Origin of the sequence: Streptomyces viridiviolaceus (genome assembly GCF_014650995.1) — a bacterium.
GTDB classification, from domain to species: Bacteria; Actinomycetota; Actinomycetes; order Streptomycetales; family Streptomycetaceae; genus Streptomyces; species Streptomyces viridiviolaceus.
The window spans coordinates 1-50,601 of record NZ_BMWA01000042.1 but is presented as its reverse complement, the minus strand read 5'-3'; the positions used below and the strand labels follow the sequence as shown (position 1 = coordinate 50,601).

Annotated in this window: 49 protein-coding genes and 2 pseudogenes; 28 read left to right on the top strand and 23 right to left on the bottom strand. The window is 72.6% G+C overall.

The window, feature by feature from the left end:
* Nucleotides 1–156, top strand: a pseudogene (locus IE260_RS38130) (shikimate kinase); the annotation flags it as partial.
* Between the two features lie 189 nt (nucleotides 157–345).
* Nucleotides 346–915 (top strand): dihydrofolate reductase family protein, encoded by a 570-nt coding sequence (locus IE260_RS38120; protein ID WP_189880471.1) that lies wholly within the window; start codon nucleotides 346–348, stop codon nucleotides 913–915.
* Between the two features lie 153 nt (nucleotides 916–1,068).
* On the opposite strand, the gene IE260_RS38115 is transcribed toward IE260_RS38120, so the two are convergent.
* Genes IE260_RS38115 through IE260_RS38100 form a run of 4 tightly spaced genes read right to left on the bottom strand, consistent with a single transcriptional unit; the run spans nucleotide 1,069 to nucleotide 4,894 of the window.
* Entirely contained in the window at nucleotides 1,069–1,533 is a 465-nt protein-coding gene (locus IE260_RS38115; RefSeq protein ID WP_189880470.1) for a MaoC family dehydratase, read from the bottom strand.
* Between the two features lie 11 nt (nucleotides 1,534–1,544).
* A complete protein-coding gene (locus tag IE260_RS38110; protein WP_189880469.1) occupies nucleotides 1,545–3,029 on the bottom strand; it encodes an acyl-CoA synthetase in 1,485 nt (494 codons plus the stop codon).
* 52 nt (nucleotides 3,030–3,081) lie between these two features.
* Complete coding sequence (locus IE260_RS38105) at nucleotides 3,082–3,954, bottom strand: amidohydrolase family protein (RefSeq protein ID WP_189880474.1); 873 nt, start codon at nucleotides 3,952–3,954, stop codon at nucleotides 3,082–3,084.
* Nucleotides 3,955–3,979: 25 nt separating this feature from the next.
* Nucleotides 3,980–4,894 (bottom strand): SDR family NAD(P)-dependent oxidoreductase, encoded by a 915-nt coding sequence (locus IE260_RS38100; RefSeq protein WP_189880468.1) that lies wholly within the window; start codon nucleotides 4,892–4,894, stop codon nucleotides 3,980–3,982.
* Nucleotides 4,895–5,040: 146 nt separating this feature from the next.
* On the opposite strand from IE260_RS38100, the gene IE260_RS38095 reads away from it, so the two are divergent.
* Nucleotides 5,041–5,496 carry a MarR family winged helix-turn-helix transcriptional regulator gene (locus tag IE260_RS38095; RefSeq protein ID WP_229881725.1) on the top strand — a complete coding sequence of 152 codons (456 nt, stop codon included), beginning with the start codon at nucleotides 5,041–5,043 and terminating at the stop codon, nucleotides 5,494–5,496.
* 414 nt (nucleotides 5,497–5,910) lie between these two features.
* Nucleotides 5,911–7,467: an oxidoreductase gene (locus IE260_RS38090; RefSeq protein WP_189880466.1), complete on the top strand. Its 1,557-nt coding sequence runs from the start codon at nucleotides 5,911–5,913 to the stop codon at nucleotides 7,465–7,467.
* Between the two features lie 79 nt (nucleotides 7,468–7,546).
* Here IE260_RS38090 and IE260_RS38085 read toward each other — a convergent pair.
* Nucleotides 7,547–7,885, bottom strand: a pseudogene (locus tag IE260_RS38085) (cytochrome P450); the annotation flags it as partial.
* Nucleotides 7,886–8,132: 247 nt separating this feature from the next.
* Here IE260_RS38085 and IE260_RS38080 point away from each other — a divergent pair.
* On the top strand, nucleotides 8,133–9,476 hold the full coding sequence (locus IE260_RS38080; protein ID WP_189880465.1) for a diacylglycerol/lipid kinase family protein: 1,344 nt from the start codon (nucleotides 8,133–8,135) through the stop codon (nucleotides 9,474–9,476).
* Between the two features lie 84 nt (nucleotides 9,477–9,560).
* On the opposite strand, the gene IE260_RS38075 is transcribed toward IE260_RS38080, so the two are convergent.
* Nucleotides 9,561–10,445: a LysR substrate-binding domain-containing protein gene (locus tag IE260_RS38075; RefSeq protein WP_189880464.1), complete on the bottom strand. Its 885-nt coding sequence runs from the start codon at nucleotides 10,443–10,445 to the stop codon at nucleotides 9,561–9,563.
* An 83-nt stretch (nucleotides 10,446–10,528) separates the two neighbouring features.
* Between IE260_RS38075 and IE260_RS38070 the strand changes: the two genes are divergently transcribed.
* From IE260_RS38070 to IE260_RS38050, 5 genes are all read left to right on the top strand, one after another.
* Nucleotides 10,529–11,734: a thiolase family protein gene (locus IE260_RS38070; protein WP_189880463.1), complete on the top strand. Its 1,206-nt coding sequence runs from the start codon at nucleotides 10,529–10,531 to the stop codon at nucleotides 11,732–11,734.
* On the top strand, nucleotides 11,731–12,399 hold the full coding sequence (locus IE260_RS38065; protein ID WP_189880462.1) for a 3-oxoacid CoA-transferase subunit A: 669 nt from the start codon (nucleotides 11,731–11,733) through the stop codon (nucleotides 12,397–12,399). Before IE260_RS38070 ends, IE260_RS38065 begins: the two co-directional genes overlap by 4 nt.
* A complete protein-coding gene (locus IE260_RS38060; RefSeq protein ID WP_189880461.1) occupies nucleotides 12,396–13,070 on the top strand; it encodes a 3-oxoacid CoA-transferase subunit B in 675 nt (224 codons plus the stop codon). Before IE260_RS38065 ends, IE260_RS38060 begins: the two co-directional genes overlap by 4 nt.
* A gap of 211 nt (nucleotides 13,071–13,281) precedes the next feature.
* The gene (locus tag IE260_RS38055; protein WP_189880460.1) at nucleotides 13,282–13,638 is read left to right on the top strand and encodes a hypothetical protein; all 357 of its coding nucleotides are present in this window, start codon (nucleotides 13,282–13,284) and stop codon (nucleotides 13,636–13,638) included.
* A 63-nt stretch (nucleotides 13,639–13,701) separates the two neighbouring features.
* Entirely contained in the window at nucleotides 13,702–14,499 is a 798-nt protein-coding gene (locus IE260_RS38050) for a hypothetical protein (protein ID WP_189880459.1), read from the top strand.
* A gap of 47 nt (nucleotides 14,500–14,546) precedes the next feature.
* Here the strand turns inward: IE260_RS38050 and IE260_RS38045 are convergent, their stop codons facing one another.
* Nucleotides 14,547–15,563, bottom strand: coding sequence for a metallophosphoesterase family protein (locus IE260_RS38045; protein WP_229881724.1), 1,017 nt, complete (start codon nucleotides 15,561–15,563; stop codon nucleotides 14,547–14,549).
* A 163-nt stretch (nucleotides 15,564–15,726) separates the two neighbouring features.
* Nucleotides 15,727–16,365: a DNA alkylation repair protein gene (locus tag IE260_RS38040; protein WP_229881727.1), complete on the bottom strand. Its 639-nt coding sequence runs from the start codon at nucleotides 16,363–16,365 to the stop codon at nucleotides 15,727–15,729.
* A 244-nt stretch (nucleotides 16,366–16,609) separates the two neighbouring features.
* Here IE260_RS38040 and IE260_RS38035 point away from each other — a divergent pair, with 244 nt between their 5' ends.
* The 3 genes from IE260_RS38035 (at nucleotide 16,610) to IE260_RS38025 (ending at nucleotide 19,235) form a co-directional block, all read left to right on the top strand.
* Nucleotides 16,610–17,089 (top strand): cation:proton antiporter regulatory subunit, encoded by a 480-nt coding sequence (locus IE260_RS38035; protein ID WP_189880456.1) that lies wholly within the window; start codon nucleotides 16,610–16,612, stop codon nucleotides 17,087–17,089.
* 3 nt (nucleotides 17,090–17,092) lie between these two features.
* Nucleotides 17,093–18,235, top strand: a complete 1,143-nt coding sequence (locus IE260_RS38030) for a cation:proton antiporter (protein ID WP_189880455.1) — start codon at nucleotides 17,093–17,095, stop codon at nucleotides 18,233–18,235.
* Between the two features lie 118 nt (nucleotides 18,236–18,353).
* Nucleotides 18,354–19,235 (top strand): universal stress protein, encoded by an 882-nt coding sequence (locus IE260_RS38025; protein ID WP_189880454.1) that lies wholly within the window; start codon nucleotides 18,354–18,356, stop codon nucleotides 19,233–19,235.
* A 30-nt stretch (nucleotides 19,236–19,265) separates the two neighbouring features.
* Here the strand turns inward: IE260_RS38025 and IE260_RS38020 are convergent, their stop codons facing one another.
* The 8 genes from IE260_RS38020 to IE260_RS37985 form a co-directional block, all read right to left on the bottom strand.
* On the bottom strand, nucleotides 19,266–19,874 hold the full coding sequence (locus IE260_RS38020; protein ID WP_189880453.1) for a 3-oxoacid CoA-transferase subunit B: 609 nt from the start codon (nucleotides 19,872–19,874) through the stop codon (nucleotides 19,266–19,268).
* Complete coding sequence (locus IE260_RS38015) at nucleotides 19,871–20,623, bottom strand: SDR family NAD(P)-dependent oxidoreductase (RefSeq protein WP_189880452.1); 753 nt, start codon at nucleotides 20,621–20,623, stop codon at nucleotides 19,871–19,873. Before IE260_RS38015 ends, IE260_RS38020 begins: the two co-directional genes overlap by 4 nt.
* Nucleotides 20,620–21,591, bottom strand: a complete 972-nt coding sequence (locus IE260_RS38010) for a fumarylacetoacetate hydrolase family protein (protein WP_189880451.1) — start codon at nucleotides 21,589–21,591, stop codon at nucleotides 20,620–20,622. Before IE260_RS38010 ends, IE260_RS38015 begins: the two co-directional genes overlap by 4 nt.
* 91 nt (nucleotides 21,592–21,682) lie before the next feature.
* Entirely contained in the window at nucleotides 21,683–22,621 is a 939-nt protein-coding gene (locus tag IE260_RS38005; RefSeq protein WP_189880450.1) for a VOC family protein, read from the bottom strand.
* Nucleotides 22,622–22,632: 11 nt separating this feature from the next.
* A complete protein-coding gene (locus tag IE260_RS38000) occupies nucleotides 22,633–23,664 on the bottom strand; it encodes an amidohydrolase family protein (RefSeq protein WP_189880449.1) in 1,032 nt (343 codons plus the stop codon).
* Entirely contained in the window at nucleotides 23,661–24,791 is a 1,131-nt protein-coding gene (locus IE260_RS37995) for an FAD-dependent oxidoreductase (RefSeq protein ID WP_189880448.1), read from the bottom strand. The genes IE260_RS38000 and IE260_RS37995 overlap by 4 nt, the downstream gene beginning before the upstream one ends.
* Before the next feature lie 25 nt (nucleotides 24,792–24,816).
* Entirely contained in the window at nucleotides 24,817–25,782 is a 966-nt protein-coding gene (locus IE260_RS37990; protein WP_189880447.1) for a cyclase family protein, read from the bottom strand.
* Nucleotides 25,779–26,777, bottom strand: a complete 999-nt coding sequence (locus IE260_RS37985) for a fumarylacetoacetate hydrolase family protein (protein WP_189880446.1) — start codon at nucleotides 26,775–26,777, stop codon at nucleotides 25,779–25,781. Before IE260_RS37985 ends, IE260_RS37990 begins: the two co-directional genes overlap by 4 nt.
* 127 nt (nucleotides 26,778–26,904) lie before the next feature.
* Here IE260_RS37985 and IE260_RS37980 point away from each other — a divergent pair, with 127 nt between their 5' ends.
* Nucleotides 26,905–27,846, top strand: coding sequence for a LysR family transcriptional regulator (locus IE260_RS37980; RefSeq protein ID WP_189880445.1), 942 nt, complete (start codon nucleotides 26,905–26,907; stop codon nucleotides 27,844–27,846).
* A gap of 184 nt (nucleotides 27,847–28,030) precedes the next feature.
* Here the strand turns inward: IE260_RS37980 and IE260_RS37975 are convergent, their stop codons facing one another.
* The 4 genes from IE260_RS37975 to IE260_RS37960 form a co-directional block, all read right to left on the bottom strand.
* Nucleotides 28,031–30,088: a SpoIIE family protein phosphatase gene (locus IE260_RS37975; protein WP_189880444.1), complete on the bottom strand. Its 2,058-nt coding sequence runs from the start codon at nucleotides 30,086–30,088 to the stop codon at nucleotides 28,031–28,033.
* A gap of 525 nt (nucleotides 30,089–30,613) precedes the next feature.
* Nucleotides 30,614–31,264, bottom strand: coding sequence for a hypothetical protein (locus IE260_RS37970; protein WP_189880443.1), 651 nt, complete (start codon nucleotides 31,262–31,264; stop codon nucleotides 30,614–30,616).
* Nucleotides 31,265–31,278: 14 nt separating this feature from the next.
* Nucleotides 31,279–31,983: a YqjF family protein gene (locus tag IE260_RS37965; protein ID WP_229881722.1), complete on the bottom strand. Its 705-nt coding sequence runs from the start codon at nucleotides 31,981–31,983 to the stop codon at nucleotides 31,279–31,281.
* A gap of 111 nt (nucleotides 31,984–32,094) precedes the next feature.
* Nucleotides 32,095–32,958 carry a UbiA family prenyltransferase gene (locus tag IE260_RS37960; protein WP_189880441.1) on the bottom strand — a complete coding sequence of 288 codons (864 nt, stop codon included), beginning with the start codon at nucleotides 32,956–32,958 and terminating at the stop codon, nucleotides 32,095–32,097.
* A gap of 37 nt (nucleotides 32,959–32,995) precedes the next feature.
* Here IE260_RS37960 and IE260_RS37955 point away from each other — a divergent pair, with 37 nt between their 5' ends.
* Genes IE260_RS37955 through IE260_RS37945 form a run of 3 tightly spaced genes read left to right on the top strand, consistent with a single transcriptional unit; the run spans nucleotide 32,996 to nucleotide 35,708 of the window.
* Entirely contained in the window at nucleotides 32,996–34,150 is a 1,155-nt protein-coding gene (locus tag IE260_RS37955) for a type III polyketide synthase (RefSeq protein ID WP_373303462.1), read from the top strand.
* 14 nt (nucleotides 34,151–34,164) lie between these two features.
* Complete coding sequence (locus IE260_RS37950; protein WP_189880440.1) at nucleotides 34,165–34,680, top strand: isoprenylcysteine carboxyl methyltransferase family protein; 516 nt, start codon at nucleotides 34,165–34,167, stop codon at nucleotides 34,678–34,680.
* On the top strand, nucleotides 34,677–35,708 hold the full coding sequence (locus IE260_RS37945; protein ID WP_189880439.1) for an NAD(P)/FAD-dependent oxidoreductase: 1,032 nt from the start codon (nucleotides 34,677–34,679) through the stop codon (nucleotides 35,706–35,708). The genes IE260_RS37950 and IE260_RS37945 overlap by 4 nt, the downstream gene beginning before the upstream one ends.
* Here IE260_RS37945 and IE260_RS37940 read toward each other — a convergent pair.
* Nucleotides 35,680–36,579 carry an NAD(P)-dependent oxidoreductase gene (locus tag IE260_RS37940; protein WP_189880438.1) on the bottom strand — a complete coding sequence of 300 codons (900 nt, stop codon included), beginning with the start codon at nucleotides 36,577–36,579 and terminating at the stop codon, nucleotides 35,680–35,682. The genes IE260_RS37945 and IE260_RS37940 overlap by 29 nt on opposite strands.
* Nucleotides 36,580–36,724: 145 nt before the next feature.
* Here IE260_RS37940 and IE260_RS37935 point away from each other — a divergent pair, with 145 nt between their 5' ends.
* On the top strand, nucleotides 36,725–37,321 hold the full coding sequence (locus IE260_RS37935) for a TetR/AcrR family transcriptional regulator (protein WP_189880437.1): 597 nt from the start codon (nucleotides 36,725–36,727) through the stop codon (nucleotides 37,319–37,321).
* Between the two features lie 9 nt (nucleotides 37,322–37,330).
* Here the strand turns inward: IE260_RS37935 and IE260_RS37930 are convergent, their stop codons facing one another.
* Together IE260_RS37930 and IE260_RS37925 are read right to left on the bottom strand one after the other, a co-directional pair.
* Nucleotides 37,331–38,515, bottom strand: coding sequence for a pyridoxal phosphate-dependent aminotransferase (locus tag IE260_RS37930; protein WP_189880436.1), 1,185 nt, complete (start codon nucleotides 38,513–38,515; stop codon nucleotides 37,331–37,333).
* Nucleotides 38,516–39,136: 621 nt separating this feature from the next.
* Nucleotides 39,137–39,910, bottom strand: a complete 774-nt coding sequence (locus tag IE260_RS37925) for an IclR family transcriptional regulator (protein WP_229881720.1) — start codon at nucleotides 39,908–39,910, stop codon at nucleotides 39,137–39,139.
* Between the two features lie 471 nt (nucleotides 39,911–40,381).
* Between IE260_RS37925 and IE260_RS37920 the strand changes: the two genes are divergently transcribed.
* The 10 genes from IE260_RS37920 (at nucleotide 40,382) to IE260_RS37875 (ending at nucleotide 50,317) form a co-directional block, all read left to right on the top strand.
* Nucleotides 40,382–41,419 carry an ABC transporter substrate-binding protein gene (locus tag IE260_RS37920; RefSeq protein WP_189880434.1) on the top strand — a complete coding sequence of 346 codons (1,038 nt, stop codon included), beginning with the start codon at nucleotides 40,382–40,384 and terminating at the stop codon, nucleotides 41,417–41,419.
* 7 nt (nucleotides 41,420–41,426) lie between these two features.
* Nucleotides 41,427–42,428 carry an NrtA/SsuA/CpmA family ABC transporter substrate-binding protein gene (locus IE260_RS37915; RefSeq protein WP_189880433.1) on the top strand — a complete coding sequence of 334 codons (1,002 nt, stop codon included), beginning with the start codon at nucleotides 41,427–41,429 and terminating at the stop codon, nucleotides 42,426–42,428.
* Nucleotides 42,425–43,279, top strand: coding sequence for an ABC transporter permease (locus IE260_RS37910; RefSeq protein ID WP_189880432.1), 855 nt, complete (start codon nucleotides 42,425–42,427; stop codon nucleotides 43,277–43,279). Before IE260_RS37915 ends, IE260_RS37910 begins: the two co-directional genes overlap by 4 nt.
* Nucleotides 43,276–44,001, top strand: a complete 726-nt coding sequence (locus IE260_RS37905; protein ID WP_189880431.1) for an ABC transporter ATP-binding protein — start codon at nucleotides 43,276–43,278, stop codon at nucleotides 43,999–44,001. Before IE260_RS37910 ends, IE260_RS37905 begins: the two co-directional genes overlap by 4 nt.
* Nucleotides 43,998–44,861 carry an ABC transporter substrate-binding protein gene (locus tag IE260_RS37900; RefSeq protein WP_189880430.1) on the top strand — a complete coding sequence of 288 codons (864 nt, stop codon included), beginning with the start codon at nucleotides 43,998–44,000 and terminating at the stop codon, nucleotides 44,859–44,861. The genes IE260_RS37905 and IE260_RS37900 overlap by 4 nt, the downstream gene beginning before the upstream one ends.
* A gap of 10 nt (nucleotides 44,862–44,871) precedes the next feature.
* Complete coding sequence (locus tag IE260_RS37895) at nucleotides 44,872–45,945, top strand: LLM class flavin-dependent oxidoreductase (protein ID WP_189880429.1); 1,074 nt, start codon at nucleotides 44,872–44,874, stop codon at nucleotides 45,943–45,945.
* Nucleotides 45,946–46,114: 169 nt separating this feature from the next.
* Nucleotides 46,115–47,191: an MDR family NADP-dependent oxidoreductase gene (locus IE260_RS37890; protein ID WP_189880428.1), complete on the top strand. Its 1,077-nt coding sequence runs from the start codon at nucleotides 46,115–46,117 to the stop codon at nucleotides 47,189–47,191.
* Between the two features lie 35 nt (nucleotides 47,192–47,226).
* A complete protein-coding gene (locus IE260_RS37885; protein ID WP_189880427.1) occupies nucleotides 47,227–47,658 on the top strand; it encodes a MerR family transcriptional regulator in 432 nt (143 codons plus the stop codon).
* A 272-nt stretch (nucleotides 47,659–47,930) separates the two neighbouring features.
* Nucleotides 47,931–48,854, top strand: coding sequence for an LLM class F420-dependent oxidoreductase (locus tag IE260_RS37880; protein ID WP_189880426.1), 924 nt, complete (start codon nucleotides 47,931–47,933; stop codon nucleotides 48,852–48,854).
* 239 nt (nucleotides 48,855–49,093) lie between these two features.
* Nucleotides 49,094–50,317: a CaiB/BaiF CoA transferase family protein gene (locus tag IE260_RS37875; protein ID WP_189880472.1), complete on the top strand. Its 1,224-nt coding sequence runs from the start codon at nucleotides 49,094–49,096 to the stop codon at nucleotides 50,315–50,317.
* Nucleotides 50,318–50,601: the final 284 nt, after the last annotated feature.

Below are 50,601 nucleotides of genomic sequence, written 5' to 3'. Positions count from 1 at the left end.
GAGCTGATGGAGGCCCGCCGTCATCTGTACGAGGAGGTGGCCACCGTCGTCGTCGCCACCGACGCGCGCACCCCCGAAGAGGTCACCCGAGCCGTGCTGGAGTCGACCGGGGGTGGTGGCGGGGCGGGTACGACGCGCCGGGGCACACGGGCGTGACAGCACTGGTCCGGCAACGGCTTGCGGCCCGGACCGCGAAGCGCCGCTCACGCTGCGGCGACAGCGGCTCAGGACGATCCCACAGCCCGTCCGGAACGCTCCGCGGCGGCATCGGATCTCACGCGTTGCGACGAGTCCCCCGGCGTCCGGCGGTCCTACAGTCGACCCCGTCACCGAGGAGGACTCCTGATGCGCAGAGTGACCTATTCGATGAACGTCTCACTGGACGGCTACATCGCCGGGCCGGACGGCCGCTTCGACTGGACGGCGCCCGACGAGGAGGTCTTTCGCTCCTGGATCGACGAGATCCGAGAGGTCGGCGTCCACCTGTTGGGGCGACGGCTGTACGAGACGATGCTGTACTGGGAGACCGCCGACCAGGATCCGTCGCTCGACGACTCGATGCTCGAGTGGGCCGCGCTCTGGAAGCCGCTCCCCAAGGTGGTGTTCTCCACCACGCTGTCGGCGGTGCGGGGTAACGCCCGCCTGGCGTCCGGCGGCCTGGCGGAGGAGATCGAGCGGTTGCGAGCCGAGCCGGGGGAGGGCGACATCGCGATCGGCGGCGCGACTCTCGCCGCCGAGGCGGCCGCGTCGGATCTCATCGACGAGTACCGGGCCAGGATCCACCCGGTGCTGGTGGGCGGTGGCATTCCGTTCTTTCCCCGGCACGAGCGCCGGGTGGATCTCGAACTCGTCGAGACCCGCACCTTCAGCTCCCCGGTCGTCCACCTCCGCTACCGCGTGGTGCGCGGTGCGTGATGTCGCCCGGTCCACGGTTGACTGAAAAGAGATCGCGCGGCAGTCCCGGAGACGTGGCGGGGGGCGTTGCGGCGCTGCGGCAGCGCCCCCGTACTCCGTCGGACGGGCCGGGGGCGCTGGGCGCGGTGAACGGCGTGTGCCGGCCTTGCGGGGTCAGGCGTAGTGGCGGTAGATGGCCTGGGCGACGCAGGCCGGCTTGTCGGCGCCCTCGATCTCCACGGTGAAGGCGATGCGCATCTCGACCCCGTTGCCGCGGACGTCCTCGACGGAGTCGACCGTGCCGTGCAGCCGGATCTTGGCGCCGACGCGCACGGGGTGCGGGAAGCGGACCTTGTCCAGGCCGTAGTTGATGCTCATCGAGGTGCCCTCGATGGCCAGGAGCTGGTTGAAGAGGGGGATGATCAGGGAGACGGTGAGGTAGCCGTGGGCGATGGTGCCGCCGAAGGGGCCGGTGGCGGCGCGCTCGGGGTCGGTGTGGATCCACTGGTGGTCGCCGGTGGCGTCGGCGAAGGTGTCCACCCGCTCCTGGGTGATCTCCTGCCAGTCGGTGCGGCCGAGGTCGGCGCCGGCGAGGGCCTTGATCTCGTCGAGTCCGGTGGCGGTGCGCAGGGCGGTCATGGCGGTGCCTTTCAGGAGGTGGTGCCGTAGGTCCGGCGTATGTGGGGCTTGAGCAGCTTTCCCGCGCCGCTGCGGGGCAGGGCGTCGGTGAAGACGAGTGACTTGGGGATCTTGTAGCGGGCCAGGCGGCCGTCGAGGAAGACGAGGATGTCCTCGGCGGTCGCCTCCGCGCCGGGGGCGAGGACGACGACGGCGCGGGGCACCTCCCCCCACTTCTCGTCCGGGATGCCGATCACGGCGCAGTCGTCGACGGCAGGATGCTCGTGGAGGGCCTTCTCGACCTCGGCCGGATAGATGTTCTCCCCACCCGAGATGATCATGTCTTTGGCGCGGTCGACGATGGTGACGTATCCGTCCTCGTCCGCGGCGGCGATGTCCCCGGTGCGGAACCAGCCGTCCTGGAGGGCCGTGGCGGTCTCCTCGGGCAGGTTCCAGTAGCCCCGCATGACGTTGGGGCCCTCCACGAGCAGTTCGCCGCGTGCGGCGTCGTCGCCGGCCGGGTCGACGATGCGGATGTCGGTGAAGAAGTGCGGCAGTCCCGCGCTGCCCGGTTTGCCGAGGGCGTGGTCGGCGTCGAGCAGGCAGACACCGGGGGACGCCTCGGTCATGCCGTAGCCCTGGAGGAAGCCGATCCCGCGTTCCTGGTAGGTGCGGATCAGCGCCTCGGGGACGGGGGCGCCTCCGCACAGCAGCATGCGCACCGATGACAGGTCGGCGTCGGCGAATCCGGCTGCCGCGGCCACCTGCTGGAACATGGCCGGCACGCCGAACATCACCGTGACGCGGAGTCGTTCGATCAGGTCGAGGGTGCGGGTGGGGGAGAAGGAGTCCTCCAGGACGAGGGTGCCGCCCTTGAGGACGGTGGGCAGGCACGTCATGTTCAGGGCGGCCGTGTGGAACAGCGGCGCGGACAGCAGGGTGACGTCCCCGGCGGAGAACTCCCCGTCGACCAGGGTGTTGACGCTGTTCCAGATCAGGTTGCCGTGGGTGAGGACGGCGCCCTTGGCGCGGCCGGTCGTGCCCGAGGTGTACATGATGATCGCGATGTCGGCATGGGTGACGGGCACGTCGAGGGGCGTCGCCGGCAGAGCGGCGAGCCGCTCGTCCAGGGCGGCTCCGGCCGCGACCCGGCGCGGGACGTCGCAGGAGCCGGCGAACGCCTCGAACGCCGCCGTGTGCACCAGGACACTCGCGCCGGAGTCCGCGAGACAGTGCCGCAGTTCGGGCTCGGCGAGGCGGGTGTTCAGCGGTACGAAGACGGCCCCGAGATGACCGGCGGCGAACAGGGTCTCCAGGAAGGAGGGGTGGTTGGGGCCGAGGTAGGCGACACGGTCGCCGGGACGCACGCCGAGCCCGCGCAGGTGGTGTGCCAGGCGGGTGGTGCGGTCGTGCAGTTGGCCGTAGGTGAGCTGGACGTGCCCGTACACGACGGCGGGTCGGTCCGGTGTCCTGCGGGCGCGTCGCGCGGTCCAGGACCCGATGCCGTGGTTGCGCATACGAATGCCCTGCCTTTCGGGTTCGGAAGGGGCCGGTACGGGGAAGGGCGCGTCAGCTCTTGTCCAGGCCGAGCAGCCGCAGTGCGTTGTCCTTGAGGATGCGGGGTCTGACCTCGGGCTTGATGTCGAGCTCGCCGAAGTCGGCCAGCCACCGGTCGGGGGTGATGACCGGGTAGTCGGAGCCGAAGAGCACCTTGTCCCTCAGCAGCGTGTTGGCGTAGCGGACGAGCTGCGGCGGGAAGTACTTCGGTGACCAGCCGGACAGGTCGATGTACACGTTCGGCTTGTGGGTGGCCACCGCCAGGGCCTCGTCCTGCCACGGGAAGGAGGGGTGGGCGAGGATGATCGGCAGGTGGGGGAAGTCGACGGCGACGTCGTCGATCAGCATCGGGTTCGAGTACTTCAGACGGATGCCGCCCCCGCCGGGGACACCGGCGCCGATGCCGGTCTGCCCGGTGTGGAACAGGGCCGGAACCCCCAGTTCCTGGATGGCCTCGTACAGCGGGTAGGCCATGCGGTCGTCGGGCGAGAAGCCCTGCAGGCTCGGGTGGAACTTGAAGCCCCGTACGCCGTACTCCTCGACCAGCCGCCGCACCTGGCGCACGGCCGCCCGCCCCCGCCAGGGGTCGAGGGAGGCGAACGGGACGAGGACGTCGGCGTGGGCCGCGCAGTCCTCGGCGACCTCCTCGTTGGGGATGGGCGGGTGGCCGAGCGCGTGCTCGGCGTCGACGGTGAAGACGACGGCCGCCATGTTCCGCTGCCGGTAGTACTCGGCCGTCTCCTCGATCGTGGGCTGACGGTGACCGTGCGCGGCGAAGTACTTCTCCGAGGCGGCCATCAGCTCCGGGCTGAGCGAGGGATGGCCGGCGCGGGAGACCTCGGCGTGCGTGTGCACGTCGATCGCGGTGAGCCGGCCCGTGTCCATGAGGGCGTTCGTGCGGGCGCTCATGTCACTTGTCCGTCGGCGGCTTGGGGGCGGGGATGCCGTACGTCTCGGGGTCGGACCCGACGCCGCCGGCCCAGGCTTCGGCGATCGCGTCGGCGCTCCAGCCGCCGTCGCGGAACGCGGTCGCCTTCTCCTTGGGGTGGGACCACAGGGCCAGGCGGTCACCGCCGAGGCCGATGGCCTGTCCGGTGACGCCGGCCGAGGCGTCGGAGGCGAGGAAGACGATCAGGCCGGTGACGTCCTCGACGGTGCCCAGCCCCTCGTCCTTGCGCATCCACTCCGGCAGGGGAGCGCCGGTGCGCTCGGACTCCTCGATGGCGGGCGCGAAGGCCGGGATGGTCTTGGTCATCTCGGTGGCGGCCACCGGGACCACGGCGTTCACCGTGATGCCGGCCCGAGCCAGCTCCATCGCCCAGGTGCGGGCCATGGCGGCGATGCCGGCCTTGGCCGCCGCGTAGTTGGTCTGCCCGAAGTTGCCGCGCTGCCCGGCCGGTGAACCGATCAGGACGATCCGGCCGCCCTCGCCCTGCTCGCGCATGCGGACCGCGGCGGCCCGGGCGCAGGTGAAGGTGCCGCGCAGATGGACGCGGACGACGTCGTCGAAGTCGTCGTCCGTCATCTTCCACAGCACCTTGTCGCGCAGGATGCCGGCGTTGGTCACCAGGACGTCGAGCCGGCCGAAGTGCTCCACCGCCGCGGAGACCAGCGCCTCGGCAGCCTCGGTGGTACCGACTGCGGCTGTCACCCCGAACGCCTTGCCGCCCGCCGCTTCCACGTTCCTGACCGCGGCCTCGACAGCCCGCTCGTCCACGTCGTTGACCACGACCGACGCCCCGGCCGCACCGAGCGCGCGGGCGTAGGCGAGACCGAGCCCCCGGCCACTGCCCGTGACCACGGCCACCTTCCCCGAAAGGTCCATGGGAACCACCTCTCATTGACAGGATTCCTGGCTATGAGGGCTCAGTCTCGTGATCGGCAGGAAACCTGTCAATGGGGTACGGTGGACTTTCTCACCGGGCCACCGGGATGGTGCGCCCATCGGCACAGCCACAGGGGAGGGGCGCCGTGACCGACGCCGTTGCACAGCCGGCCGACCAGCAGGCTCGGACAGCTCCTTCACTGCTCTACCTGGTCAAGCGCACCGAGCAGGTGGTACGGGCGCGACTTGAGCAGGTGCTCAAGCCGGCGGGCGTGACCGCCCTGCAGTACACCGCGCTGACCGTGCTGGAACGGCACGACGGCCTCACCGCCGCCCAGCTCGCCCGGGACTCCTTCGTCGCCGCCCAGTCCATGGCCGACATGGTGCGCACCCTCGAAGCCCGGGGCCATGTCGACCGGCGCCCCAACCCCGCGAACCGGCGCGAGCTGCTGATCGGGCTGACCGAGTCCGGGCGCCGGCTTCTGGCCGAGTACGAGCAGCCGGTACGGGAGCTGGAGCAGCGCATGACCGACGGGCTCGGCGCCGACCGGACCGCCGAGCTGCGCGCGGCGCTGGACCACACCTGGCGCCGGCTGTTGTGATGCGGCGCCGCTGAGGAGTACGGGCCGGCCCGTGAGGAGGCGGGCGATACGGCAGCGGTGGCCACCGCCTGGGCGCCGTGGGCGACGCCCGGCGAGCCGGGCATCCGGAAGACAGGGGCGACGACGCACACCGCGGCGACGGTGTCGTCGCCCTCGCGGACCGGGGCGCCGGCCGAGCCGAGCACGAGGTGGCCCGGATCATCCCCGACCCGGCCGTCGAGGCCGGCGCCGCCGGTCTCGCTTCGGCGAGGGCAGACGCCTCTTGTACCGAGCCTGCACCCGCCGGTGCTGCGGGCTGAACGACTGAACGGACGTGTCAGCGGCGGCAGGGCCCGACTCAACCGGGCCCTGCCGGTCCCTGGCAGGCATCGGCGCGCGTGGGGCAGGGCGAGGGCAGATCACTAGTCTGCACGGGTGCTCTCATACGACGAGTTGACTTCACCGGAGCGTGCGCTGTGGGACGCGTTCCCGGAGGGACGCCGCGTGGACCTGCGCACGGGTGTGCCCGAGGACGACCGTGTCGCCGGAGGTGGGCAGTGGGGCCCCGGACGGACGGTTCGGGCCGTCGTGATCGCTGCGCTCCTCCTGGGCGCGAACGCCGCGCAGCCGGGCGCCGTCGCGTGCCTGAGGCTCGCCGGGGCGCGGATATCGGGACGCCTGAACCTGGCCGGCGCGCAGATCGCTCACGACCTACGGCTCGAGGACTGCTGGTTCGAGGAGGGCGTGGACCTCTCCGGAGCGTCGGCCCAGTCGATCGCCATCACGGGCAGCCGAGCGCCGGGCGTGGAAGCCGGAATGACCCGTGTCGAGGGACGACTCGACCTGCGCCGCTCTCGCCTGGAGAGCGGCGCTGTCTCGCCCCTCCACCGCAGGGTCACCGCCTTGTCGCTCATCAACGCCCGGGTGAGCGGCGCGGTGAACCTCAACGGCGCCGAAGTCACCGCACCCGGGGAATGGGCGGTGTCCGCCGGCGGACTGGTCGCGGAGGGCGGCGTCTACTGCCAGGACGGTTTCGTCGCGCGCGGCGAAGTCCGTCTCATGGGAGCACAGCTGCCGGGCGGACTGCACATGCGGGGCGCACTACTGGAACACCCCGGCCGGCGCGGGGTGGTGCTCGCCCTGGACAACGCCGTGGCCTCGACGCTCGACTTCTCCGACGGGTTCACGGCGAACGGGACCGTACGGCTGCGGGGAGCCCGGATCTCGGACGACCTGACCTTCGAAGGAGCCGTCCTGAACGGGCCGCGCGACGGCCACGGCCCGTCACTGGTCGCCGTGCTGATGCAGGCCGTCGACTTCGACTTCACCCTCGCCCGGACCCCGTCCGGCACCGTGGACCTGCGGGGCGCGCAGGTGTCCCACCTCCACGACAGCGACCGCAGCTGGCCGGACGTGGTGGAGCTGGACGGCTTCGTCTACGGCTCCGTCAAGGTGGACGAGGCGGGCGAGCGGCGGGAGGCGGTGGGGCGGCGCGACTCCGTGGCCCATCGGGTGGCGTGGATACGACGCAGCCCGGGCTACAGCCCCCAGCCCTACGAGCAGTTGGCGAGCTGGTACCGGAAGGCCGGCCACGACGACGACGCCCGCCGGGTGCTCCTGGCCAAACAGCGCCACCGGCGTCGCACCCTTCACCGGGCCGCGCGTGTGTGGGGTCACCTCCTCGATGCGACTGTCGGCTACGGCTACCGCCCCTGGCTGGCCGGCGTCTGGCTCCTCGCGCTGACCTTGCTGGGCACGCTGTCCTTCGGCACGCACTCCCCCCATCCGGTCAAACAAGGCGAAGGCGCCCCGTTTCAGCCGGTCGTCTACACGCTCGACCTCTTGATCCCCATCGGCGGTCTGGGGCAGCGCACGGCCTGGTACTGGTCCAGCGACGGCCTCCAGTGGCTGGCCTACCTGCTGATCGCCTTCGGCTGGGTGCTGACCACCGCCCTCATCGCCGGGGTCACCCGCACCCTGCAGAAGAACTAGCGACGCGGCCACGGCCGGCCGGCACCGCGTCCGGGCGGCGCCGGGACCGCCGCGCTCGCGCCGTACCGGCGGTACCGCCTCAGGCGAGCGTCACCTCCACCGGCAGCTTCTTGATGCCGTTGACGAAGTTGGAGCGCACACGCGGGACGTCCCCGGCGAGCTTGATGTCCGCCAGGCGCGGGATCAGTTCCTCGAACATGATGCGGATCTCGGTGCGAGCCAGCAGGTTGCCCAGGCACAGGTGGGGGCTGCCCTTGCCGAAGGTGATGTGGTCGTTGTTCTGCCGGGTGACGTCGAAGTCGTACGGGTTGCCGAAGACCTCCTCGTCGCGGTTGCCGGAGGCGAACCACATGACGACCTTGTCGCCCTCCTTGATCCGCTTGCCGCCGAGTTCGAGGTCCCGGGTGACGGTCCCGCGCTCGCGCAGGGGGTTCCGCGTACGCGTCGTGGTGTGGGCCGTGCCGGTCCTGTCGGCACGGAGATCGGTCCAGAGGATGTGGAACGGATACCGGTCCGAACGCGCCATTGCTCCCACGCGTGGCCGAGCAGGGGGTGGACTGCAGGCTCGCGCACACGGAGCGGCCGGGGTGCTCTCCGGTCCGGGAGGGTGCAGTCTGGGGTGGCGGGCCAGGCTGAGAGGTGGAACACGTCATGAGAGGACGCGGGTGACGGGCTCCGCCGGGGGTGCGGCCGCGCGGCTGTTGGCGCGTCTGGCCGTGCTCGCGGCGATCGGTTGCGTGGTCGTGCTGGCGCTCACGGTGGGGGAGGGAGGGCTGGCGGTCATCGCGGCCGGGCTGCTCGGGCTGGTCGCCTGCGCGGCGGGCATCTGGTGGTTCTTGGCACACCGGGGCCTGGTGCGCCTGATCGGGGCCTGTGTCGCCGTGGCCGCGCCCGTCGCGGTCCTGGTGCTCTACGCCTTCGACGGTCTGTGGCTGACGGCGCTGGTGCTGATCCTGTGCTGGGGGGCCGCGCTGGCCTGCGCCCGGGCGGCGTTGCGCAAGGCACGCCCCGAGCGGTCGAGGCGAGCGGTGGCCGCGTCCCGTCCGCGGCGGCCGTTCCTCATCATGAATCCGAAGTCCGGGGGCGGGAAGGTCGGCCGCTTCGGGCTGGTCGACCGGGCGGAGGCGCTGGGCGCCCGGGTGCTCCTGCTCGACCCCTCGGCCCCGGCGGACGTGGCGGCACTGGCCCGCGAGGCGGTGGCCGAAGGCGCGGACCTGCTGGGCGTCGCCGGGGGCGACGGCACCCAGGCCCTGGTCGCGGCGGTCGCCGCCGAACACGATCTGCCGTTCCTCGTGATCTCGGCCGGCACCCGCAACCACTTCGCGATGGACCTCGGTCTCGACCGGTCCGACCCGGCACGGTGCCTCGACGCGCTGACCGACGGCGAGGAACTCCGGATCGACCTCGGCGACGTCGCCGGCCGGGCCTTCGTCAACACCGTGTCCTTCGGCGTGTACGCCGACGTCGTGCAACGCCCCGAGTACCGCGACGACAAGGCGGGTACGGCCCTGGCCCTCATGCCGGACCTGCTGGCCGGTGAAGGGGGGCGACGGCTCGACGCGTCGATCGACGGCACCGCCCTCTCGTCCCAGCAGGCCCTGCTGGTCAGCAACAACGCGTACGTGTCTCCCGATGAACTCGGCGGGGGCGGTCGCCGGGCCAGACTCGACGACGGCGAGCTGGGTGTACTGGCGATCCGGGTGGAGAGCGCGGCGGAGGCCGCACAACTGGCCGTACGGGGCTCGCAGTCCGCCGCGCTGACGGTCATGACGGCGCAACGGGTCGAGGTGACCTCCGATGCCGACGAGATCCCCGTCGCGGTGGACGGCGAGGCGCTGCGGATGGCCACACCAGTGGTGTGCACCGTAAGGCCGGGCGTGTTGCGGGTCCAGGTGCCGCGTGACCGCCCGGGTGTCCCGGTACCCGCGCCGTCCGTGGACTGGCGACGACTCGTCGACCTCGCGTTGGGCCGCACAGGGCGCACCTCGGAACGTCAGGCCCGAGCCTGACCGGTACGCCGAGGCAGCGGGCGTGACGCTGCTCGCTCGCGGCGATCGCGTCGCCTCCGGGGCGCCGACGCCACAGCCCCACCGTCAAGCCTGTGCAGACTCCTCGATGGCCGTGGCCACCTGCTGCACAGCAGGCGAGGTGCGGTGGTCCCTGCGGCCCAGGAAGAGGTCGATGGTCTCCGTTTCGGCGAGCGGCACGTAGGTGACGCCGTCGAGCCGCAGGCTCTGCACCGACTCCGGCACGAGTGCCACGCCGTGTCCGGCGGCGACGAGGACGACGAGGGTGGCGGTCTCGCCGACCTCGACCAGGGACGAGGGCTGGAAGCCGGCCCGGCGGCAGGCGGACAGGACGCGGCCGTACATGGCGGACCGCGACTGTGCGGGATGGATGACGAAGGGCTCGCCCGCCAACTGGGCCAGCGAGATCCGCCGGCAGGCGGCCAGCGGATGATGGGTCGGGAGCACGGCTACCAGGGACTCGGTGCGCAGCGGCGTGATGCTCACCCCCTCGGTGGCGGCGCCGGAACGGAGGACCGCCAGGTCGTACGTGCCGTCGAGCAGGCCGTCGACGAGCTGCGGAGTGAGCAGCTCGCCCCGCAGGTCCATGGTGATGTGGGGCAGCCGGGCCCGGACGGTACGGGCGACGCGCGGCAGGACCTCGTAGGTGGCGGTGCCGATGAAACCCACGGAGACGCGGCCCGCGCGGCCGGTGGCGAGTTCCGTCATGTGGACGCGTGCGCGTTCGGCCTCGGCGAGCAGCGTGCGGGCGTAGCCGGTGAGATGCCGTCCCGCCTCGGTGAGTTCGACGTGCCGGGTGGACCGGTGGAACAGGGGGGTGCCCAGCTCGCGTTCCAGCTGCTTGATCTGCTGCGACAAGGCGGGCTGGGCGACGTGCAGGCGGGCGGCCGCGCGCCCGAAGTGGCACTCTTCCGCGAGCGTGAGGAAGTAGCGGATCTGGCGGAGCTCCATGGGGCAATCTTATAAAGCTCCCTTATCAATGGAGAAGAACTGAGTCTTGGACACGATGAAGCTCCCGCCCCTACCGTGAAGTCGTGACCGACAGTTACGTGTATGCAGCAGCAAGAACCCCCTTCGGACGGTTCTCCGGTGCCCTCGCCGGTGTACGGCCGGACGACCTCGCGGCGCTCGCCATGCGCGGCGTCCTGGCCAAGGTGCCGGCGTTCGATCCGGGCGAGATCGGCGATGTCGTCTGGGGGAACGTCAACGGCGCCGGCGAGGACAACCGCAATGTGGGCCGGATGGCCGTCCTCCTGGCCGGACTGCCCACCTCGGTTCCCGCCACGACCGTGAACCGGCTGTGCGGGTCCTCCCTGGACGCGGCGATCATCGCCTCGCGAGCCATCGAGACCGGCGACGCGGACATCGTGATGACCGGCGGTGTGGAGTCGATGAGCCGGGCTCCGTGGGTGCTGCCCAAGCCCGATCGCGCCTACCCCGCCGGGAACGTGACGGCCGTCTCCACCACTTTGGGGTGGCGGCTCGTCAACGAACGGATGCCCAAGGAATGGACGGTCTCCCTGGGCGAGGCCAACGAGCAGCTCGCCGAACGGTTCCCCATCCCGCGGCAGCGACAGGACGAGTTCGCCGTCCGCTCCCACGCCCTCGCCGACGCGGCGTGGGACGCCGGCTTCTACGACGACCTGGTGGTGCCGGTGGCGGTGGACGGCAAGGGGGGCACGCTGGCTCGGGACGAGGGCATCAGGCCCGGATCCACGATCGACAAGCTCGCCGCGCTCAAGCCGGCGTTCCGCCCCGACGGCGTGATCACGGCGGGTAATGCCTCGCCGCTGAGCGACGGCGCCTCGGCCGTGCTCCTGGGCTCGCAGGCCGCCGCGGCACGCATCGGCACCGATCCGCTGGCCCGCATCGCCGGGCGTGGCGTGTTCGCGCTGGACCCGCAGATGTTCGGCTTCGCGCCGGTGGAGGCGGTGAACCGGGCCCTGAGGAGCGCGGGCATCACCTGGTCCGATGTCTCCGCGGTCGAACTCAACGAGGCGTACGCCGTGCAGGCGCTGGCCTGTGTGGACGCCTGGAAGATCGACCCGGACACGGTCAACACCAAGGGCGGGGCCATCGCGCTGGGCCACCCGCTGGGCGCCTCCGGCGGCAGGCTTCTGGGCACCCTGGCCCACCGGCTGAAGGAGTCCGGCGACCGGTGGGGCGTCGCCGCGATGTGCATCGGCGTCGGCCAGGCCCTCGCCGTGGTGCTGGAGAACGTCACGGGGGCGCACCGATGACCGCGCGGCTGTGCGCCCACGCCGACGAGGCGGTCGCCGGGATCCAGGACGGCTCCACAGTCCTCGTCGGGGGCTTCGGGATGGCCGGCATGCCGGTCGATCTGATCGACGCGCTCATCCGCCAGGGCGCCAAGGACCTGACCGTCGTGTCCAACAACGCCGGCAACGGCGACACCGGTCTCGCGGCGCTCCTGGCGAAGGGGCGGGTCCGCAAGGTCGTCTGTTCCTTCCCCCGGCAGGCCGACTCCTACGTCTTCGACGAGCTGTACCGGGCCGGCAGGGTCGAGCTGGAAGTCGTACCGCAGGGCAACCTCGCCGAGCGGATCAGGGCGGCCGGGGCCGGCATCGGAGCCTTCTTCTGCCCCACCGGAGCCGGCACCCTGCTGGCCGAGGGCAAGGAGACCCGCGTCATCGACGGCCGCGTCCACGTGCTGGAGTACCCGATCAAGGGCGATGTCGCGCTGATCGGCGCCCACCGGGCCGACCGCATGGGCAACCTCGTCTACCGCAAGACCGCCCGCAACTTCGGACCGGTCATGGCCACCGCCGCGACCACCGTGATCGCACAGGTCCGCGAAGTCGTCGACACCGGCACGCTCGACCCGGAGACCGTGGTGACGCCGAGCATCTATGTCGACCGCGTGGTGCAGGAGGCAAGCGCATGAACCCCGACCGACCCCGCGCGCACGACGAGCGCCGGCCACTGAGCAAGCACGACGTCGCCGCTGTCTTGGCCCGGGACATCCCCCACGGCGCCTTCGTCAACCTCGGCATCGGCCGGCCGACACTCGTCGCCGACCACCTGCCGGCCGACTCCGGCGTGGTGCTGCACACCGAGAACGGCATGCTCAACATGGGCCCCGCCGCCCACGGCGACGCGATCGACCCGGATCTCACGAACGCCGGCAAGGTCCCGGTGACCGAGCTGCCAGGGGCGGCGTACTTCCACCACGCCGACTCCTTCGCCATGATGCGCGGCGGTCACCTGGACATCTGCGTCCTGGGCGCCTTCCAGGTCTCCGCAGCGGGTGACCTCGCCAACTGGCACACCGGCGCACCGGACGCCATCCCCGCCGTCGGCGGAGCCATGGACCTGGCGATCGGGGCCAAGAAGGTCTTCGTCACGATGACGCTGTTCACCAGGACCGGCGCTCCCAAGCTGGTTCCCCGCTGCACCTACCCCCTGACCGGGCTGGGCTGCGTCGACCGCGTCTACACCGACCTCGCCGTTTTCGACATCACCCCGCAGGGCGTCATGGTCCGGGAGACCTTCGGCACCACCGTCGACGAACTCGCGGGCCGCCTGGACCTTCCGCTGCTGCCCGCCCGGGACTGACCTCACGCAGTGAGCGAGGCGGCAACGGACCGGTGGTCCGGGCCGGTCGGCGCGACCGGGCCGGCGGGGTGTGTGTCCGGGGAGCGAGACGCCGACCGGACACCGTTCGACACCACTTGACGGTCCGGAAGGCGCCCGGTCCCTCTCTGAGTACCACATCGCACCCCCTGTAGGGTCTTCCGCGGGCACAACGATCACGCATGGGGGAGCGATGGACACGTCGGCCGCGCGGGTGCATGAGCAGATCCGGGTCCGGCTGGCAGCGGCCGTGGGTGCCGATGCCGCCGACCTGGGGCGCATCGCCGAGGAGGCTGCCCTCCGGTTGCACCGGAGCGGCCAGGAACCCGACTTCGAGGTCAGTTCCGCAAACTTCGCGACCGATCCGTTCTTCGTCTGCGCCGACCGCTACTGGCGGCAGCGATTCGCCGACAGTCCGTCCTCGGACACCGCCCTGGCCTGCGCACGCTGGATCGCCGCGCACACCGCCGCCGGGTGCCGCTCCGCCGTGCGGGAACAGTGGGCCCTGGGCAACGGCTTCATCAACCGGTCCCACCTGGAGACCCGCTAGCAGCTCGACGAGGCGGCCAGAGGGATCGCCGGAGTCCCCGGGGCCGCGGATCTGGCCCTGACCATGCTGCTCTACCACGCGGGAAAGCTGCGCGCCAACTTCGCCTTCGACGACCTGAACGCGGTCCTCACCACCTCCGCCCTCGCCGCGGCAGCCGGCCCCCACCGCGACGAGCCCGTGGTCCTCGCACTGCGCTCGTTCGCGGCGTTCGGCAGCCGCGTCCTGACCGCGGAACACGCACGCGAACTCCTCGACCGGGCATGGACGGCCCCGCACCGCTCGCGGCATGTGGTGGACGTGTGCCTGAACGGGCTGGCGTTCTCCGTGCCCTTCGACGGCCAGGGCGACCTCCTGCGCCGGCTCGCGCAGGAGGCCGTGGACAGCCACCCCGACGACCACATGTTCCGCTTCCGCCTCGCGACCGCCCACCACCTGTGCGCCGACCACGACGAGGCCCTCGCTCACGTCGATGCCGCTCTGGCCATGCTCGCCCGCCAGGGGACCTTCAGCCGCGAACTGCTCCTGGAGCAGTACCTCGTCAAGCGCGACGCCATCCAGGAGGCCCGGCTGCGGGCGGCGCGCGAGGCGGAGCACGAGGCCCGCTGGCGGCGCCAGGACGCCGCCAACGCCGACCTGGAGCAGGCCATGCACCGCTCCTCCGTACGGGCGGTCGAACTCGTCGCCGTGTTCACCTCGGCGATCGCCTTCGCGGTGGGCTCACTCCAGATCACCCTCAGCGGCACCCTGAAGCTGCGCGAGCGGCTGTGGCTGCTCACGGCCCTGGGCGCAGGGCTGGCCGTCTTCGCCCTGCTCATCATCGGTGGCACCTGGCTGATCACCCGCAGGCGCTCCCGCCGCTGACCGTCCACGTCCCGCGGCCGCACACGTCCGGCGCGGTACCGCCGCGGTCACATGCGGGTCGCCAGCGGCACGGTCACCTGTTTCAGCCACTCTCCCTTCGCGAAGTCCCGCGCCTTCACGACCACTCGGTCCCGGAACACCTCCACCTGGAGTCCCTGGTTGAACGTGCCGGGAACGGTGACCTCGCCGCCGCTGCCGTCGTCGCGGAAACCGGTCTGCACCGCGCCCGTGTTGAACACGGGGAAGCCGTCGAGGTTGGCGGTGCCGGGGACGACCCGGCGTACGAACCAGTCGGACAGGGCGAGATCCCAGTGTGTGTGGCCGCAGAAGAGGAACACGTCGCGGTGGCGGCCGAGGATGCCCAGGAGACGGTCCGCCTGGAGGTAGTCGCGGGAGTAGAGCGTGTTGTGGCTGCCGGAGACCGTGTCGGGCAGCGGGTGGTGGGTGATCACCATGACCGGCTTGCGCCGGAGCGCCCAGTACGCCAGGCGGTCCTCCAGCCAGGCGAACTGCGCATCGCTCAGCCACACCTCGTCCCACAGCTTCGGGTCGTGGTAGTGCATGTACTTCTCGGTGCCGATGCTCAGGACCGGGATGCCACCGAAGGAGTGCTCGGCCTGGACCGTGTTCCGGCCGGCGAACCTGTAGAAGCTCCGGAACAGGGAGTCCTCGGTCGTGCCGTTCGGCCAGGTCTCCTGGGCGAGTGTCGACGGATCGGCGTACTTCGGCACGTAGAACTCGTGGTTGCCGATCGCCCAGGCCACCGTCCCGGGGTGGGTGTGCCTGGCGAACTCCGCGGTCACCGCCGCGTACTCGAAGTCGTAGCCGCGCGGGGTGATGTCACCGGCGACCGCGATGCCCGAGCTGCCCGGGTTGACGGACTTCATGTCCTCCAGCGCGACTCCGAGGTCCCGGAGGTCGCCCTGGATGTCGCTGATGACGTTGAAGGTGGTGACCGGCTTGCCCCGGCGGCCGGAGCCGACCGCGTGCGCGGGCAGCGGGGTCAGGCCACACAGCCCCACGGCACCGGCTCCGGCGGTGGTCAGGACAGATCTGCGATCCACGGGCGTTCCTTCCTGCGGTGCTCCGGAGGTCGGCCTCCGACTCCGGACCATCGCATGCTTGGACTAGACCCGTTATGTATATGAGATCAATGACGACCGGAGGGAGGTGGCGATCCGACCGGCGGATGAACGCATTCCCACGGGCGCCTTCCCACGGGCCGGTTCACCGGGCACGGCGCACCATCTCGGTGATCCAGGTGGGAGCGAACGGAGACGTGCAGCCCGGGGAGGTCGGGTAGTCCTTGAGCACCTCCAGGCGCTCACCGATGCCGATCGCACGGCTGCGGTGCTCGGCGTGCTCGATCCCGATCTGAGCCAGGCAGTGGTTCATCGCCCACTGCAGGCGGTCCGGGGCGTCCTTCATCTCCGCTTCGATGACGTCGAGCAGTCCCGCGAGGTCGAGGCCCTCGGGCTTCTTCGCCACGCGTTCGGTGGTCAGCGCCCAGCCGGCACTGGCGACCACGGGATCCGGATCGGCGGACCAGGCCACGCGCAGCTCCTCGGAGTGCGGGTTCTTCTTCACCACGTAGTTCACGAGCCAGTCGTGCACCTTGGGTGTGCGCGCCTCGCGCACCATGACGTCCAGCTCGTCACGCTCGAACGCCTTCGGGCGGCACACCAGGACGGCCAGCAGTCTCGCCGCGGTGTCGCCCGTCTCCCAGAGCCGGCAGGCGAGTTCGTGCTGGGTCTTCAGCCGCTTGGCGAGAGCGCGCAGCTTGCTGAGGTTCACACCGTGATCGTCACCGTGCTTCTCGTTCACCTTCCGGGCCTTCGGATCCTCGAGCCCGGCCAGCTCGGCCATCACCTCGGCGACCCTCGTCCCGGTGGGCGTCGTCTCGGCCACCTCGGCCTCCTGTCCGTCACGTGCGAGCGCTTCAGCCTACGACGGACGCGGTGCACCGCGGTGCCCCCGCAGCCTCGTGCGGGCCGGGAGACGCCCGACGGCTGCGCCTGGCGAGGCGACCTCCGAGCCGCGGCGGTGACACGCCTGGCCGCGGAGTCCCCGCGTTCCCCGCCGGACCGCGGACTCCGGTGATGATGAGCGCATGGACGTCACCGAGGTACTCCTGCCAGGGGTGGGGCTCCGGTACGAGTTCACCAACCACGAGGGCGACGTGGTCGGCATCGTCGCGGAGCGCACCGGCGTTTTCGACCTGGTCGTCTACGACAGCGGCGACCCGGACACGAGCCGGCCCGTCGTGCGTCTCAACAGCGAGGAGGCCGACGCGGTGGCCGAGATCCTGGGCGCTCCGCGGATCGCCGAACGCTTCGCGGACCTCACCAAGGAGGTGCCCGGGCTGCTGTCGGGGCAGGTCGAGGTCCGCTCCGCCAGCCCCTACGCCGGTCAGCCGCTGGGCAGCACCAGAGCCCGGTCCCGCACGGGCGCCTCCATCGTGGCGATCGTCCGGGGCGATGGCGTGATCGCGTCGCCGAAGCCGGAAGAGGTGCTCCGGGCCGGTGATGTGCTGGTCGTGATCGGAACCCGTGAGGGGATCGCCGGCGTGGACCGGATCATCCAGGGCTGAGGGGTGCGCGATCCCATCACCCTGCTGCTGGAGCTCGGGCTCATCCTCACCGCGCTCAGCGTGCTCGGCGCCGCGGCACGGCGCCTGACGCTCTCGCCGGTCCCGCTCTACCTGCTCGCCGGACTGGCCCTCGGCGAGGGAGGAATCGCCCCGGTGCCGGCCGCCGGTGCGTTCGTCGAGACCGGCGCGGCCATCGGCGTGGTCCTGCTTCTGCTCACGCTCGGCCTGCAGTTCTCCCTGGCCGAGTTCACCGGCAGCCTGCGCCGGCACCTGCCCTCCTCCGTCGTCGACCTGGTTCTCAACGCCGTGCCGGGCGCCGTCGGCGGATGGCTTCTCGGCCTGGACGCCATCGGCATCCTGGCCCTCGCGGGCGCCACCTATGTCTCCTCGTCGGGAATGGTCGCCCGGCTCCTCGCCGACCTGCGGCGGCTGGGCAACCGGGAGACGCCCGCCATCCTCTCCGTCCTGGTGATGGAGGACATCGCCATGGCCGCCTACCTCCCCCTGCTGGCGGTCCTGGCCGCCGGCGGTCCCTGGTGGCAGGCCGCCCTCGGTGTCCTGGTTGCGGTCGGCACGGTGCTGGCGGCCTTCGTCGCCTCCTACCGGTGGGGGCACCACCTCGGCCGGCTGCTGTCGCACCCCGACGACGAACAACTCATGCTCAGGGTGCTCGGCCTGACCCTGAGCGTCGCGGCGCTCGCCGAGCTGGTCCACGTCTCGGCGGCGGTGGGAGCCTTTCTCGTCGGACTCTCCCTCACCGGTGAGACCGCCGCCCGGGCCCGCGCGGTGCTCGGCCCCCTGCGGGACCTCTTCTCCGCCGTCTTCTTCCTCGCCATCGGACTGTCGGTCGGCCCGGACGACCTCGTGCCGCTCCTTCCCGCCGCCTTCGCGCTCGCCGCGGTCACCGCCGCGACCAAACTGGTCACCGGCCGTTACGCGGCGGCGCGGGACCACGTCGGGCGCCGCGGTCAGCTGCGGGCGGGCACGACGCTCATGGTGCGCGGCGAGTTCTCCATCGTCGTCATCGGCCTGGTCGGGACCGTGCACGGAGACCTCGCCCCCCTCGTCACCGCGTACGTCTTCATCCTCGCCGTCGCGGGGCCCTTCCTCACCCGTCTCGCAGGAGCCCCGCGCCTGCGTCCATGAGGACGGGGACGAGCCCGCGTTCCTGCCGCTCCCGCCCCGCAGCCCGACCTCACGGAGGGCCGGCAGCCGCGGGAGAATGAAGGCGTCGTCCTGGGCTGCGCTGAAGGCGGTGGGATCCATGACGCTGTCGCTGGTCGTGGGTGTCGACGGATCGGAGCCCGGCCTCTGGGCGGCCGACTGGGCGACGGACGAGGCGGCCCTGCACGGACTGCCGCTGCGCATCGTCCACGCCTCCCTATGGGAACGCTACGAAGGCCCCGTCTTCGCGCAGGCGGCCGAGCTTCCCTCCGAGCACGTCCTCGCGCAGGAGATCGTCGACCGCGCCGCCGAACGGGCTCGGCAGCGGAACCCGGACGTGCAGGTCACCGTCGACATCGTTCCCGACGACCCCGAGGCGGCGCTGCTGCGGGAGTCGGGCCGCGCCGCCGCCGTCGTGACCGGGTGCCGGGGCAGAGGACCGATCAGGGGCGCGCTGCTGGGCTCGGTCAGCCACTCCCTGGCGACCCATGCCGTGGGCCCGGTGGTCGTCGTACGGGGCAGCCCGCACAACCGGCGGGGAGCCAACGGCCGCATCGTGGTCGGCGTGGGCGAGGCAGCGACCAGCGCGAAGGCGATACGGTTCGCGTTCCGCGAGGCCGAAGCACGGCACTGCGCGCTGGACGCCGTACGCGCCTGGCGCCGGCCCGCCCACAGGACCCTCGCGCATCCGCTGCTCGCCGGTGACACCGCCCACCACCACGAGGAGCGGGCAGCAGCCCTGCTCGACGACGTCCTGCGCGCCCCGGAGCACGAACACCCTGACGTACCGGTGCACCGTGTCACCGCCGAGGGCCCGGCCCACCACGTCCTGCTCACCCACGCGGCCACGGCCGACCTGCTCGTCGTCGGTGCCTCGCGACGCCACGGGCCGCTTGCGCTGCCCCTCGGCCGTGTGGCGCACGCCGCGCTCCAGCATGCCGACTGCCCCGTCGCGGTGGTGCCGCAACGCGCAGCCGCATGACGTCGCGGGCTCTTCCGGCGCGGGGAGCGGTCAGCGGGCGGCCGCGGCACCGTCCAGGCTCAGGGGTGCGTCCGTGTGGGCCACGACGTCCTCCACGGTGACGCCCCAAGCCGTCTCGACCAGGGCGAGGCCGTCGTCGGTGACGTCCAGGACACCGAGGTCGGTGATCACTCGGTGGACGCACCGCTCGCCGGTGAGCGGGAGGGTGCACTCCTGGAGGACCTTGGAGCTGCCGTCCTTGGCGGTGTGCTCCATCAGGACGATGACGCGCCGGGCGCCGTGGACGAGGTCCATCGCGCCGCCCATGCCCTTGACCATCTTCCCGGGGACCATCCAGTTGGCCAGGTCGCCGCGTGCCGACACCTGCATGGCGCCGAGGACGGCAGTGTCGATGTGACCGCCGCGGATCAGGCCGAAGGACAGCGCCGAGTCGAAGAAGGAGGCTCCCGGCAGCACGGTGACCGTCTTCTTGCCGGCGTTGATCAGATCCGGGTCGACCTCGTCCTCGGCCGGGGCCTCCTCGTGCAGCAGGTCGCCGCCGCCGCGCGCCCCCTCGGCGGCGAACCGCAGGGCTGCCGCCCGGCCCTGCCCGCGTGCCGTACCGGAGATCAACGTCACCTTGCCGTCGAGCCGTTTCACGACGACCCCTCCCGCAGGGCGTCGGAGACGGACTTGACGCCGCCGTGCGCGGTCAGCCCCCCGTCCACGGGGATCTCGGCACCGGTGATGAAGGAGGACTCGTCGGACAGCAGGAAGACGACGAGCGGGGCGACCTCGCCGACAGTCCCCGTACGGCCCAGCGGCGTCTCGCGGATGTTGGACTGGCGGAACGCCGGGGCGGCGGAGACGGTCATGTCGGTCTCGATGAAGCCGGGGTGGACCGTGTTGACGCGGATGCCGCGCGGGCCCAGCTCCAGCGCGGCGGTCCGCGACAGCCCACGCAGCGCCCACTTGCTGGTCGTGTACGCGACCGGGTAGTGGGCCGTGAGGGCCGCTGACGAGCCGACGTTCACGACGGCGGAGCCGGGCGGCATGAGCGGGGTGAGGTGCTGGATGCCGAGCAGGGGGCCGGTGACGTTGACCGCGTGGACGCGGGCCATGTCCTCGGCACGGACCTCGCCGACACGCGCCCGCCAGGTGATGCCCGCGTTGTTCACCAGGCCGTGCACCTGCCCGTACGCCTCCCGCAGCTCGGCCGCGAGTGCGGCCCACTCCTGATCGTCCGTGACGTCGAGGCGGCGGCAGCCTCCGGCGGGTTCGACGTCGGTGGCGATGACGTGGGCGCCCTCCCGGGTCAGGGCATCGGCCTCGGCGGCGCCCTGTCCGCGGGCCGCGCCGGTGACCACCACGACCTTGCCGAGCAGCCTCTTGGTGCGCAGGTCGCTCACGGCCGCTCCCGGGACCGGCGCCGCCCCGTGGGCAGCGGTACGGGCTCGGCGCCGGGGACGACCGTGTTGGTGAGCGTGCCGATGCCCTGGACGGTGAGCGTGACGGTGTCGCCGGGCTTCAGCGGTGGCGGGGACTGCTCACCGCGCCGGCCCCACAGCTCGGCCAGGCAGCCGCCGTTGCCACAGGTGCCGGAGCCGAGGACGTCACCCGGCACCACCCGGGTGCCGCGGGAGGCGTACGCGACCATCTCCTCGAACGTCCAGCTCATGTTGGACAGCAGGTCCTCGCCGACCCGCTCGCCGTTGACCTCGGCGGTCAGGGCCAGGCGCAGGAAGCCGTCGGCGTCCCGGTACGGCTCCAGTTCGTCGGCGGTGACCAGGTAGGGGCCGAGGGAGGTGGCGGAGTCCTTGCCCTTGCAGGGGCCGAGGCCGACCCGCATCTCGGCGGACTGCAGGTCGCGCGCGGACCAGTCGTTGAAGACGGTGTAGCCGACGATGTGGTCGCGGGCCCGCTCCGGGGTGAGGTCACGGCCCTCGCGGCCGATGACGGCCGCCACCTCCAGTTCGAAGTCCAGGACCGCGGAACCCGGCGGCACCGGGATGTGGTCGCCCGGTCCGTGGACGGCGTGCGGGTTGGTGAAGTAGAAGGTCGGGGCCTCGTACCACTGGTCGGGCACGCCGGCGGCACCGCTCACCGAGCGCCGCACGCCCTCGACGTGTTCCTCGAAGGCGACGAAGTCGCGTACGGAGGACGGCTGGAGAGGGGGCAGCAGCCGGACCTGGGAGACATGGGGGCCGGGTGGGACGTCGAGGGTGGCGGCACCGAGGTCGAGGAGCGACGGGAGCCCGTCCCCGGTGGCGAGGATCTCGGTGAGCGAGCGGGCGTCCGGCACCGGGTAGAGCACCCCCTCGTCGTCGACGACCGCGAGGCGGGACCGGTGCCGGTGTTCGTAGGCGGCGAAGCGCATGAGCGGCTCCTGGCAGGAAGTGGCCCGGGGCGCGACGGGCTTGCGTCAGGGCAGTCGACAGGGCTGCCGCGCCCCGGGAGTCGGGGTGGGATCAGACCGGCGGGGCGACGAACACGCCGCGGTCGAGGTCGTTGAACGACTCCTTGGCGACCAGTTCGTTCATCGGGTTGGCCGTGCCCCACTGGTCGGTGACCTCCGGCTGGGAGAAGTCGTAGACGTGCGGGTGCCAGGTGTCCTCGTCCAGCAGCTCCAGCTCGGTGGTGTACTCGACGGTGTTGCCGTGCGGGTCGAGGAAGTAGGTGAAGGTGTTGTCGCCCGCCATGTGGCGGCCGGGGCCCCAGATCTTCTTGAAGCCCGCACGGATGACACGGCCGGAGCCGCGCATGTACTCGTCGATGCCGCGCATCTCGAAGGAGATGTGGTGCAGGGCGGTGTGCGGGCCCCGTGCGATGGCCATCGAGTGGTGCTGGTTGCTGATCCGCATGAAGTGCATGACCTCGCCCATGTGCGGCGAGCTGAGTGTGTCGGACAGCCGGAAGCCGAGGTGGCGCTCGTACCAATCACGGGTGCGGTTGAGGTCGGGCGAGTTGAGGACGACGTGGGACAGCTTGACCGGGATGGACTCCTTCTCCTCGATCCTGCGGTGCTGCCGTACCTCGACGTCCGCGGACACCTCGATGGTGCGGCCGTCGACGTCGAAGAAGCGGAAGCCGTAGCCGCCGCCGGGGGTGTCGACCTTCCCCGGCCGGGAGATCAACTGCACGCCCCCCGCGAGGAGTTCCTCGGCGAGCGTGTCCACGTCGGCCGGGCTCGCCGCACCGTAGGAGACCAGGTCGAGGCGCTTCTCCTCGGCCTTGCGCAGCCGCACGACGTACTGCTCCGGGGAGCCCTCGGCGGCCAGGAAGGAGATGCCGGAGTCCTCGGCGACCTTGGTCAGGCCCCAGACGCCGGAGTAGAAGTCGAGCTGCTTGTCGTAGTCGGGCACGGCGAGGTCGACGTGCCGCAGATGGGTGAGCAGGCGTGCGCTCATGGGGTTCCTCCTCAGGAGAGGGCGAGGTCGAGCAGGGCGGAGGCGTTGCCGCCGCGTACGGCGTCGAAGTCTGCGTCGGGCAGCCGTGCGGCGCGCAGGGCGCCGACGGGGTCCTCGGTGCCCATGTCGAAGGGGAAGTCGGAGCCGAGCAGCACCCGGTCGGGCCCCGCGACGCGGATCAGCTCCCGCAGCACGTGCGGGTCGTGGACGAGGGAGTCGAAGTACAGGCGCTCCAGATAGCTGCTGGGCAGGTGTGCGCAGCCGGCGCCGGCGTCGGAGCGGGCCGACCAGGCGTGGTCGGAGCGGCCGATGTGGGTGGGCAGGTAGCCGCCGCCGTGCGCGGCGATCAGCTTCAGGCCGGGGTGGCGGTCCAGCACCCCGGAGAAGATGAGGTGCGACAGGGCGACGGCGTTCTCGGTGGGCTGCCCGACGGTGTTGGACAGGTACCACTCGTCCAGCCGCTCGTCCAGCGTGCACCCGAAGGGATGGAGGAAGACGATCGCGCCGGTCTCCTCCGCCCGGGCCCAGAAGGGTTCGTAGGCCGGATCGGACAGTTCCCGGCCCGGGGCGTGGCTGGAGATCTCCACTCCGGCCAGCCCCTGCCCCAGGGCGTGGTCGAGCGCGCGCACCGTGTGCTCCGGGTGCTGGAGGGGTACGAGACCGAGCCCGCGCAGCCGGTTCGGGGCGGCCGAACAGTGCGCGGCCGTCGACTCGTTGGCGAGCCGGTATACCTTCTCGGCCGTCTCCTCGTCCGTCCAGTAGTGGTAGTGCGAGGGGGAGGGGCTGACCAACTGGACGTCCACGCCCTGCGCGTCCATGGCGGCCAGCCGTACCGGCACGTCGGTCAGGCGCGGGATGCGCTCGCGCACCATCGGGCCGCTGACCGCGAGCGCCGCCGGGCCGTTGCGCCGGGCCTCCAGAGCCCTGGCCTCGGCCAGTCCCGGCAGGCCGTCCACCAGGGCGTCGACCTCCGGCAGCAGGACGTGCGCGTGCACGTCGACGGTCGGGGCGGGGCGGTGGCCGGGTGACGGGCGGGCGGTCACGGCAGGTCCCGCAGCATCGTCATCGTGCGGCCCATCAGCCCGGGGACGTCGGCGTCGCGGACGCCGTCCAGCTGCCACTGCCCGATCTGCACGGACGCCTCCACGACGGCCCGGACACGGTGTACCCGTCGCTCGTAGTACGCCTGGAAGAGCGCGTCGTCCCAGGTTCCGGCCTCGGTCAGCATCCGCGCGAGCACCCACGCGTCCTCCAGGGACAGGGCCGCGCCCTGCGCCAGGGTGGGCGGGCAGCAGTGCGCCGCGTCGCCGACGAGGACCACGCGGCCGCGGTGCCAGGCGCCTTCCACCAGCAGCCGGTCGAACCAGGTGTAGTTGACCTTCGCCGGGTCGGTGATGTGCTCGGTGATCTCCGGCCAGAAGCCACCGTAGGCGGAGGCGAGGCGCCGCATCTCGTCGGCGTACGTCTCCGGCGGTATCGAGGCCCGGTCGCGGCTGGCCTCGACGACGTACGCGTACAGGGTCGTGTCGCTGGTGGGGCAGTAGCCGGCGATGTAGGCCGGGCCGCCGTAGGCGAGGTCCGTGCGGACCACGCCGGCCGGGCGCGGGGCGGCTGTGCGCCAGATGGCCATGCCGGTGGGCTCCGGCCTGTCGGTGATGCCGATCGCCGCCCGGGTCGTGGAGCCCAGGCCGTCGGCGGCGATCACCAGGTCGTAGCGGCCCTCGGTGCCGTCGGTGAAGCGCACGCAGACGCCGTCGCCGTCCTGTTCCAGGGATTCCGCCCGGGTGCCCAGGCGCACCGAGGCGCCGCCCGCACGGACGGCGTCGATGAGGATCTGCTGGAGGTGGGGGCGCTGCATGCCGACGGTGGCGGGCAGGTCGTCGCCGCCGGTGCGCAGATCCCTGACGACGTGCAGAACCGTGCCGTCGGGAGCGGTGATGCCGACGGAACCGAAACCGAAGCCGGACTCCTTCACCCGCTGCCACACACCCAGTTCACGCAGGACACGCAGGGCATTGCCCTGAAGGGTGATGCCGGAGCCGGCGGTGGCGTTCCAGTCGGCCTCGGCCTCGATCAGGTCCACGTCCAGACCGGCCCGGCGCAGCAGGATCGTCACGGCGTTGCCGGCCGCGCCGCCGCCGACGACGAGGACGGTGCGGGGTGTGCTCATAGGGAGAACTCCTTCGTTCCGCTGGTCACTTGACGGCGACGGGGTTGACCGGGGAGCCGACCGCGCCGGTGACGGGCAGGGGAGCGGCGGTGAGCCAGAAGTCGTACACGCCGTCGGCGGCACAGTCCTCGGCGAGGGCTTCGAGGTCCCACATCTCGCCGATCAGCAGGCCGATGTTGGGGATGGCGACCTGGTGCAGCGGCTGGAAGGCGTCCTCGAACTCGTTGGGCCGCACCTCGAAGCCCCAGGTGTCGGTGGCGATCGCGGCGATCTCGCTGCCGTGCAGCCAGCCGGCCGTGGTGAACGACAACCCGGGTGCCGGCCCGCCGGCGTAGTCTCCCCAGCCGTCGCGGCGGACCCGGGCCAGCCGGCCCGTCCGGACGACGACGATGTCCCCGCGGCCCACGCGCACGCCGTGCGCCTCGGCCGTCGCCGTCAGATGCTCCTCGGTGATCGCGAACCCGTCGGGGAGCTCGCCGTCGTCCGCACCGACGGCCCGGCCCACGTCCAGCAGCACGCCGCGTCCGGCGACGTACGGGGCCATGTGCTCGATGCCCGTGACGAGGTCGCCGTCGGAGGTGACGACCTGGTCCGCGGGCCGCCCGTTCCAGGCCCTGCCGTGGTCGAAGATGTGCCCGAGCCCGTCCCACTGGGTGGAGCACTGCAGCGGCATCGCGATCACGTCGTCGGCGCCGCCGATGCCGTGCGGGAACCCCTGCTTGCCGAGAGCGGCGTCGGTGCCGGTGTCCAGCATGGTGTGCACCGGGTTGGTGCGCCGCCGCCAGCCCTTCTGCGGGCCGTCCATGTCGAAGGACTGCGACAGCGAGAAGCTGACGCCCCGCCGGACGAGCGCGGCGCCCTCGCGCCGCTTGGCCTCGTCGAGGAAGTTCAGTGTGCCGAGGACGTCGTCCTCGCCCCAGCGCCCCCAGTTGGAGTACGCCTTGGCGGCCTCGGCGATCGCGCCCTCGGGGTCGTGCCGGTCGAGCGTCACGACGCCTCCGCCACACATCGGGTGCGCTGAGTGCCGAGCCCGGTGACCGAACCCTCCATCACGTCGCCGTCGCGCAGCAGCCGGCCCCAGTGCATGCCGTTGCCGGCCGGGCTGCCGGTGAGCACCAGGTCACCGGGCAGCAGCTGTGCGGTCTGCGAGGCGTACGCCACCATGCGGGCGACGCCGAAGATCATGTCCTTGGTCGACTCGTCCTGCATGGTCTCGCCGTTGAGCTTCAGCGTGACGCGCAGGTCGCCGGGGTCGGCGACCGACTCCGCGGGGACGATCCAGGGGCCGAGCGGCGTGAAGCCGGGGGCGTTCTTGCTGCGCAGCCAGTCGGTGCCGATCTGCGGCATGTCCCGGCGGAAGACGGTGGCCCGGTCGGTCAGGTCGTTGGCGATGGTGTAACCCGCGATGTACTCGGGCGCCTCCGCCACGGACACCCGGTGGGCGGGCCGGCCGATCACGACGGCCAGCTCCAGCTCCCAGTCGGGCTGTTCGGCCCAGGCCGGCAGGACGACGTCGTCGTACGGGCCCGTGATGGCGCTCGGCAGGCCGATGAACACGTACGGCAGGTCCTCCGCGGCCCGCCGGTCCATGACCTCCGCCGCCTCCGCGCGCCGCTCGTCCTCGGGCCGGTCGTCACCGGGCGCGCGATGCGCGACGTGCAGGTCGATCACGTGCCGGCGGTAGTTCGCCCCCGACTGGAACACCTGACGCGGCTCGACCGGCGCGTGGACACGGAAGCCGGTCAGCGGCCCGAGGTCCGGACCACGGTCGGCGGCGAGCGTCCGCAGCCGCGGCAGGGCGGTCGCCCAGTCCTCCAGGAGGCTCCGGACGGTCAACTGCTCGTCAGCGAGGGCAACTCGCAGGTCGAGCACCTGCGCCTCGGGGGTGACCAGGGCGGGAAAGGCGGGCCCCTCAGGGGCCGAGAGAGTGGCGAGGGCGAACGGTCCGGCGAAGAGCGCGGACACGGGTTCAGGTTTCACGGACATGTCCTCCTGACTGCGGTGTGACTAATCTGGGCCCGCCACCAGCGATCAGGGAAATCGATTCTGTGGATGATCGGCATCCGCCCCGTTTATTTCCCCTGGTCGTCGCCGCACCACAAGGGGAAGACCCGTGAACCTGGCCCGCCTCGACCTCAATCTCGTCGTCGCCCTGCGCGCCCTGCTGGAGGAACGCAACGTCACCCGGGCCGGCCGGCGGGTCGGTCTGAGCCAGCCCGCGATGAGCGCCGCCCTGGCCCGGCTGCGCCGGCACTTCGACGACGACCTGCTCGCCCGCGTCGGCGGCCACTACGAGCTCACCGCTCTCGGCCAGGTCCTCCTGGACCGCACTTCCACCGCCTACGACGTGCTGGAACGCCTCTTCTCCAGCCAGGCCGACTTCGACCCGGCCAGAGAGAACCGCGAGTTCAGGCTGGTCGCGTCCGACTACGCCGTCGCCGTGTTCGGCACCGAGCTGGCCCGCGTCGTGCACAGGGAGGCTCCGGGAATCCGGCTGAGGTTCACGCAGACGCCGCCGACCGTGGTCGACGACACGGCCACCCTGCTGAGCGCCACCGACGGCCTCCTCATGCCGCACGGCGTCATCAGCGACTTCCCGGCCACCGACCTCTACGACGACCGCTGGGTCTTCCTCGTGGCCGACGACCACCCGAGCGTCGGCGGCAGCCTCAGCCGCCGGGACCTGGCCGACCTGCCGTGGGTCACCTACCAGCGCACCTACGACGCCCCGGCGGTGCGCCAGCTCGGCATGCTGGGCATCGAGCCGCGGGTGGAGGTCTCCGTGGACAACTTCCAGTTGCTGCCCCTGATGGTCGCCGGCACGCGGCGGATCGCCCTGATGCAGGCCCGTCTGGCCCGGATGCTGGCGCCGATCGCCGCGGTGCGGGTGGCCGAGCCGCCGTACGAGGCGGTGCCACTGCGCGAAGCCCTGTGGTGGCACCCGGTCCACACGCACGACGCGGCCCACATCTGGCTGCGGGAGACGGCCGCGCGGGTCGGAGCACGGCTGTCCGAAGGCGGCGCCCGCCCCGACGACGGGAACGGCACACGGTGAGGACACCCCACCGCGATCCGGTCCCCTCCCGCGCCGCCCGCATCCTGAAGACGGCTTCGGGAGTGAGGTGCACGAGCCCGGCAGCCGGCCGGGCCGGCTCCGCGGGGGCCTCGATCCAGCCGAGGTCGCCGTCGCCGTTGCAGCGCTCGGCGGGAGCCTTCACGGTCGGGGCGGAAGGGGCGCGTCAGTCACCGGGGCTGATGAGGAGCAGGGCGATGTCGTCGCAGGGGGCGGGTGCGTGCCGGATGAGGGTGTCGGCCATGGCGTCGAGGTCGGCCGGGTCCTCGTGTTCGAGGAGTCCGGCGAGGGCCGCGGTGGCGTCGTCGAGGTCGACTCCGGGGGCTTCCACGAGTCCGTCGGTGTAGAGGGCGAGCACAGAGCCGGGAGGCAGGTGGAATTCCAGCGCGGAGTAGACGGTGTCCGGCTCGATGCCGAGCAGCAGGCCGGGTGGGACGGGCAGGAGTTCGGTGCGTCCGTCGGCATGGCGGACGAGCGGCGGTGGGTGGCCGGCGGTGGCCAGGCACGCGTGGTGGGTGGCGAGGTCGAGGTGGACGTAGACACAGCTGGTGAACAGGCCGGGGTCGAGGTCGGTGAGCAGGCGGTTGGTGCGGGCCAGGACGTCGTCGGGGGACGCGCTCACGGTGGCGTGGGCGTGGACGGCGGTACGGACCTGTCCCATGAGGGCTGCGGCGTCCACGTTGTGACCCTGCACGTCGCCGATGGCGACGCCGGCCGTGTGTGCGTCGAGACGGATCAGGTCGTAGAAGTCGCCCCCGATGGCCAGACCCCGGGCAGCCGGCAGATAACGGGCGGCGACCTTCAGGCCGGGGACGTGGGGGAGGGTGTGCGGGAGCAGGGCGGACTGCAGGCGGTGGGCGAGGTGGTGTTTGGCGTCGTAGAGACGGGCACGGTCCAGGGCCTGACCGACCAGGCCGGCCAGTGAGGTGAGCACGGCGCGTTCGCCGGGCGGGAAAGGGCGGGGTCGCCGGTAGGCGAGGAGGACGGAGCCGATGGGGCGGCCGGAGGCGATCAGCGGAAGGAAGGCCCATGCGGCCATCCCGTCCTCGTGCACGGTGGCCGGATAATCACGCTTGAGGTCGGCGAAGGTCGCGAAGAAGCCCGGGACACCGGTGCTCAGCACTCTGACGCCAGGGATGTCCGAGGCCAGGGGCATTCCGTCGAACCGGTCGATGATCTCGGCGCGGTAACCGCGGTAGCCGATGATCTTGAGACGGCCGTCCTCGGCGGTCATCAGCACCATGGCCTGCGCGCCGAGAGCCGGCAGCAGCTGGTCGGCGGTCTGCTCCGCCACGTCCTGCACGCCGACCGCCTCCGTGAGGGTGGCGGCCAGATGCATGAGGTGGTACAGCACGGTGGCCCGGCTGGGGCCGGCGGCCGGTACGGACGGCGACGCATGAGCACCGTCGCTGCCGCGGGTGATGCGGACGCTGATGCCGGAGGAGTCCGGGTACAGGTCGAAGGACAGCCATGCGTCCGGCGGACGCAGCACGGTGAACGCCTGCGGTTGCCGGCTGACCAGCGCGGCCCGGTAACGGTCCTCGACCTGGGGGACGTCCATCCACGGCAACGCCTCCCAGGGCAGGGCCCCCAGCAGGGAGGCCGGATCGGCACCGAGGAGGTCGGCCGCGGCCGGGGTGACGAACGTGATGCGGCCGTTCAGGTCCAGCGCGCAGGACCCACCGGGCAGGCGGTCGACGAAGGCCGAGACCGCTGCCGCCTCGCCGGGGGAGAGCGCGCGGCCGGTCGGCGGCGGCAGGGTATGCGGACGGTCGGCGGGCAGCACCGGGTCGCCGCTGTCCGCCGCCTGCTGCAGGAGGCTGCCCAGGTGGCGGCAGCCCGTCTCGATGACGTCGCGTTGGCCGTGGCTCAGCTGTGGCGGATGGCTGCCGGGCCACAGCAGCACCAGCCCGCCCTGGACGGCGTCGCTCGAGGCGACCGGGGCGGCCGACAGTGCGAAGTGGTAGGGCAGTACGAGCGCCGGCCTCGGGTATCGGCGTGCCATCTCCTCCTGACCGCCGATCCACACCAGGCGCCGTTCGCGCACGGCGTCCGCGACCGGCATCGGATCGGTCAGCGCGACCCGCCTCCACGGAGTCGCGATCTCCTGGGGGACTCCCGCCACCATCACCAGCCACAGTGCGTCGTCGCCCGGGGGCAGCACGTACAACAGCCCTCCGAACGCACCGCTCTCCCGCACCACGGCGGCCATCGCGGTGTCCATCAGTGGTCCGCCCGAACCCGCGACAGCGGGACGGCCGACCCGGTCCGGCCGTCGTCGGCACGGTCGGGCAGCGCCTGTCGGGCGCCTGTGCCTGCCCGTGCCATGTCCTGCCGTCGTCCACCCGCGGTCTGTCGGCGGGGCTGTGCCCGCCGTGCCGCCTGCCGGTGCGCTGGGCGCGAGTACCGGCGGCCGTGTCCCGCCGGCTCCGGCAGGGCCGCACCGCACCAGCCACACCGAACATCACCCATATGCGGACACTATGCCCATCTCGCGGCAGTGGCATCCAGGCGCCGAGTACCACGGACGACGTCCGCGGCGTCAGGCGCCGGCCGGCCAGGAACACCCGGCGGCCGCCTCAGGCCGCCTGCCGTCGCACCGGCCGTCCACGCCTGGTCACCAGTGCCGTGGCCGACGCCGCCCGCGGGGGCCGGGGCCCGGTTGCCACCGTGCCCCCTGCGCACAGGCCGTCGCCCCGACATGGGCCCCTGGCGAGCAGTGGCCCCTGGTCGTACGCGCTCGCCCCCCTCAGTCCGCAGTGCCCTTCTCGAGTGCCACCGTGGTCGTGACCCGGACGAGCGCGGGTCTCCTCGGTACCGAACCGAACCCGAAGCGCACGGGCGGTTCGACAGGCGCCGTGGCACCGAGGTCGGTGCCCTCGAACACCGCCGACACCTCTCCGATCCGCCGCAGGTCCCGGGCGCCGTACCACTCACGGCGGTCCGCACCGGCGCTCCCGCGGGTTCGTACGCCGGGCAGCAGCAGGCGGGCGGGCCGGTCCGTCAGCGCACTCCACGCCGCACGGCGGGCGAGCACGCCGGGAACGGCACGCAGCAGGAGCCCGAGAAGCCCTCTTCGGCCGACGGTGAAGCGCAGGTCGAGTGGGCCCGCGGTGACGGTCCAGGTGTCGTCCGCGACGCCTACGCCCACCGGGACGACCCGCACGGTGTCGAAGGCGTACGTGCCGCGGATGAAGTCCGCCGACTCCTGCGTGGGGGCCAGCAGCAGCCGCTCCCCGTCGGCTCGTTCGAGCATCACGTCGTTGAACGGTCCGAAGGGCGACCGTTGCCACCGGCCCAGCACGATGCGTGTGCCGGAGGCGGTGCCCATGCCCGCGATCCAGCCGTCGAAGCGCAGCCGCGGGCGATGCGTGGCTCCGGCGGAGACGGACCGGCTCATGGTGCGATCAGGGATCAGGAAGAGCCAGGGCCGGGCCCTGCGGCACAGGGAGTGGAGGGTCCGATCCGCACATGCCGGACTCCTTCCGAGAAATGCACCACGGGCTCGCCGAGAGGCGCCGGCAGGCCCGCGGTGCCGGTCAGCGTCTGCTCCAGCACGTCGACCGCGGCGTCGGCCAGCGGCCACGGCTCGTGCTCGACCGGCGTCGCCCAGATCATGCCGAGCCGTCGTGTGTACGCACGCCAGCGCGAGGTCAGCCAGACGTCCCGCTCCGTCGGCTCGATCGGGTCGCCGGGGCGGACGACCAAGCGGTAGGAGGCCCTGTCGGTCCAGCGCGAACCGGCGTACGAGACGCTGTCCCCGTCCGCGCGGACGCCGAGGCCGCCCGGGCTGTACGGCACGCCGACGGCGCGAGCCGCCAGCATCACGGGGCAGGCGACCGCGATGGACAGGAACCACAACCCGTCCCGCCCGTCCCGGCGCCGGACGTAGGTCCGCAGGTTGGTCTCGGCGAACGACGGGAGACCCGGCACCGCGGCGGGCAGGCCGGGAAACCGCACATCCGCCATGACGAACGGCGTGAACCCCACCCAGGCGGCTCCCTCGTACTCGTCCACCACCAGTTCGTCGGGCAGCAGAGCCTGTACCGACTCCGGCCGGAAGGACCAGTTGACGAACGTCGCCGTCAGCCAGCGCGCCCGCAGGACGGGGATGCTCACCCGCTGCTCCGCTCCGTACGCCACCACGGCCCACGAGTCCCCGGAACCGGGGCCTCGAAAACGCATGCCGTTCCGCCCTGCGGCCGGCCCGGGAGCAGTCCGGCAGCGGGATCAGGCCATGCCCGGGCCCCGCAGCACGAGCTGTGTCACGGCGATGCCGGCCACCATGATCGCCGCCCGGAACGGCCACCGGCTGCGGTTCCCGGAGGAGACGGCCGTACCCGCGACCGCGACGATCCCGGCCGCCGCAGCCATGACCCGGTCCATGAGAGCCGGAGCCCCGGGAGGCCCGGCGACGACCACGCCCACGGCCGCCAGCATGACGCACGGGGCCAGCCACCGGCACGCCGGACGGCCCAGCCGCTGCGGCAGCCCGCGTACACCGGTCGCGAGATCGTCCTCGATGTCCGGTAGGACGTTCACCAAGTGGGCCCCCACACCCAGCAGGGCCCCCGCCGTCACCGCCCACCAGGCGGGCCAGGACGGCGACGCCAGACCCAGGGTGACGAACGCCGGCAGTGAGCCGAAGCCCACGGCATACGGCAACGGGGAGAGCACCGTGTGCTTCAACCGCAGGTTGTAGGTCCAGCCCGCGGTCACCATGCCCCCGAGGTGTACCGCTCCCGCGGCCACACCGCTCAACAGGGACAGCGGCAGGCACAGCGCCAGCGCGGTGACGGCCGCGACGGCCACCGTCCGGGGTGGGAGTTCGCCGGTGGCCACCGGTTTGTCGCGGCGTCCGCAGGCCGTGTCGCGCTGCGCGTCGGCCGCGTCGTTGCACCAGCCGACCGAGAGCTGGCCGGCCAGCACGGCCGCCGCCACCGCCACCGACCCTGCCGTCCCGCGGCCCGCCGCCACGGCCAGGGCGGTCACGAACACGGTCACGGCGATCGCCGGCTCCGGATGGCAGGAGCGCAGCAACACCGGGACGCGGTACGTGGCACGCGCGAGAACCCCGGACGGGTGGAGAGACACCTACGCAAGGTAATCGGCCCTCCATCGCGAGGAAGGTATGAGCGACATGCGTGTCCCCGTGATCGTCGACCCGTCCTCGTCCCCGTCTCCCGGGCAGTGCCGGACGGACCTGCCCGCCGCGGCGACCACCATCGCCGCCGTCAGCACCGCTCTGCCGCCGTACCGCTACGCCCAGGACGACCTCACCGAACCGATCGGCGACCTGTGCCTGCCACCGGGGGCGGACCGTGGCCTGCTGCGCCGTCTGCACGCCTCCGCCGGTGTGCGCACGCGTCATCTCGCCCTGCCGATCGAGCGGTACGCCGATCTCGGTGACTTCGGGCGGAGCAACGACGCGTGGATGGCGGCGGGACTCCGACTGGGCGAGGAGGCTCTCACCGGCGCGCTGAAGGAGGCGGGACTCGGACCGGACGACATCGATCTGCTGGTGTGCGCCTCCATCACCGGGGTCGCCGCCCCGTCGCTCGACGCCCGGCTGGCCGGACGGACGGGGATGCGGCCGGACGTGAAGAGACTGCCGGTGTTCGGCCTGGGCTGCGTGGCGGGTGCCGCCGGCCTCGCCCGGGTGCACGACTACCTGCGCGGGCACCCCGGCCACACCGCCGCGCTGCTCACCGTCGAACTGTGTTCCCTCACGTTGCAGCGACGCGACGCCTCCCGGGCCAATCTCGTCGCCGGTGCCCTGTTCGGCGACGGCGCGGCCGCGCTCATCGCACGCGGCGGCGGCAGCCGCGGCGGCGCGGGGCCGCACACGGCCGGGCCCTCGGTCGTCGCCACGCGCAGCCACCTGTACCCGGACACCGAACAGCTCCTCGGGTGGGACATCGGCGCGAGCGGGTTCCGTGTCGTGATCGACGCCGGCGTTCCCGGCATCGTGCGGGACCACTTCGGACGACACGTGCGTGCCTTCCTGACCGACCACGGCCTCACCACCGACGACATCGGGACCTGGGTGTGCCATCCGGGAGGCCCCAAGGTCCTTTCCGCCGTGAGCGACGCCCTCGGCCTGTCCGGGGACGCGCTGGACTGTGCGTGGCGATCACTGGAGACGGTGGGGAACCTGTCCTCGGTCTCCGTGCTCCACATCCTGCAGACCGTCCGGGAAGAGCGCCGTCCCGGGCCCGGGACGTGGGGCGTGCTCCTCGCGATGGGACCGGGGTTCTGTTCCGAACTCGTCCTGCTGCGCTGGTGAGGGAGTTGACCTCTGTGCAGTGGTATGCGCTTCTCGTCCTCGCGGTCGCCGCCGAACGCGTCGCCGAACTCGTCGTCGCCCGGCGCAACGCGGCCTGGACGCTCTCCCGGGCCGGTGTGGAACACGGCCGCGGCCACTACCCCGTCATGGTCGCCCTGCACACGGGCCTCCTCGTGTGCTGCCTGCTCGAACCCGTGCTCGCCGACCGGCCGTTCCTGCCCGCCCTGGGCCTGCCCGTGCTGGCGCTCGTCGTACTGGCCCAGGGCCTGCGCTGGTGGTGTGTCACCACGCTCGGCCGGTACTGGAACACCCGGGTCATCGTCGTCCCCGGGGCGCGGCTGGTCGGCGCGGGCCCCTACCGTTTCCTGCGCCACCCGAACTACGTCGCGGTGGTCGTGGAGGTCGCCGCCCTGCCCCTGGTCCACTCCGCATGGCTGACCGCGACGGTGTTCACCGTCGCCAACGCCGTACTCCTCACCGTTCGCGTCCGCTGCGAGAACACGGCTCTCGCCCGGGCGGAGCCCGCGTGAGCGGCGGCCACGACCTGGTGATCGCCGGAGGCGGACCCGCCGGCCTCGCGACCGCGCTGCACGCCGCGCGCGCCGGTCTCGACGCCGTCGTCGCCGAGCCACGCGAGGCACCCGTCGACAAGGCGTGCGGTGAGGGCCTGATGCCCGGTGCCGTCCGCGCCCTCACCGCTCTCGGCCTGGACGTCCCCGGCCACCCCATCGCCGGAATCCGCTATGTCCAAGGCCCCCGCCGGGTCGAGGCAGCGTTCCGGGCCGGCCCCGGCCTCGGCGCCCGCCGCACCGCTCTGCACAGCGCCCTCCACCGGGCCGTCCTGGACGCGGGAGTGCCCGTACTGCCCCTGCGGGTGGAAGCGGTACGGCAGGACACCACGGGCGTGTCCGTCCCGGGCACCGGGCTGCGCGCACGGTGGCTGGTCGCCGCCGACGGCCTCCACTCACCCCTGCGCCGCTCCCTCGGCCTGGAGGTGAAGAGCCGGGGGCCGGCACGGTACGGGCTGCGCCGGCACTATGCGGTGCCACCGTGGTCGCCGTACGTCGAGGTGCACTGGGGCGAACACGCGGAGGCCTACGTCACCCCGCTCGGCCCGGCACTCGTGGGCGTCGCCCTGCTGACGGCCCGGAGAGCCCCCTTCGACGTCCAGCTGGAAAGCTTCCCCGCACTGGCGGGCCGCCTGCCGCCGGAAGCGGCCGTCACCGCGGTGCGAGGCGCGGGACCGCTGCGGCAGAGAGCCCGCACCCGCGCCCACGGGCGGGTCCTGCTGGTCGGCGACGCCGCCGGCTACATCGACGCGCTGACCGGTGAGGGCATCTCCCTCGCCCTCACCGGTGCCGAAGCACTGGTCACCAACCTGTGCCGCGGCACATCGAGGCGTTACGAAACCGACTGGAGCCGGGCGACCCGCCGGCACCGGCTGCTGACCGAACTGCTGGTGAGGGCCCGGCAGCGGCCCGCTCTCGCCCCGCACATCATGCCCGCGGCCGCACGCCTGCCACGCCTGTTCACGGCAGCGGTGAACGCCCTGGCATGAGCTGCGCGGTCCTGGCCTCCAGTGCGTGCAGCACGGCCACCATGTCCTCGTCGCCGTGGCCCTGCGCGACGGCCTCGCCGTAGAGGGTGTGGCAGACGTCGAGGAGAGGGGAGGCCAGGTCGGCCTCGCGGGCGGACCGAGCGATCAGGCGGTTGTTCTTCAGGACGTCCGCGGCGGCCGCCTGCACGGTGAAGTCGCGGGCCAGCAGCTTGGGCGCCTTCATCCGGGAGACGGCGCTGGCCATCGGGCCCGCGTCCAGGACGTCCTGGAGCAGGCGTCGGTCGAGTCCGTGCCGGTCGGCGAAGTGGAATGCTTCGGTGAGCCCGGTGACGAGGGTGATCAGGAACAGGTTCACCGAGAACTTCATCAGCAGCGCGCCCGGGACCGCGCCGCAGGCGAACGTCTCCCGGCACATGGGTCCGAGCAGGGGCCGGACGGCCTCGACGGCGTCCTCGTCACCCGCCAGCATCCCCACCAGTTCGCCCCGCTCGGCCGGGACCCGGGAACCAGAGACCGGCGCCTCCACGTACTGGCCCCCCGCCGCCCGGACGTCGTCCTGCAGACGGCCCGAGTACTCGGCCGACGTCGTGCCCATGTGGACGACCGTGTGACCCGCGACGCGCGCGGCGAAGTCCTGTGTGCCGCGCCCCAGCACCGCGTCGACGGCGGCCTCGTCGGCCAGCATGAGGATCACGGTCTCGGCCCGGTCGAAGACCTCGGCGACGTGTGCGGCGACCTGGGCTCCGGCGGAGCGCAGGGGCGCGCACCGGGAGGGCGTGCGGTTCCAGACGACGAGAGGCGTCCCCGCACGGGCGAGGTTGAGTGCCATGGGCTGCCCCATGACCCCGAGGCCGACGAAACCGACGTACACGGTGCACCGCCTTTCCTGGCGCGCGCGGAGGACAAGCTGTCGCGGCCACCGACCCCACCGGCTATGACAGTGGTCATAGTAGCCGTCGTCATGACGGTGGTCATAGGCTGGCGTCGAGAGCACGCACGACGTGGTGGAGGTCGACATGGCGCCGTCGGACCGTGGGCCGCGCGAACGGATGGTCTTCAGCGCGGCCCAGCTCATCCGGCGCGACGGCGTCGCCTCCACCGGGATGCGCGAGGTCGCCGCCCACGCCGCCGCGCCGCGAGGCTCGCTCCAGCACTACTTCCCCGGCGGCAAGGAGCAGCTCGTCAACGAGGCGGTGGGCTGGGCGGGCCGGTACGCCGGCAACCGCGTGGCCCGCTTTCTCGCCGCGCTGCCCGAGCCGACGCCCGGCGGACTGTTCGCCGAGATGGTGCGGCAGTGGACCGACGAGTACGAGGCCGTCGGCTTCGCGGGCGGCTGCCCCGTGGCCGCAGCCACGGTCGACTGCGCGGAGTCCACCGCGGCCACGCGGGAGGCGGCGGCCGCCGCGTTCGCCACCTGGGCCGGGCCGGTGGCCCGGGCCCTGGCGGACATGGGGGTTCCCGAGGAGCGGACCGGCGCGCTCGCCACGCTCATGATCAGCTCCCTGGAAGGTGCCGTCCTCATCGCCCGTGCCGAGCGGGACGTCCGTGCCTTGAACACCGTGGCCCGGGAACTGGGTCCGCTCCTCGACGCGGCGGTGAGCAAGGCGGACTGACCGGCCGCCCTACCGGAGCGTGGCCACGAACTTCCCGAGCCGGGCGATCCCCTCGCGGAGCTCGTCGGCCGACGCCGCGTACGAGAGGCGGACGTGGCTCTCCGCCGTGTGGACGCCGAAGTCCTTGCCCGGAGTGAGGGCGACGTGTGCCTCCTGCAGTGCCCGCTCGCAGAACTGCCACGAGGTGAGCCCGGTGCGGCTGACGTCGAAGTAGACGTAGAAGGCGCCGTCGGGCGGGACGGGGACCGGCAGCCCGATGCGCTCCAGCCCGTCGAGGACGAGCGCGCGCCGCTCCGCGAATTCGGCGCGGCGGGCCTCGCAGACCGCGAGGGACTCGGTGGTGAAACAGGCCAGGGCGGCATGCTGCGCGGGAGCGGAGGCGCACAGGAAGTAGTTCTGCGCCAGACGCTCCATCGCCGGCACCAGGCCCTCGGGGACGACGCACCAGCCCAGTCTCCAGCCGGTCATGCCGAAGTACTTCGAGAAGCTGTTGACCACGACGGCGTCGGGGTCGTACGACAGCACGCTGCGCGGCGGCCGGCCCCGGTCGTCGTGGTCGCCGAGGTCGAGGTAGATCTCGTCGACGATGCGCCAGGCGCCGCGCTCGCGCGCGAGGTCGCAGATCGCCGCGAGCTCGTCGGCCGGCATGGAGGTGCCCGTCGGGTTCGACGGGGTGGCGATCATGATCCCGCGGGTGCGGTCCGTCCAGTGCGCGCGAACCGATGCCGTGTCCAGCTGGAACCGGGTCCCGGCGGTGGTGGGGACGAGGGTGACCCGGGCCCCGAAGCTCTCGACGATCTGCCGGTTGCACGGATAGGAGGGGTCGCCGATGAGCACCTCGTCGCCCGGGTCGACGAGCGCGGCGGCGGCCAGCACCAGGGCGGCCGAGGCCCCCGCCGTCACGACGACCCGGGAGGAGTCGACCTCGACACCGTGCGCGTCCCGGTAGAACCGTGCGACGGCCTGCCGCAGAGCCGGCAGTCCGAGGGCCGCGGTGTAGGCCATGGGCCGTCCGTCCATGGCCTCGCTCATCGCGTCCAGGACGGCCGGGGGCGCGCCGAAGTCAGGTTCGCCGAGGCTGAGTTTGACGACATGGTGCCCCTGGGCCTCCAGCGCGGCGGCCTGTTTGCCGAACTCCATGGCGTAGAACGGGGCCACGGCCCGGGCGCGTCGCGAGATCCGTACGTTGCTCATGCCACGACCTTAGGCCCGGTGCGGTCGGCAGCCGTGGCCGGTGGCGTCCGGCGGGTGAGACGGGACTCGTCGGGTGCCTGGTGAAGTTGAAGACTGCATGGCCGAGCACGCCCACCCGAGCCGTCGACTCCATGTCGACCCGGCCCACGCATGTTCCGCGCGGTGTCGCCCTCTGGCCGCCTGATTCCGCGCCCGCCCTTCCCGACGTCTCGTCGCGTCGGTTCCCTCCCGTCGGCGGCCCGGTGCGACGCCCTTCCGCTTCCGCGACCGGCCGGGCCCGTCCGGCTCCTCCGCCGGCGCCCTTCCGGCGCCGCCTGGTGACAGGACTCGGCGCGGCCCGCCGGCCCGCTCGCGCTGCCCACGGGCGAACGAGCGATGCCGAGCGTGGGGCAGCGTGCCAGGCGTCGCGGGCCAGGAGCGACTGTGCGGTCCCCTGGGGACGGGACGGGGACTCGTGCGCGTGGGGCACGCTCCCGGCGGCCGGACCGTCGAGAGGCGGGTCGTGGGCCGACGTGCGCCGGCCGCCCACGACCGCGGCGACGAGCAGCACCATCCCGGCCCCCTGCGTGACGCCCAGCCCCTGCCCGGCCAGGCCGGTGCCGAGCAGGGCACCGGTGACCATCAGCGCACCGCCGCGCCGCCTCGTTCCCCCGGCGGGAGCAGCAGGACCTCGAGAGCCCGCGCACAGATGCGCGCCTGGTCGAGGAACCAGTCCCTGCGATCGTCCGTGACGAGTTCGGGCGTGCCGCGCACGGCCAGGGCGAACCGGGCCGACTCCACATGGTCGAGCACCGGCACCGCGATGGTGCGGATGCCCAGCGCCGATTCGCCGTCGTTGAGGGCGAAGCGCTGGGCGCGCACCCGGTCCAGCTCCTCCGCCAGCAGCCCATGGCGGACGATCGTCCGGTCGGTGAACGCCCGCAGCGCGGGCAGCGACTCCGGCCCGCCCTCGCCCGGACGGGGCCAGGCGAGCAGGACCTTGCCGAGCGCCGTGGAGTGCAGCGGTCGGCGCAGCCCCACCTTGGGCGTCACCGAACCGCCCGCCACGATCACGGCGTACGGGCCGTTGCGCAGGGCCAGATCGGCGGTGGCGCCGGTGCGCTCGGCCAGATCGGCCAGCTCGGGGGAGGCCAGGTGCAGCCCGCGCTGGTGGTACGACAGACGGCCCAGCTCGGTCACCGCCGGCCCGAGCCGGTAGCGGGCGGTCCGGGGATCCTGCTCCAGGAAACCGGCGTCCAGCAGCGTGCGGGCCAGCCGGTGCGCCGTGGACGTCGACAGCGACAGCCGACGGGCGATCTCCGAGGCGCTGAGGTCGGGCCCGTTGTCGTGGAAGCAGTGCAGGACGTCCAGCGCACGGCGAACCGCCTGCGTCCCGGCCACCGGAGTCGGCGTCACCTCGTGTCCTTCGCTCGAACCATGCCCGTCCGCGTCGGGTTCGGGAACGTCTGCCGGATCCGACGTTCCCATATGACGGCATGCCGACAAGACGGCTCGCGACCTGCTGAAACAGGCTGTTCATGCTCGCTCCCACATGGTGGGAAGGAGCTTGCCCGCCCCTCGGCGCCCGTGTCAGGCTGCCGTCACACCGCCGGAACGAGTCCGGCGCGGACGGCCGGAAGGAGCGAGGCGATGCACCGCACCGACCCCGCGCTCCTGCTCACCAGGCGCCGTCACATCGACCTGGGCCGCATCGCCGCCGCCACCTGTCGCTGACCTGAGCGTCGTCGCGCCGCCGGTCGGCCGCCGTCCCCCGTACCACCCCCCGACACGAGGCCGCACGGCCCTGCCCACCGCTTCGCCGTCGCCCCGTGCCCGACGCGTCCGCCGTCGCCCGTCGCGACGCGCGGTCTCCTCACGGAAGAGCTCATGTCGCACCCACCCCTGCCCGAAACCCTGTGGTTCACCCGCTGTCCCGTGCCCACCGCCACCGGTATCGCCGCCGACCGGGGCTGGCTGTCCGAGGCGTTCGCCCCGGACGGGATCGCCGTCCGCTCCCTGCAGGAGCGGGCGCCCGACGTGGACGCCGCCGCCCGCAGCACCCACTACACGCACGCCCTGCCCGCCCTGTTCCGGGAGGGCGGCAACGTGCCCGCCCTGTGGGCCCGTTCACGCGGCGAGTCGACCCGGCTGATCGGCCTGACCTGGATCGAGGAACGCCAGACGATCCTCGTGGCCCCCGGCTCCGGCATCCGTGGCGCCGCCGCCCTGCGCGGACTGCGGCTGGCCCTGCCCCGGCATCCGGTGCCCATCGACTTCTGGCGCGCGATGGCCGTGCGCGGCTTCGAGGGCGCGCTGGCCTCCGCCGGACACGGCCTGGAGGACGCCACCCGGATCGACGTACCGGCCGACGGTCGTGGCGGCCAGTGGTCGGCCGAACTGGCCGCCCTCGCCCGCGGCGACGTCGACGCCGTCTACGTCAAGGGCGCGGTGGCCGTCGAGGCCGCCCGGCGTGCCGGCGCCGAGGTCGCCGTCGAACTCGACGACCTGCCCGACCGCGTCCACCGCGTGAACAACGGAACACCCCGACCCATCACCGTCCACCAGCGCCTGCTCGACGAACACCCCGACCTCGTCGACCGGTTCCTCGCACAACTGCTGCGCGCCGCCGACTGGGCCGCGGAACAGCCCGATGAGGTGGCCCGCATCCTCGGCGCCGAGACCGGCGCGGGTGCCGAGGGCGTGCGCGGCGCCTACCGGCCGGGCACCCACCGCTCGCTGCACCCCGACCTGTCCGCCGACCGGCTCGACCTGCTCGCCCGGCAGGAAGTGTCCCTGCGGGGCCACGGCTTCCTGCCCGAGCCCGTCGACGTACGCGCCTGGGCCGACCCCGAACCACTGCGCCGCGCCCGTCGACGCCGGGCCGCCGCCTCCCGACCGCCCGCCTCCCTCACCACCGATACGTAGGACCGCCATGCGCATTCCCGGACTCACCCACGCCGCCGTCGCCGTGACCGCAGCACTCGCCCTCCTCACCGGCTGCGGCACCTCGCAGGCGGACACCGCCGCCGGCAGGCCGGCGACCGTCACCGTCCGCATCCCCGACCCCGGCAACGCCGGCGTTCTCGCCCGGGGCAAGAAGGACGGCTCGCTCGCCAAGGCACTGGCCGAGGTCCACGCCGAAGTCGCCTGGACCGGCAGCGCCGGGCCGTTCGCCCCCGCGGCCCAGGCCCTGAACGCCGACCAACTCGACATCGCCACCGGATCCATCACCTCGGGCATCACCTCCCTGTCGCAGAACGCCGGCTTCACCTTCTTCACCGCCACCGCCCCGGACCCGGTCGGCGAGGGCATCCTCGTCAAGGAGGACTCCGGCATCGACTCCGTCCAGGACCTGGTCGGCCGGAAGGTCGCCGTCAACCAGGGCGGCACCGGCGAGTACCTGCTGCTCAAGGCGCTCGCCGAAGAGGGGATCCCGGCCGAGAAGGTCGAACGGGTCTACCTGCGCCCCGACCAGACCGCCGCCGTGTTCAACGCCGGCAAGGTCGACGCCTGGGCCGTGTGGGCGACGTACTCGGTCGCCGAGATCGGCGGCGGCAAGGCCCGCTTCGTGGTCGACGGCAAGGCCATCGGCTCCGACAACTACAGCCTCACCGCCGTACGCACCGCCTTCGCCGACCAGCACCCCGACGTGGTCAAGGCCCTCTATCAGTACCTGCACGACGGCAGTGTGAAGGAGAAGAAGGACCCGGCCGCCTACCTCAACGTCAACACCGACGCCGGCCCCCAGGCGCTCACCGGCGAGACCAAGCGCGTGCAGATCGAGTTCACCGGCAAGGGCGGCACCGTCGAGCCCATCACGGACGCCGACATCGAGCGGTTCGAGGCGGTCGCCCGGTTCTACGCCGAACAGAAGGTCACCCGCACCGAGGTCGACATCGCCGGTCACGTCCTCGACGTCACGAAGCTGTCATGACGGCCACCAGTGAACTCCTCGGCACGGCGGGGAAACCCGCGAAGGACACCGGCACCCTGGTGACCCCGCGCCCCGCCGTCCGGCGTCCCCGGCCGCGTGGCTGGACCCTGACGGTCCGCGCACTGGGGCCGCTGGCCCTGCTCCTGCTGTGGTGGGCCGCGTCCGCCACCGGCCTCCTCACCCCGGACGTCCTCGCCTCACCCGCCGACGTCGTGCGGGCGGTCGGCGAACTGTGGGGCAACGGCCAGCTCCCCGATGCGCTCGCCACCTCGCTGACCCGCTCCGCGACCGGCCTGCTGATCGGCCTCACGACCGGACTCACCCTCGGCGTCGTCACCGGGTTCACCCGGCTGGGCGACGAACTCCTCGACTCCTCCCTGCAGACCCTGCGCACCATCCCCTTCCTGTCCCTCGTCCCCCTGTTCATGGTCTGGTTCGGTATCAACGAGATCGCGAAGATCCTGCTGATCGCCGTCGCCACCACCTTTCCGATGTACGTCTCCACCTCCAGCGGAGTACGCAACACCGACCCCAAACTGGTCGAGGCCATGCGCAGCTTCGGGATGAGCAGACTCGCCATCGTCCGCCAGGTGGTGCTCCCCGGGGCACTGCCGTCACTGCTGGCCGGGCTGCGCCTGTCCATGACACTCAGCGTGATCGCGCTGATCGCCGCCGAGGAGATCAACGCCACCGCCGGCATCGGCTACCTGATGGCCCAGGCACAGAGTTACGCCCGCACCGACATCCTCGCCGTCTGCATCCTCGTCTACGGACTGTTCGGCCTGTGCGCGGACGCCGTCGTCCGCCTGCTGGAGCGTGTCCTCATGCCCTGGCGAAGGGCGGGCCGATGAGCACGGCAGTCGAAGTGAGCCGTCTGCGCAAGGCGTTCGGCGACCGCGCCGTCCTGGACGGCCTCGACCTCACCATCGGGCGCGGGGAGTTCGTGGCGCTGCTCGGGGCCAGCGGCAGCGGCAAAACCACCCTGCTGCGGATCCTCGGCGCCCTCGACGGCGCCGACGCCGGCGAGGTGCTGGTCCCGCGCGTGCGCACCGTCGTCTTCCAGGAACCCCGCCTCGTACCGTCCAAGCGGGTACTCGCCAACGTGACCGTGGCCCTGCCCCGCGGCCAGGCCGAGCGCGGCCGGCGCGCCCTCGCCGAGGTCGGCCTGGAACACCACGCCACGGCCTGGCCCGCCACCCTGTCCGGCGGCGAGGCCCAGCGCGTCGCGCTCGCCCGCGCCCTGGTCCGCGAACCCGAACTCCTCCTGCTCGACGAGCCGTTCGCCGCCCTCGACGCCCTCACCCGGCTGCGCATGCAGGACCTGGTCGGCGAACTGTGCCGGGCCCACCGCCCCGCCGTCCTGCTCGTCACCCACGACGTCGACGAGGCCGTACGCCTGGCCGACCGGGTCTGCGTCCTGCGCGAGGGACGCCTCGTCACCGACGAGACCGTCGCCGTCGCCCGCCCCAGGGACCCGGGCGACGCGGCCTTCGCCGCCCTGCGCCGACGCCTGCTCGCCGACCTCGGCGTCCGCACCGCCGCCCACACCACCGAGAACGGAGCTTCCGCATGACCGTCACCATCGGCGTCCACAACAGCAACCCCACCCTGTACTACCTCTCCCGGCTCGACTACGCCGACCAGGAACTCGCCGCGGTGGGGGAGACGGCCGCCTTCCACGTCTACTCCGACGGAGTGCGCACCGGGCCCCTGCTCACCGAGGGCACGATCGACCTCGGCGGCACAGGCTCCACCCCGCCGGTCACCGCCCAGGCCGCCGGGCACGACCTCGTCTACGTCGCCGTCTCCGCCCCGCGCCCCGACCACGGAGCCCTCCTGGTGACCGAGGACAGCCCCGTGCACACCGTCGCCGACCTCAAGGGCGGCACCGTCCACCTGGCCATCGGCTCCTGGCAGACCCACCTGATCGCCAAGGCACTGGACGACGCGGGCCTGTCGTACGCCACCGACATCGTCGCCGAACGCGGCGGCGACACCAGCGAACGGCAGCTGCGCGACGGCACGATCAGCGCGTGGGTGGCGCAGGGCCCGCACCTGGCCGCCGCCCTGCGCACCGGAGGCGTCCGTGTCCTGGTGGGCACCGGCGACGTCATCACCGACCGCTCGGTGTTCTTCACCCGGCGCGATCTGGCCGAACAGCGGCCCGAGGTCGTCGCCGCCCTGGTCCGTGCCCTGCGCCGGGCGGACGCCTGGGTGAAGGCGCACCCGCGTGAGGCCGCCGCCATCGCCGCCGACCACCAGGGCGGCACCACCGACGACTGGGAGACGGCACTGCGCGCGCTGCCCTGGCGGATCGAGGACGTGAGCGAGGACTTCCTCGCCGAGCAGCAGCGGGCCGCCGACATCTTCGAGCGCACCGGCTTCATCGACCGCCCGGTGACGGTCGCCCAGGCCGTCGCCCGGCACTCCTGAGGGGACGGACATGGCTGCCGAAGTCCTCTGGTACATCATCCCCCGCGAGGGCGCCTACCCCTGGGAGCCCGACGGCCGCCGCCCGGTGGACCTCGGGTACCTCCAGCAACTGGCCGGCACGGTCGAACGCCTCGGCTTCAGCGGCGCGCTGCTGGCCACCGACCTGTACGACGTGTGGCCGCTGGGCAGCGCCCTGGCCGCCGCCACCGGCCCCGGCTTCCAGCCGCTGCTCGCCGTGCACCCCGGCCTGATAGCACCGACCCTGCTGGCGAAGATGGCGCTGACCTTCGACACCCTCTTCGGCGGGCGGCTGCGCTTCAACGTCGTCAACGGCTCGACCAGGGCCCTGCGCGAGTACGGCCTGAACGTCGAGCACGACGAGCGCTACGCGCTGAGCGCCGAGTACTGGTCGATCGTCAAGCGGCTCACCGCCGGCGAGGTCTTCGACCACCAGGGCCGCTTCTACGACCTGAAGGATGCCGGTGCCTCCTTCGGCGACCTGAAGCCCGTGCAGTCCCCGCACGTGCCCCTGTGGTTCGGCGGTTCCTCCGCGCCGGGCATCGAGATGGCGGCCGAGCACGTGGACGTCTACCTCACCTGGGGCGAGCCCCCGCAGCTGCTGAAGGAGAAGCTCGACCGGGTCCGGGAGCGCGCGGCCGCGCACGGCCGCACCCTGCGCATCGGGCTGCGGCTGCACCTGATCGTCCGGGACACCGAGGACGAGGCGTGGGCCGCGGCGGACCGGCTGCTGGACGTCACCAGTGAGGCGACGTACGCCCGGCAGCTCGGCGACCGGGCGGGAGAGGACGGCGTCGGCTGGCAGCGCCAGTTCCGCCAGCACGGTGGCCGGGTGCCCGCCCGGGCACGCGAACTGGAAGAGCATCCCAACCTCTGGCCGGGTATGAGCCTGTTCCGACCGGGACCGGGCACGGCCGTGGTCGGTTCCACCGCCCAGGTCGTCGAGCGGCTCCAGGAATACGAGGAGCTCGGTGTCGACACCTTCATCCTGTCCGGCAATCCCCTGCTGGAGGAGGCCTACCGGGTCGCGGAGACCGTACTGCCGGCCCTGCGAGGCCGTGCCTGACCCGGTGCTCTTCACCGGGGCGGGCTTGCCCCTGACTCAAGGGTCAGGGATTAGCGTCGGCCCGACGTCCGGCGGGCGCGCACCCCTTCCGGGTGCGCGGCCGCACGGCCGGAGGTGGCCGCGCCGTGCGGGCCGCCACGACTTCCGCCCGTTCCCAGGAGGCCGCCCCATGACCACCCTGCCCCGGACCAGCCGCGAAGTACGGCTCGCCGCCGTACCGGAGGGACTGCCCGAACCGAGCGACCTCACCGTCGTCGAGACGGCACCGCCCGACCCGGCACCGGGCCACGTCCTGGTCCGCAACCGGCACTTCCAGGTCTTCGGCGGCCTGCGCACCCTGCTCGGAGGCGCGGCCGAGGGCACACCGGTGCCGGGACTGCACCCGGGGGACGCGCTGTACGGGCCGGCCGTCGGCGAGGTCGTCGTCGCGCCGCCCGACAGCCCGCTGCGCCCCGGCGACCTGGTGACGCACCTGCTGGGCTGGCGCGAGTACGCCCTCGTACCCCTGACCGGCTGCGCCCCGGTCGACCCGGCCCTGCCCGAGCCGGTCGCCCGGCTCTCCTCCGGCTCGGCCGCCTACGGGGCGCTGACCCGGCTCACCGACGTACGCCGGGGGGACGTCGTCCTCGTCACCGGCGCCGCGGGCGGGGTGGGCTCGCTGGCCGGACAGATCGCCCGGCTGCTCGGCGCCGCCCGGGTCATCGGCAGCACGGGCTCACCGGGCAAGGCCGAGCGCCTGACGTCCGAGCTCGGCTACGACGCCGTGCTGACCGGCGGCTCGTGGCGCGAGCGGCGGGACGGCACCGACGACCGCGCCGCGTACCGCGCGTTCTCCGCGCAGCTCGCCCAGGCCGCGCCGGAGGGCATCGACGTCCTTCTGGACAACGTCGGCGGAACCCAGCTCACCGCGGCCGTGGACGCCGCACGGCAGGGCGCCCGGTTCGCACTCGTGGGAGCCCTCTCCGGGCAACTCGCCGCGGCGGGCGCCGGCGCCACGGCACCGACCCGGATCGACGCCTTCCGGCTGGTGGTCAAGGGCATGTCCGTACGGGGATACACCGGAGTCGACCACCCCGACGTGGAGGCGGAGTGGACCGGCCGGTTCGGCGGCTGGCTGAGGTCCGGCGACATCCGGCTGCCGCTGACCCGGTTCGAGGGCATCGAACGGGCCCCGCAGGCGTTGTGGGAACTGACCCGGGGACAGACATTCGGCACGGTCGTCGTCGACCTTCCCGCACACGACTGACGACCGCGGCCACGAGGAGGGGCGGGGCAGGCACCATGCGGATCGGGGACGCCGCGGCTGCGGTCGGCGCGACACCCAGAGCGCTGCGCTTCTACGAGCAGCGGGGGCTGCTCCCGCCACCACGCCGCACGCGGGCGGGCCAGCGCGACTACACCCCCGACGACCTCGCCGTGCTCCGTGTCGTCCGGCACCTCCTCGGCCTCGGGCTCACCGTCGAGGACCTGGCCGGCATCGCCGACCGCCTTCCGCTGCTCGCCGTCCACCCGCCGAGGCGCTGCGACCCCGGGGCACCCGGCGAACCGGCCATCGTCGGTACGGCGGTGGTGCGGCGGCGCATTGAGGCGCTCGACGCGGAGATCGAGCGCCTCACCCGGCTGAGGGACGCCCTGCAAGCCGGACTCGACCCGGCACCGGGCCACGTGACCGTCGGCGACCACGCGGCGGGCGCGGCCCCGGACACCCGGTGACCGCGGTGCCGGACGTCGAGCGGTGAGGGCGGCCCTCACCTCGCGGCCGATTCCCGGCGCGGCGCCGTGAGCCCCGGACCGAGGGCCCGTGCGCACCGCGTCGCCGAGGTCGGTCGGAGCGAGCACGGCGACGAACAGGAGCCCGCCGGGCAGCAGGAGGTGATGCGGGGGTCAAAGGGACCCGCGGGGACGGCGCACGGCTTCACGATCCTGACAAGCAGATGTCACACGACACGGGGAATCGGCCGCCCCGGTCCCGGGTTGGGGCAGTCATGACTGTAGGAGTGGCTCTCAACGCGACCGATGCCGGCAACCAGATCGACGCCAGCGTGCACCTGGCCAGGGAGGCGGCGGCAGCCGGTCTCCGGTCGGCCTGGTTCGGCCAGACCTTCGGCGCGGACTCGCCCCAACTCGCCGCGATCGTCGGACGTGAGGTGCCGGAGCTGCACGTGGGCACCTCGGCGATCCCCGTCTTCGGACGCCACCCGCTCGTGGTCGCCGGTCAGGCCCTCACGGCACAGGCGGCCACGCACGGCCGGTACCACCTCGGACTCGCGCTCGGCACCAGGCTGCTGACGGAGACGGGCTTCGGTATCCCCTTCGAACGACCCATCGCCCGCCTGCGGGAATTCCTCACCGTCGTACGGGAGTTGACCGAGACCGGCACGGCCGGCTTCCACGGCGAGCTGCTCACCGCCACCACGCCGGTACCCGCTCGCGTGCCCGGAGCGGACGCCGGGGTACCGCTGCTGGTGGCCGCGATGGGCCCCCAGGCCCTGCGCGCCAGCGGCGAACTCGCGGACGGGATCCTCCCCTACCTCGCCGGGCCCCGGGCTCTCGCCGAGCACATCGTCCCGGCCGTCACCAAGGCGGCCGAGGCCGCCGGCCGCCCCGCACCCCGCATCGTGGCCCTGGTACCCGGCGTGGTCACCGACGACGTGAGCACCGTGCGCGAGAAGGCGGCCGAACAACTGGCCTTCTACGAGCAGTTCCCGTCCTACGCCCGGGTCATCGAGCTGTCCGGAGCCCGACGGGCGGTCGACGTGGCCGTGATCGGTGACGAGCGGACGGTCGCCGCCGAGGTGGGCCGCTACCGGGACGCCGGGGCGACGGAGGTGGTGCTCACCTCGACCGAGATCGCCGGCGACACCGACCGGCGCCGCTCCTGGCGGCTGCTCGGCGAACTGGCGAAGTAGAGCCTGTCCCGTCCGCTCCGGCATGGCACTCCTCCCGGTGCGTCACGACGCGCAGCGCGGCTCCGCGCCCGGCCTGCTCGGCGGACGCCGGCAGGCACTCACCAGCGGGCCGCGATGCGGCCGTGCTGCGGCGGCACAAAGGCCGCGTGAGCCTGGACACAGGCCCCCTCGAGCTCGTCCAGTGCGCCACAGGGTCCATCATGAGGGCAATTCCACTGACCACCTCATGAACAACCATGATGGCCCTGCTGCGGAACGAGCCCCTGGAGGTCGCAGTGACCGCACTCCCGCTGTCCGGCATCACCGTCGTGAGCGTCGAGCAGGCCGTGGCGGCGCCGTTCGCCACCCGCCAGCTCGCCGATCTGGGCGCGCGTGTGATCAAGGTCGAGCGCCCAGGGGGCGGGGACTTCGCCCGCCGGTACGACACCACGGTGCACGGGCAGTCCAGCTATTTCGTCTGGCTCAACCGGTCCAAGGAGTCCGTGACCCTGGACCTGAAGTCGCCCTCCGGCCGCGACGTGCTGGAGGAACTGCTGGGCCGGGCTGACGTGTTCGTACAGAACCTCGCGCCAGGGGCGGCGACCCGGCTGGGCCTGGACGCCGAATCCCTCGTGCGGCGGCACGCATCGCTGATCCCGTGCACCATCTCCGGCTACGGCACCACCGGCCCATGGGCGGACCGCAAGGCCTACGACCTGCTCGTGCAGTGCCAGACCGGTCTGGTCTCACTGACGGGCACGCCGGAGGAGACCGCGCGGGCCGGGGTGTCGGTCGCCGACATCGCCGCGGGCATGTACGCCTACTCCGGCATCATGACCGCGCTGTACACGCGGGCCACCACGGGAGTGGCACGGGCGGTGGAGGTCTCGCTGTTCGAGGCACTGGCGGAGTGGATGAGCCAGCCGGCCCACTACACCCGGCACGGCGGCACCCAGCCCCCGCGGATCGGCACCCAGCACGCCACCATCGCGCCCTATGGCGCCTTCACGGCCGCCGACGGCAAACAGGTGCTGCTGTCCATCCAGAACGAACGGGAGTGGGCGGCCCTGTGCGACCACTTCCTCGCTCGACCGGAACTGGTGGAAGACCCGCGTTTCGCCACCGGGCCGGACCGCGTGACCCACCGCGACGAGCTCAACGCGATCATCGCCGAGCGGTTCGGGCGGTCAGGCAGCGGCGAGGCCATGCGCCTGCTGGACGAGGCCGGGATCGCGAACGCCGGCGTCAATGACGTGTGGGAGTTCCTCGACCACCCGGTCCTCGCCGACCGCAAGCGCTGGCACGAAGTGGCCATCCCCGGCGGCGCCCAGGTGCCGGCCCTCCGGCCACCGGTGGACCTGGCCGGAGTCGACCCGCGCATGGAACCGGTGCCGGCCGCCGGTGAACACACCGAGAAGGTCCTGGCCGAACTCGGATTCTCCGCAACCCGGATCGCGCGACTGCGGGCCGACGGCGTCGCCTGAGGGTGCTCTGAGGCTCTGGGTGAGCAGAACGGCGGGGTGGCGGAACAACGTGCGCGGGTCGCGGATTTGCGGCGCCGCTGAGCTTTCATCGGTCGTCGCGGTCCGTCGCGGTCTGTCGCGGTCTGTCGCGGTCTGTCGCGGTCCGGTGCGACGCCGGGGCGCCCGGCGGGCCTGTCACTGCGGTCCGCCGGGCGCCCCGGTGTGTCGTGCGACGGCCGTGTGGCCGGTTGTCTCAGTCCTTGATCTCGCAGATGGCGGCGCCGGAGGTGATGGAGGCGCCGACG

What these genes read in the sequence shown, in the direction of transcription:
- IE260_RS37895 (WP_189880429.1), top strand. Translation starts at nt 44,872, where the DNA reads ATGGCTGCCGAAGTCCTCTGGTACATCATCCCCCGCGAGGGCGCCTAC.
- IE260_RS38055 (WP_189880460.1), top strand. Translation starts at nt 13,282, where the DNA reads ATGGACACGTCGGCCGCGCGGGTGCATGAGCAGATCCGGGTCCGGCTG.
- IE260_RS37985 (WP_189880446.1), bottom strand. Translation starts at nt 26,777, where the DNA reads ATGTCCGTGAAACCTGAACCCGTGTCCGCGCTCTTCGCCGGACCGTTC.
- IE260_RS38010 (WP_189880451.1), bottom strand. Translation starts at nt 21,591, where the DNA reads ATGCGCTTCGCCGCCTACGAACACCGGCACCGGTCCCGCCTCGCGGTC.
- IE260_RS37905 (WP_189880431.1), top strand. Translation starts at nt 43,276, where the DNA reads ATGAGCACGGCAGTCGAAGTGAGCCGTCTGCGCAAGGCGTTCGGCGAC.
- IE260_RS38060 (WP_189880461.1), top strand. Translation starts at nt 12,396, where the DNA reads ATGAACCCCGACCGACCCCGCGCGCACGACGAGCGCCGGCCACTGAGC.
- IE260_RS37890 (WP_189880428.1), top strand. Translation starts at nt 46,115, where the DNA reads ATGACCACCCTGCCCCGGACCAGCCGCGAAGTACGGCTCGCCGCCGTA.
- IE260_RS38110 (WP_189880469.1), bottom strand. Translation starts at nt 3,029, where the DNA reads ATGCGCAACCACGGCATCGGGTCCTGGACCGCGCGACGCGCCCGCAGG.
- IE260_RS38075 (WP_189880464.1), bottom strand. Translation starts at nt 10,445, where the DNA reads ATGGAGCTCCGCCAGATCCGCTACTTCCTCACGCTCGCGGAAGAGTGC.
- IE260_RS37935 (WP_189880437.1), top strand. Translation starts at nt 36,725, where the DNA reads ATGGCGCCGTCGGACCGTGGGCCGCGCGAACGGATGGTCTTCAGCGCG.
- IE260_RS37920 (WP_189880434.1), top strand. Translation starts at nt 40,382, where the DNA reads ATGTCGCACCCACCCCTGCCCGAAACCCTGTGGTTCACCCGCTGTCCC.
- IE260_RS38035 (WP_189880456.1), top strand. Translation starts at nt 16,610, where the DNA reads ATGGACGTCACCGAGGTACTCCTGCCAGGGGTGGGGCTCCGGTACGAG.
- IE260_RS37875 (WP_189880472.1), top strand. Translation starts at nt 49,094, where the DNA reads ATGGCCCTGCTGCGGAACGAGCCCCTGGAGGTCGCAGTGACCGCACTC.
- IE260_RS38025 (WP_189880454.1), top strand. Translation starts at nt 18,354, where the DNA reads ATGACGCTGTCGCTGGTCGTGGGTGTCGACGGATCGGAGCCCGGCCTC.
- IE260_RS37930 (WP_189880436.1), bottom strand. Translation starts at nt 38,515, where the DNA reads ATGAGCAACGTACGGATCTCGCGACGCGCCCGGGCCGTGGCCCCGTTC.
- IE260_RS38120 (WP_189880471.1), top strand. Translation starts at nt 346, where the DNA reads ATGCGCAGAGTGACCTATTCGATGAACGTCTCACTGGACGGCTACATC.
- IE260_RS38115 (WP_189880470.1), bottom strand. Translation starts at nt 1,533, where the DNA reads ATGACCGCCCTGCGCACCGCCACCGGACTCGACGAGATCAAGGCCCTC.
- IE260_RS38105 (WP_189880474.1), bottom strand. Translation starts at nt 3,954, where the DNA reads ATGGACACGGGCCGGCTCACCGCGATCGACGTGCACACGCACGCCGAG.
- IE260_RS37975 (WP_189880444.1), bottom strand. Translation starts at nt 30,088, where the DNA reads ATGGACACCGCGATGGCCGCCGTGGTGCGGGAGAGCGGTGCGTTCGGA.
- IE260_RS38005 (WP_189880450.1), bottom strand. Translation starts at nt 22,621, where the DNA reads ATGAGCGCACGCCTGCTCACCCATCTGCGGCACGTCGACCTCGCCGTG.
- IE260_RS37885 (WP_189880427.1), top strand. Translation starts at nt 47,227, where the DNA reads ATGCGGATCGGGGACGCCGCGGCTGCGGTCGGCGCGACACCCAGAGCG.
- IE260_RS37915 (WP_189880433.1), top strand. Translation starts at nt 41,427, where the DNA reads ATGCGCATTCCCGGACTCACCCACGCCGCCGTCGCCGTGACCGCAGCA.
- IE260_RS38040 (WP_229881727.1), bottom strand. Translation starts at nt 16,365, where the DNA reads ATGGCCGAGCTGGCCGGGCTCGAGGATCCGAAGGCCCGGAAGGTGAAC.
- IE260_RS38100 (WP_189880468.1), bottom strand. Translation starts at nt 4,894, where the DNA reads ATGGACCTTTCGGGGAAGGTGGCCGTGGTCACGGGCAGTGGCCGGGGG.
- IE260_RS37955 (WP_373303462.1), top strand. Translation starts at nt 32,996, where the DNA reads ATGAGCGACATGCGTGTCCCCGTGATCGTCGACCCGTCCTCGTCCCCG.
- IE260_RS37880 (WP_189880426.1), top strand. Translation starts at nt 47,931, where the DNA reads ATGACTGTAGGAGTGGCTCTCAACGCGACCGATGCCGGCAACCAGATC.
- IE260_RS37900 (WP_189880430.1), top strand. Translation starts at nt 43,998, where the DNA reads ATGACCGTCACCATCGGCGTCCACAACAGCAACCCCACCCTGTACTAC.
- IE260_RS37970 (WP_189880443.1), bottom strand. Translation starts at nt 31,264, where the DNA reads ATGAGCCGGTCCGTCTCCGCCGGAGCCACGCATCGCCCGCGGCTGCGC.
- IE260_RS37910 (WP_189880432.1), top strand. Translation starts at nt 42,425, where the DNA reads ATGACGGCCACCAGTGAACTCCTCGGCACGGCGGGGAAACCCGCGAAG.
- IE260_RS38065 (WP_189880462.1), top strand. Translation starts at nt 11,731, where the DNA reads ATGACCGCGCGGCTGTGCGCCCACGCCGACGAGGCGGTCGCCGGGATC.
- IE260_RS37995 (WP_189880448.1), bottom strand. Translation starts at nt 24,791, where the DNA reads ATGAGCACACCCCGCACCGTCCTCGTCGTCGGCGGCGGCGCGGCCGGC.
- IE260_RS38050 (WP_189880459.1), top strand. Translation starts at nt 13,702, where the DNA reads ATGCTGCTCTACCACGCGGGAAAGCTGCGCGCCAACTTCGCCTTCGAC.